The organism is Mangrovitalea sediminis, assembly GCF_002514725.1.
Classification (GTDB): Bacteria; Pseudomonadota; Gammaproteobacteria; order Pseudomonadales; family Oleiphilaceae; genus Mangrovitalea; species Mangrovitalea sediminis.
Window position 1 is genome coordinate 115,343 of sequence record NZ_NTLB01000005.1, and the last position, 57,671, is coordinate 173,013.

The 57,671-nt window shown below is 56.5% G+C and carries 50 protein-coding genes (2 of these 50 running past the window's edge); 17 read left to right on the top strand and 33 right to left on the bottom strand.

Features of this window, described 5'->3' with window-relative positions:
- The 13 genes from CLR77_RS13125 to CLR77_RS13185 all read right to left on the bottom strand — a co-directional run.
- On the bottom strand, positions 1-192 hold the start of the coding sequence (locus CLR77_RS13125; protein WP_097461122.1) for a LysR substrate-binding domain-containing protein. Its footprint begins 768 nt before the window's first position; 192 of the gene's 960 nt are visible here — the first part of the coding sequence; its start codon is at positions 190-192; its stop codon lies off the left edge, out of view.
- A gap of 296 nt (positions 193-488) precedes the next feature.
- On the bottom strand, positions 489-1,382 hold the full coding sequence (locus CLR77_RS13130) for an HpcH/HpaI aldolase/citrate lyase family protein (RefSeq protein ID WP_097461123.1): 894 nt from the start codon (positions 1,380-1,382) through the stop codon (positions 489-491).
- A complete protein-coding gene (locus CLR77_RS13135; protein ID WP_097461124.1) occupies positions 1,369-2,562 on the bottom strand; it encodes a CaiB/BaiF CoA transferase family protein in 1,194 nt (397 codons plus the stop codon). The genes CLR77_RS13130 and CLR77_RS13135 overlap by 14 nt, the downstream gene beginning before the upstream one ends.
- A complete protein-coding gene (locus CLR77_RS13140) occupies positions 2,552-3,949 on the bottom strand; it encodes an MmgE/PrpD family protein (RefSeq protein ID WP_097461125.1) in 1,398 nt (465 codons plus the stop codon). Before CLR77_RS13140 ends, CLR77_RS13135 begins: the two co-directional genes overlap by 11 nt.
- 12 nt (positions 3,950-3,961) lie before the next feature.
- Positions 3,962-5,119, bottom strand: coding sequence for an acyl-CoA dehydrogenase family protein (locus CLR77_RS13145; protein WP_097461126.1), 1,158 nt, complete (start codon positions 5,117-5,119; stop codon positions 3,962-3,964).
- A 29-nt stretch (positions 5,120-5,148) separates the two neighbouring features.
- Entirely contained in the window at positions 5,149-6,003 is an 855-nt protein-coding gene (locus CLR77_RS13150) for a hypothetical protein (protein WP_097461127.1), read from the bottom strand.
- Between the two features lie 286 nt (positions 6,004-6,289).
- Positions 6,290-7,042, bottom strand: coding sequence for a glucose 1-dehydrogenase (locus CLR77_RS13155; protein ID WP_097461128.1), 753 nt, complete (start codon positions 7,040-7,042; stop codon positions 6,290-6,292).
- A gap of 34 nt (positions 7,043-7,076) precedes the next feature.
- A complete protein-coding gene (locus CLR77_RS13160) occupies positions 7,077-8,513 on the bottom strand; it encodes an aldehyde dehydrogenase family protein (RefSeq protein WP_097461129.1) in 1,437 nt (478 codons plus the stop codon).
- 33 nt (positions 8,514-8,546) lie between these two features.
- Positions 8,547-10,037 carry a sugar ABC transporter ATP-binding protein gene (locus CLR77_RS13165; protein WP_097461130.1) on the bottom strand — a complete coding sequence of 497 codons (1,491 nt, stop codon included), beginning with the start codon at positions 10,035-10,037 and terminating at the stop codon, positions 8,547-8,549.
- 4 nt (positions 10,038-10,041) lie between these two features.
- Positions 10,042-11,136 (bottom strand): hypothetical protein, encoded by a 1,095-nt coding sequence (locus tag CLR77_RS13170; RefSeq protein ID WP_097461131.1) that lies wholly within the window; start codon positions 11,134-11,136, stop codon positions 10,042-10,044.
- Positions 11,129-13,243 carry an ABC transporter permease gene (locus CLR77_RS13175; RefSeq protein ID WP_097461132.1) on the bottom strand — a complete coding sequence of 705 codons (2,115 nt, stop codon included), beginning with the start codon at positions 13,241-13,243 and terminating at the stop codon, positions 11,129-11,131. Before CLR77_RS13175 ends, CLR77_RS13170 begins: the two co-directional genes overlap by 8 nt.
- Before the next feature lie 118 nt (positions 13,244-13,361).
- Positions 13,362-14,414: a sugar ABC transporter substrate-binding protein gene (locus tag CLR77_RS13180; protein ID WP_097461133.1), complete on the bottom strand. Its 1,053-nt coding sequence runs from the start codon at positions 14,412-14,414 to the stop codon at positions 13,362-13,364.
- Between the two features lie 72 nt (positions 14,415-14,486).
- Positions 14,487-15,500 (bottom strand): ABC transporter permease, encoded by a 1,014-nt coding sequence (locus CLR77_RS13185; RefSeq protein ID WP_097461134.1) that lies wholly within the window; start codon positions 15,498-15,500, stop codon positions 14,487-14,489.
- A gap of 468 nt (positions 15,501-15,968) precedes the next feature.
- Here CLR77_RS13185 and tig point away from each other — a divergent pair, with 468 nt between their 5' ends.
- From tig to CLR77_RS13235, 10 genes are all read left to right on the top strand, one after another.
- Entirely contained in the window at positions 15,969-17,312 is a 1,344-nt protein-coding gene (gene tig / locus CLR77_RS13190; protein ID WP_097461135.1) for a trigger factor, read from the top strand.
- A 268-nt stretch (positions 17,313-17,580) separates the two neighbouring features.
- Entirely contained in the window at positions 17,581-18,216 is a 636-nt protein-coding gene (gene clpP, locus CLR77_RS13195) for an ATP-dependent Clp endopeptidase proteolytic subunit ClpP (RefSeq protein WP_097461136.1), read from the top strand.
- 92 nt (positions 18,217-18,308) lie between these two features.
- Positions 18,309-19,595, top strand: a complete 1,287-nt coding sequence (gene clpX, locus CLR77_RS13200) for an ATP-dependent Clp protease ATP-binding subunit ClpX (RefSeq protein WP_097461137.1) — start codon at positions 18,309-18,311, stop codon at positions 19,593-19,595.
- 284 nt (positions 19,596-19,879) lie between these two features.
- Positions 19,880-22,297: an endopeptidase La gene (lon, locus tag CLR77_RS13205; RefSeq protein ID WP_097461138.1), complete on the top strand. Its 2,418-nt coding sequence runs from the start codon at positions 19,880-19,882 to the stop codon at positions 22,295-22,297.
- 226 nt (positions 22,298-22,523) lie between these two features.
- Positions 22,524-22,796 carry an HU family DNA-binding protein gene (locus tag CLR77_RS13210; protein WP_097461489.1) on the top strand — a complete coding sequence of 91 codons (273 nt, stop codon included), beginning with the start codon at positions 22,524-22,526 and terminating at the stop codon, positions 22,794-22,796.
- Between the two features lie 294 nt (positions 22,797-23,090).
- Positions 23,091-24,965, top strand: a complete 1,875-nt coding sequence (locus CLR77_RS13215) for a SurA N-terminal domain-containing protein (RefSeq protein ID WP_097461139.1) — start codon at positions 23,091-23,093, stop codon at positions 24,963-24,965.
- 373 nt (positions 24,966-25,338) lie between these two features.
- Entirely contained in the window at positions 25,339-26,136 is a 798-nt protein-coding gene (locus CLR77_RS13220) for a C39 family peptidase (RefSeq protein ID WP_097461140.1), read from the top strand.
- A gap of 62 nt (positions 26,137-26,198) precedes the next feature.
- Positions 26,199-27,224 carry a flagellar protein FilC gene (locus CLR77_RS13225; RefSeq protein ID WP_097461141.1) on the top strand — a complete coding sequence of 342 codons (1,026 nt, stop codon included), beginning with the start codon at positions 26,199-26,201 and terminating at the stop codon, positions 27,222-27,224.
- 40 nt (positions 27,225-27,264) lie between these two features.
- Positions 27,265-28,893, top strand: a complete 1,629-nt coding sequence (locus CLR77_RS13230) for an OmpP1/FadL family transporter (protein WP_097461142.1) — start codon at positions 27,265-27,267, stop codon at positions 28,891-28,893.
- Between the two features lie 334 nt (positions 28,894-29,227).
- On the top strand, positions 29,228-30,262 hold the full coding sequence (locus tag CLR77_RS13235) for a MalM family protein (RefSeq protein ID WP_158227194.1): 1,035 nt from the start codon (positions 29,228-29,230) through the stop codon (positions 30,260-30,262).
- On the opposite strand, the gene CLR77_RS13240 is transcribed toward CLR77_RS13235, so the two are convergent.
- The 3 genes from CLR77_RS13240 to CLR77_RS13250 all read right to left on the bottom strand — a co-directional run bounded on the left by CLR77_RS13240 (position 30,259) and on the right by CLR77_RS13250 (position 32,676).
- Complete coding sequence (locus CLR77_RS13240) at positions 30,259-31,296, bottom strand: polysaccharide deacetylase family protein (protein WP_097461144.1); 1,038 nt, start codon at positions 31,294-31,296, stop codon at positions 30,259-30,261. The two genes, CLR77_RS13235 and CLR77_RS13240, sit on opposite strands and share 4 nt — an antisense overlap.
- Positions 31,293-31,937: a DNA-J related domain-containing protein gene (locus CLR77_RS13245; RefSeq protein WP_158227195.1), complete on the bottom strand. Its 645-nt coding sequence runs from the start codon at positions 31,935-31,937 to the stop codon at positions 31,293-31,295. The genes CLR77_RS13240 and CLR77_RS13245 overlap by 4 nt, the downstream gene beginning before the upstream one ends.
- 106 nt (positions 31,938-32,043) lie before the next feature.
- Positions 32,044-32,676, bottom strand: coding sequence for a TetR/AcrR family transcriptional regulator (locus CLR77_RS13250; protein ID WP_097461146.1), 633 nt, complete (start codon positions 32,674-32,676; stop codon positions 32,044-32,046).
- Between the two features lie 232 nt (positions 32,677-32,908).
- On the opposite strand from CLR77_RS13250, the gene ttcA reads away from it, so the two are divergent.
- Positions 32,909-33,787, top strand: a complete 879-nt coding sequence (ttcA, locus tag CLR77_RS13255; RefSeq protein ID WP_097461147.1) for a tRNA 2-thiocytidine(32) synthetase TtcA — start codon at positions 32,909-32,911, stop codon at positions 33,785-33,787.
- Between the two features lie 9 nt (positions 33,788-33,796).
- Here ttcA and CLR77_RS13260 read toward each other — a convergent pair whose 3' ends face one another.
- The 11 genes from CLR77_RS13260 to ccoN form a co-directional block, all read right to left on the bottom strand.
- Positions 33,797-34,288, bottom strand: a complete 492-nt coding sequence (locus tag CLR77_RS13260; RefSeq protein ID WP_097461148.1) for a hypothetical protein — start codon at positions 34,286-34,288, stop codon at positions 33,797-33,799.
- A gap of 187 nt (positions 34,289-34,475) precedes the next feature.
- Positions 34,476-35,882 carry an oxygen-independent coproporphyrinogen III oxidase gene (gene hemN, locus CLR77_RS13265; protein WP_097461149.1) on the bottom strand — a complete coding sequence of 469 codons (1,407 nt, stop codon included), beginning with the start codon at positions 35,880-35,882 and terminating at the stop codon, positions 34,476-34,478.
- A gap of 87 nt (positions 35,883-35,969) precedes the next feature.
- Positions 35,970-36,674, bottom strand: a complete 705-nt coding sequence (locus CLR77_RS13270; protein ID WP_097461150.1) for a sulfite exporter TauE/SafE family protein — start codon at positions 36,672-36,674, stop codon at positions 35,970-35,972.
- Entirely contained in the window at positions 36,671-36,937 is a 267-nt protein-coding gene (gene ccoS / locus CLR77_RS13275) for a cbb3-type cytochrome oxidase assembly protein CcoS (RefSeq protein ID WP_097461151.1), read from the bottom strand. Before ccoS ends, CLR77_RS13270 begins: the two co-directional genes overlap by 4 nt.
- A 4-nt stretch (positions 36,938-36,941) precedes the next feature.
- The gene (locus CLR77_RS13280; protein WP_097461152.1) at positions 36,942-39,398 is read right to left on the bottom strand and encodes a heavy metal translocating P-type ATPase; all 2,457 of its coding nucleotides are present in this window, start codon (positions 39,396-39,398) and stop codon (positions 36,942-36,944) included.
- Positions 39,399-39,420: 22 nt separating this feature from the next.
- On the bottom strand, positions 39,421-39,930 hold the full coding sequence (locus CLR77_RS13285) for a FixH family protein (RefSeq protein ID WP_158227196.1): 510 nt from the start codon (positions 39,928-39,930) through the stop codon (positions 39,421-39,423).
- A 34-nt stretch (positions 39,931-39,964) separates the two neighbouring features.
- Entirely contained in the window at positions 39,965-41,407 is a 1,443-nt protein-coding gene (gene ccoG, locus CLR77_RS13290) for a cytochrome c oxidase accessory protein CcoG (RefSeq protein WP_097461154.1), read from the bottom strand.
- 232 nt (positions 41,408-41,639) lie between these two features.
- The gene (ccoP, locus tag CLR77_RS13295; RefSeq protein WP_097461155.1) at positions 41,640-42,530 is read right to left on the bottom strand and encodes a cytochrome-c oxidase, cbb3-type subunit III; all 891 of its coding nucleotides are present in this window, start codon (positions 42,528-42,530) and stop codon (positions 41,640-41,642) included.
- Positions 42,527-42,706 (bottom strand): cbb3-type cytochrome oxidase subunit 3, encoded by a 180-nt coding sequence (locus tag CLR77_RS13300; RefSeq protein WP_097461156.1) that lies wholly within the window; start codon positions 42,704-42,706, stop codon positions 42,527-42,529. The genes ccoP and CLR77_RS13300 overlap by 4 nt, the downstream gene beginning before the upstream one ends.
- Before the next feature lie 3 nt (positions 42,707-42,709).
- Positions 42,710-43,318 carry a cytochrome-c oxidase, cbb3-type subunit II gene (ccoO, locus tag CLR77_RS13305; RefSeq protein WP_097461157.1) on the bottom strand — a complete coding sequence of 203 codons (609 nt, stop codon included), beginning with the start codon at positions 43,316-43,318 and terminating at the stop codon, positions 42,710-42,712.
- Between the two features lie 19 nt (positions 43,319-43,337).
- Complete coding sequence (gene ccoN / locus CLR77_RS13310) at positions 43,338-44,765, bottom strand: cytochrome-c oxidase, cbb3-type subunit I (RefSeq protein WP_097461158.1); 1,428 nt, start codon at positions 44,763-44,765, stop codon at positions 43,338-43,340.
- A 291-nt stretch (positions 44,766-45,056) separates the two neighbouring features.
- Here ccoN and CLR77_RS13315 point away from each other — a divergent pair, with 291 nt between their 5' ends.
- On the top strand, positions 45,057-45,716 hold the full coding sequence (locus CLR77_RS13315) for an alpha/beta family hydrolase (protein ID WP_227519923.1): 660 nt from the start codon (positions 45,057-45,059) through the stop codon (positions 45,714-45,716).
- A 6-nt stretch (positions 45,717-45,722) separates the two neighbouring features.
- On the opposite strand, the gene CLR77_RS13320 is transcribed toward CLR77_RS13315, so the two are convergent.
- Positions 45,723-47,534: a sensor domain-containing diguanylate cyclase gene (locus CLR77_RS13320; protein ID WP_158227197.1), complete on the bottom strand. Its 1,812-nt coding sequence runs from the start codon at positions 47,532-47,534 to the stop codon at positions 45,723-45,725.
- Positions 47,535-47,631: 97 nt separating this feature from the next.
- Here CLR77_RS13320 and rlmM point away from each other — a divergent pair, with 97 nt between their 5' ends.
- Both rlmM and tusA read left to right on the top strand, forming a co-directional pair.
- A complete protein-coding gene (rlmM, locus tag CLR77_RS13325; protein WP_097461161.1) occupies positions 47,632-48,705 on the top strand; it encodes a 23S rRNA (cytidine(2498)-2'-O)-methyltransferase RlmM in 1,074 nt (357 codons plus the stop codon).
- 19 nt (positions 48,706-48,724) lie between these two features.
- Positions 48,725-48,955 (top strand): sulfurtransferase TusA, encoded by a 231-nt coding sequence (tusA, locus tag CLR77_RS13330; protein ID WP_097461490.1) that lies wholly within the window; start codon positions 48,725-48,727, stop codon positions 48,953-48,955.
- A gap of 46 nt (positions 48,956-49,001) precedes the next feature.
- Here the strand turns inward: tusA and dsbD are convergent, their stop codons facing one another.
- Together dsbD and CLR77_RS13340 are read right to left on the bottom strand one after the other, a co-directional pair.
- Complete coding sequence (dsbD, locus tag CLR77_RS13335) at positions 49,002-50,864, bottom strand: protein-disulfide reductase DsbD (RefSeq protein WP_097461162.1); 1,863 nt, start codon at positions 50,862-50,864, stop codon at positions 49,002-49,004.
- A gap of 66 nt (positions 50,865-50,930) precedes the next feature.
- Positions 50,931-52,343 carry an MATE family efflux transporter gene (locus CLR77_RS13340; protein ID WP_143269415.1) on the bottom strand — a complete coding sequence of 471 codons (1,413 nt, stop codon included), beginning with the start codon at positions 52,341-52,343 and terminating at the stop codon, positions 50,931-50,933.
- A 59-nt stretch (positions 52,344-52,402) separates the two neighbouring features.
- Here CLR77_RS13340 and CLR77_RS13345 point away from each other — a divergent pair, with 59 nt between their 5' ends.
- The 3 genes from CLR77_RS13345 (at position 52,403) to pdxB (ending at position 55,933) form a co-directional block, all read left to right on the top strand.
- Positions 52,403-53,026: an elongation factor P hydroxylase gene (locus CLR77_RS13345; protein WP_227519924.1), complete on the top strand. Its 624-nt coding sequence runs from the start codon at positions 52,403-52,405 to the stop codon at positions 53,024-53,026.
- 125 nt (positions 53,027-53,151) lie between these two features.
- Entirely contained in the window at positions 53,152-54,732 is a 1,581-nt protein-coding gene (locus tag CLR77_RS13350) for a DEAD/DEAH box helicase (RefSeq protein ID WP_097461491.1), read from the top strand.
- 58 nt (positions 54,733-54,790) lie between these two features.
- A complete protein-coding gene (gene pdxB / locus CLR77_RS13355) occupies positions 54,791-55,933 on the top strand; it encodes a 4-phosphoerythronate dehydrogenase PdxB (RefSeq protein ID WP_097461165.1) in 1,143 nt (380 codons plus the stop codon).
- 119 nt (positions 55,934-56,052) lie between these two features.
- Here pdxB and CLR77_RS13360 read toward each other — a convergent pair whose 3' ends face one another.
- The 3 genes from CLR77_RS13360 to CLR77_RS13370 all read right to left on the bottom strand — a co-directional run.
- Complete coding sequence (locus CLR77_RS13360) at positions 56,053-56,247, bottom strand: PA1571 family protein (RefSeq protein ID WP_097461166.1); 195 nt, start codon at positions 56,245-56,247, stop codon at positions 56,053-56,055.
- A 239-nt stretch (positions 56,248-56,486) separates the two neighbouring features.
- Complete coding sequence (gene htpX / locus CLR77_RS13365) at positions 56,487-57,374, bottom strand: protease HtpX (protein WP_198962761.1); 888 nt, start codon at positions 57,372-57,374, stop codon at positions 56,487-56,489.
- A 124-nt stretch (positions 57,375-57,498) separates the two neighbouring features.
- A protein-coding gene (locus tag CLR77_RS13370) for a hypothetical protein (protein ID WP_097461167.1) crosses the window boundary here: on the bottom strand, positions 57,499-57,671 show its end. 301 nt of this gene lie beyond the right edge of the window; the window shows 173 of its 474 coding nt (coding positions 302-474); its start codon lies beyond the right edge, outside the window; its stop codon occupies positions 57,499-57,501.

Sequence of the window (57,671 nt, forward strand, 5' to 3'; positions counted from 1 at the left end):
GGGCGGCGTTAACGTGACGCCCTGATTCGTGCGGTACAAGAGGGCGGTGCCTAGGTGCATTTCCAGATTCTTGACCCGGTTGCTCGCCGCCGGCACCGAAAGACAGCTCAGCTCGGCACCCTTGGTGAGGCTTGAGGCACCTGCAACGTTAACCATCAGTTGCATGTCCGTAAGATCGAAATGCAGCGCCATGACATCAATCTCATTGAAAGGCGTTATGTTGCCTCTTGGGTAACACAAAAACGCCAGCAGGTGGGCAGGGGCGGCACGGAATACCGAATGAACGCCAACGCGTCAGGCCTACCGCGTGGACTTCACGCAATTTAGCGCCGGCTTTTCTCCCTTGAAATGCGTTATAAGTTAGTCGGTTAACGGTGGCTTTTTATGACCTGTTTAAGTTAGTGTGCCACCATCAGCACTATGGTGATTGAACCGCGATGCGTCCAGGCAATGACGGGATTAAAGAGTTACGTTATATCGATTGTCTTCTAAAGGCCACCTTGATCTGAGGAAGCGACCTTCCCCGAGACGTCACTGCGCGAGAGGATTCGCCGCGCGCGCTCGATAATTGGCGCATCGACCATCTCACCGTCTACCTGAAAGGCACCGTGGCCCCCGGCGCTTCCGGCAATGATGCGTCGCGCCCAATCCACTTGCGCATTGGTTGGGGTGAATGCTCGGTGCACAGGTTCGATCTGAGCCGGATGGATACACAACATTCCGCCGAAACCCATGGCTCGGGCCCGCTCCGCATCCCGGGTGATCATGTCGATATCTCTGATCGCCGGGCAGATCCCCGCCAAAGGAGGCGCCAGTCCTGCCAGTTTTGAATGAAGAACCAGGGCGTAGTTGGCTTGGTCCAATATGGCTTGCGCTCCGGCATGGCCGTCGATCAGGTCCAGGTCGAGGGCCAGATCTATCGCTCCGATGCCGAGTCTTTCGACGCCGCGCACGGCGGCAATGGTGCTGATGGAGGCAAGGCCCTGGGCGCTTTCGATCAACGGCCACAACGGTTTACCGCTTTTTGCCAGGGCATGGTTCAGCGGATCAGGGTGTTCCGTTTTGGGAATCATCAAGCCCAGGATCAGCGCCTGCTCGGCACAAAAAGCCAGATCCTTTTCGAAGTGTTTGCTGTCCGGCGCGTTGGTCCTGACCCAAAAGCCACCCGTGGGCCTTTCTGCAAGGAAGAGAGCCAATGCATCGCGGGCGGCCTGTTTGGCATCGGCGGCCACCGCATCCTCCAGGTCCACGACCACAACGTCAGGGCCGCTGGCAAAGGCTTTCGGTATACGGTCCGTATTGACGGCCGGCACGAAAAGGGCTGACCGCGCAACCCGGGGAAAGTCCGCCGGTTCGCTGGATATCTTGCTAGACGGTGCCATTTTGGTGGAACTCCTCAATCGCTTTCTCTCCGTAGCCCAGTTGCTTCAGGATGGCGTTGGTATGTTGACCGAGACCGGGAACCGGGTCCATTCGTGGCGAATAGGTGTTATTGCTGGCAGGTGGTAACAGGGCCGGCAGGTGGCCGGCTGGGCTGCCGATCTCCACCCAGCGTTGGCGGGCCTTGAGCTGAGGGTGGGCCCACACATCCTGCATTGTATTAACCTTGGCATTGGCAATGCCCGCAGCGTCAAGCCGCTCGCGAACATCAACAGTCGTCATCCGTGCGAAAGCTTTGGAAATGATGTGCTTGAGTTCGTCTCGAGCGGCACTGCGTTTTGCGTTTGCGTTGAATCGCGGATCCTTCGCCATGTCCGGTTGCTGGATGACCTTGTCGCAGAAAGCCTGCCACTCGCGCTCATTCTGGAGTCCCAACATCACGACCCCGTCACCCGTCGGGAAAGGGCCGTAGGGATAGATCGTGGCGTGAGCGGCGCCGGCTCGATCCGGAGGCGGCGCACCATCGAAGGCGTAATACAGGGGATAATTCATCCACTCAACGGTACTTTCGAGCATGGAAACGTCGATTCGGCTGCCAGCGCCTGTTTTACCTCGTTGAATCAGCGCAGCGAGAATGCTCGAGTAGGCATACATGCCGGCAGCGATGTCGGATATGGAGCAGCCAGCTTTAGCCGGGCCATCGGCCGATCCCGTCACCGACAGGAAACCTGACTCGCTTTGAATCATCAAATCGTAGGCCTTTCGGTCTCGATAGGGTCCGTCCTCGCCATAGCCGGAAATATCGCAGACGATCAACGACGGGTAACGCTCATTCAACGCCTTGTAGGACAGGCCCATTCGATCCATAGCGCCGGGGGCCAGGTTTTGGACCAGTATGTCGGCTTCGTTGAGCAGCTTGTGCAGGATGGCGAGGCCTGCATCGGCCTTGAGGTTCAGGGTGAGACTCTCTTTCGAGCGGTTGGTCCAGACGAAGTGGGAAGAGAGCCCGCGGACGCGCTGGTCGTAGGCACGGGCAAAATCTCCGACGCCAGGCCGCTCTATCTTGATAACGCGAGCCCCGAGATCGGCGAGCTGCCGGGTACAGAAGGGGGCAGCAATGGCGTGCTCAAGGCTCACCACGGTGATGCTGTCCAGGGGCCGGGATGCGGTATCAGACGTCATGGCGGTCCTCCTGCTCTGTTGCACCGGGCAATAACTGCTCAAGATCGGGCAGCGTTTCAAGCTGCCAGACCTTATCGATGAGTGTCCGGGTTTCCGCATCTGTTGCAGCTCCGGAGAATCGCACGAGCCGGTACATCTTTTCCTCCAGTTCCGCTCTCGATAGGGTGTTGTCCGGATCACCCTTCGGACTGTTCACTTCCGCTGAAAGGCGACGCCCGTCGCTGGTGACCACGGCAATGCGCCCGATCCAACGTTTGGGATAGGCGTGATCCACCTCCTGATCAAAAACCATGGTGACGTTTTGGCGAAACGCAGCCACTCGTGGATCCTGCAGCGCCTGGTTTTTGAACTCGTCCAATCCTGCGCGACCATAGACGGCAATCAGGCCGAGCACCGTACCCATGGAGAACTTGGCTTGATGAACGGTCGAGGGTTCGTGAACTTCACCCAGTACGTCGATGGCGGCCTGATGCACATGGGCGGTGACGGAGGCGATGTCGTCATACGTCAGCTGTTCCCGTTGCATCAGCAATAACAGGGCATCTGCGGCGGGATGTGTATGACGGCAGGAGGAATGGAACTTGAACGAGGTCTCGATCGTCGCCCAGCGCCTGCCGAGGCCGTCCACCAGCCGGGTCGGGTCTGCGTCCTGGGACATGCCTGCAGCCATCCCCTGGGGGCCCTCAAGGATATTTCGGGCGCCGCGCAGGTTATCGGCTGTCATATAGGCGGCCAGCAGGCCATCTGCGGCAGCTTTAGCCGTATGCAGTTGTTTCGAGTCGGCGGCATCCCTCAGAAATTCCCAAAGCCCGGCGGCCTGTGTGCCCGCAGACCCCAATGTCTGGATCATTTGTTCGGTATCGAATCCGTGCAGTTTTGCCACAGCCACCGCAGCCGCGAGGGTACCGGCAGTACCGGTGGTGTGGAACACCCGGTAGTGGGAACGGCCGAGAAATTCGCCAATGCGGATACCCGCTTCGTAGCCGGTAACCGACGCGAGCAGAAGCTCGGCCCCGGATTTTCCGAGGTCCTGAGCAGCCGCCAATGCTGCAGGAAAGACCACGGTACCCGGGTGCAGGACCGAGCTGTTATGTAAGTCGTCCTGTTCTACCAGGTGGGAAGATGCAGCGTTTATGAAGGCGGCAAAATAGGCGGAACTCGAATGACGGTTGGCGACCATGGTGCTTGGCCCGGATTGAGGGCCCATCTTTTGGACATAGCGTTCAAACACCGGAATAGGGTGACTGCCCTTGCTGGCCAGGGCCGATGCGAGCCAGTCGAGAAACAGGTCCTTGGCTCGTTCTATAACGGGTGAGGGGATCGCCTCGTAACGAAGCTCGGCGAGGAACGCGGCCAGTTGATGGGTGTTGGGTATTCGGCTAGCCATGGATCATCTCCGTCAGAAAGAGCGCGGCAGTCCCAGCGTGCGCTCGGCAACGTAGGACAGAATCAGGTTGGTCGATATCGGTGCGACTTGATAAAGACGTGTCTCGCGGAACTTGCGTTCGATATCGTATTCATTGGCGAAGCCGAAACCGCCGTAAGTCTGGAGGCAGGCGTTTGCCGCTTCCCAGGAGGCCTTGGCGGCAAGATATTTGGCCATGTTGGCGCTGGTGCCGGCATCTTCGCCGCGGTCATAGAGTTCGCAGGCCCGCCAACGCATAAGGTCCGCAGCTTCGATTTCAATATGGGCTTCCGCGAGGGGGAACTGGACGCCCTGGTTTTTACCGATGGGGCGATCGAAGACCACGCGGTCGCAGGCGTAGCGACAGGCCCGTTCGATGAACCAACGCCCATCGCCGATACATTCCGCGGCGATCAGAGTGCGCTCGGCATTCAGGCCAGCCAGGATGTATTTGAATCCCTGGCCTTCCTCGCCTATCAGGCAATCGAGCGGCAGTTCGAGATTGTCAAAGAAGAGTTCGTTGGTTTCGTGGTTGACCATATTGGCGATGGGGCGCACGGTCAGGCCATGACCAATGGCCTTACGCAGATCCACCAGAAAGATCGACATTCCCTCGGACTTCTTTGCGACTTGGTCGCGCGGTGTGGTCCGTGCCAGCAGGATCATCAGATCAGAATGCTGAATGCGCGATATCCACACTTTCTGGCCGTTAACCACATAGCGGTCACCCTGCCTGACCGCGGTGGTCTTCAATTGGGTGGTATCGGTGCCAGTGGTGGGTTCGGTGACACCCATGGACTGAAGGCGCAACTCGCCGGAGGCCAGCCGGGGGAGGTAGCGTGCCTTTTGTTCCTCGCTGCCATGACGGAGCAGCGTAAACATGTTGTACATCTGGCCATGGACAGTACCGGAGTTGCCGCCGCAGCGGTTTACCTCTTCGAGAATCACCGATGCTTCCGTCAGACCCAGGCCTGAGCCGCCATAGGCTTCGGGGATCATGGCGGCAAGCCACCCGGCGTTGGTCATCGCAGCGACAAATGCCTCTGGAAATGCCTTCCTTGCGTCGAGTTCGCGCCAATAGGCACTGTCATACTGCGCGCAAAGGTTGCGCACGCCGTCCCGGATCGCCTGAATACCTTCGTGCTCTAGCATAATGAGACCTCAATAAGAAACGTGGCAAATCAAGCCTCGAATTCGAGCGTGGCTTGATGGGCTAGGCCCCGGTCGTCGGCTGCCCATAAGGACGCCTGGCCGGCAGCATCGATACGGCCCGCAACCTCGAATGGTGTGGGTGAAAACAGGGGGCGGTTACCTCGATAACGCAATCTCCTAAGCTGGGCCTGGGGATTTGCATCGATAAATGCATCAAGCATCCATGTCGTTATCAGAGGGCCATGGACCACCAGTCCCGGATAGCCTTCACGCTCAGTGGCATAAGGCGTGTCGTAGTGAATGCGGTGACCATTGAAGGTCGCTGCGCTGTAACGAAACAGCGTGACAGGGGTAGGTTCAATGCGTCGTTGCCATTGCGCGTTAGCCGGGTCGCTCCCACGCTGGGTTTTGGCTGGAGCCGGCGTGCGGTACACAAGAACCTGACGCTCTGAAATGGCAGCGGTCTCCCGCGAAATGTGGCCGTCAGCATCGAGTTGGAAATACTCGTGACTGACCCGTAAAAAAGTCAGCTCACCGTTGCTGCCATTTTTCTTTTCGATGTCTTCCAGCGTTGAAATCCGGCGTGCGGGATGCCCGATCAGCAGCGGGTGATGAAATACCACGTCGCCACTTGCCCACATTCGCTGTCTGCCAGCGCGCGGAGGCAGAAAGCCGTCATCGTCGGGGTGTCCGTCTTCGCCGAGTTTCGCTTCGCTGCAGGGGGCCTGGAAAAAGGCCCAGTGCCATAAAGGCGGCAGTGGCGAGTGGGGCGCCGGCGCTGATCTGCCGAACAAGGCGGCGAGACGTATTGCCAAAGACACATCGAGGTTGTCATCGACAAGTTGCTGGTGGCCGAGCCACGATTGGTCGTTGTACTTTTCCATGATAACGATCGCTGATTTGATGTTGTTTTATGGATTTCAGCACCAGTATTGAGAATGGTTCGATCTCGTGGAATTTGTATTTCCATAAGGCTGCGTTCGGCACGCGGTGAGCGACGGACTGGCTGTGCTATTGGCTGCGCAAGGTGTCGTCGCCCAAGCCGTTCGTGGACGAATTCATGCCCGCGCGAAATGGAGCAGTTGCGCCGCTATGGCGACGCAACTGTCGATGTCGTGCAGTAATCTCAAACGTGAACGGGACGGGTGAGATCGCGCGTTTGGCGGACCCTTAAACCGTGCGCCCGCCATCGACGGGAAACTCTAACCCGGTCATGAACTCTGCCGCGTCGCTCGCGAGGAAAACGGCGGCCGCGCCCACATCAGAGGGTTTGCAGAAGCGCCCCAGAGGAATGGTTGAAACGAATTTTGCCCGGTTCTCCGGCGTATCCGGCAATCCCATAAAGGCTTCGAACAGCCCTGTGACGCCCATGACGGGGCAAATGGCGTTAACTCTGATTCCATCCTGCCCGAGTTCGACGGCCATCGACTTGGAGAGCACATTCACCGCTCCCTTCGAGGCGTTGTACCAGCTCAATCCGGGGCGGGGCCTGATGCCGGCGGTGGAACCGACGTTGAGGATTACGCCGCCGCCTTGTTTGCGCATAATGGGAACCACGGCCTGCGTCATGTAGTAGATGGATTTCACGTTGACGTTGAACACGCGGTCGAAGGTGGCTTCATCGACGTCCAGCATCGGCTGGTTCTTGTGAGTGGTGCCGGCGTTGTTGACCACGATGTCGAGTTTGCCGAACTCTTTCAAGCAGCTTTCTACCAGCTCTTCGATGTCTGCACGTGAACTGACGTCGGTTTTCATCGCCATCGCGCTGCTGCCAATATCCGCGGCCACCCGCTTTGCGGCTTCCAGGTCGATATCGGCAATCACTACGGTGGCGCCCTCTTTGGCATACATTTTGGCGATGCCTTCGCCAAAACCGCCTCCCGCGCCTGTCACTATCGCGACTTTATTGGCTAACTGACTCATTTCGATATCCTCTCTGTTTATTTGTTTTACGTGTTTATGCACCGTAGAACTGAACGATCGTCTTGGTCGTGCTCAGCTCCTCAAGAGCGATAAAGCCCTTTTCGCGGCCGTGGCCGCTCCTCTTAACGCCGCCAAACGGGAGTTCCACGCCGCCGCCCGCGCCAAAACAATTGATGTACAGCTGCCCGCAACGGATGCCTCGTGCCATGCGCTGTTGTCGACTGCCGTTTTCAGTCCAAACTGCGCCTTGCAGGCCGTAGTCGGTGGCGTTGGACAAGCGAATGGCATCTGCTTCATCGCTAAAGGGCAGGGCTACCAGAACCGGGCCGAATATTTCCTGGGTAAGCAGGTCGCTGCTGTGGTCGTCGGCACTGAAGAGCGTTGGGGCGATGAAATAGCCGCCCTCGGGAACGCCGGGCAGGATCTCGCCTTGGCAGATAATTTCCAGGCCATCGTTGATCCCGGCGTCTATGAATCTATTGACGCGCCGGAACTGCTTTTCGCTGATTACGGGACCGCAGTTGGCGTCCATTTCCGGGGTCCCCGCTCGAACCTTGGCAAAGGCCTCGGCCAGCATCGCCATGAAGCCGGTGTAAATCTCCTTCTGTACCAGAAGCCGGCTGCCCGCAACGCAGGTCTGGCCGGTATTCTGGACAATACCCTTGATGATCGTCGGCACCGCCAGTTCGAAATTGGCATCGTCAAACACCACGTGGGCGGTTTTCCCCCCCAGTTCCAGCACGCACTTGACGGCGTTCAATGCGGCGGCCTGCTGAATCTTGATGCCCACTTCGTTGGAGCCGGTAAAACTGATGAAATCGATTCCGGGGTGTTCCGCCAGACTCGCGCCAGCTTCCTCGCCAAGGCCGGTAACGATATTGATGGCGCCTGGTGGAAAGCCCACTTCCTGGGCCAGTTCGGCTACGCGGATCACCGACAGACAGGCGTCTTCCGCGGGTTTCACCACCACGGCATTACCCATGGCGAGAGCCGGAGCGGTCGAGCGACCGAACATCTGCGCCGGATAGTTCCAGGGGATGATATGCGCGGTCACCCCGAGCGGTTCTCGCACCAGCAACGCGGAATAGTCGTTGAGGAAGGGGATGACTTGACCGTGAATCTTGTCGGCGGCACCTCCGTAATACTCGAAGTATCTGGCCAACACCGTAATGTCGGCACGAGCGGCCGTTAGGGGCTTGCCGGTATCGCGCGCCTCGATGTCTGTCAGTTCGTCAAGGTGGTCGAGTATTTTTCGGCTAAAGTTCAGCAGAAGGCGGCTGCGTTCAAGTGCTGAGAACCTGCCCCAAGGACCCTCCAGCGCGGCCCGGGCCGCCGAGCAGGCCAAGTCGACATCGGCGGCTTCTCCCCTGGGAATGCTGTCGTAGACCAAGCCGTCGCTCGGAGCCAGTACATCCAGCGTTTTACCGCTCAACGCCGGCGTGGACTTTCCGTTTATCATCATCTGTGCCATGTGCCTGCAATGCCTCCTCGAGTCATTGGTTATTTAGTGGATCGACGCGTACATGATGTCCCGCTCGGTCACATCCTTATTGGCGAACTCCTCGACGATCTTGCCCTGGCGCGAGACCAGTATGCGGTCTGCCAACGACAGCACTTCGGGTAGGTAGGAGGAGATCACGACCACGGCCTTGCCTTCGTCGGCAAGCTGCCTGATGATCTGGTGGATTTCGGCTACAGCGCCAACATCGACACCCCGCGTAGGCTCGTCGAAAATGACAAGCTCGGGGTCCTGGATGAGCGATTTGGCGATCACCACCTTTTGCTGGTTGCCGCCTGACAGTTCGATCACATTCGCGTCAGCGCTGACAGCCTTGACGTTGAGCGATTTTGTCCATTCTTCACCGACGGCCTTTTCTTCCCGTTTTCGAACCCAGCTTCGCTTTCCACGGAGTTTTGCGAGTAGCCCGGCATAGATGTTCCGGGACACCCCCATGGTTTCGAAAAAGCCGTCGACCTTGCGGTCTTCAGTGACGTAGACAATGCCCTGGGCAATGGCTGGAGCGGGAATTCGATAGCGCACCGGTTTGTCGTTGAACAGAATCCTGCCGCCATGCAGGTAATCCCGCTTGAGTACCCCGGCCACCACCTTGAAAGTTTCGGTACGCCCCGAACCGACGAGACCGAACACTCCGGTGATTTGTCCGGCGAAAATGGAGAAGGAGTTATTCCGGACCATGGTGCCCATGCGCAGGTTTTGCACACTGAGAACACGTTTTCCCGGGGGCCTGGCCTGGGTATTCCTGCCGTAAAGCTCTTGCGATAGCTGATGCCCGACCATGGATTTGACGATGCGGTTGCGATCGAAATTGGCCGTGATGTCCGTGACGACCTTTTTGCCGTCCCTCAGTACAGTGATGCGGTCAGATATCTCCAATGCCTCCTCAAGCGCATGGGAGATGAATATCACCGACACGCCACGCTCCTTGAGGTCTTTGATGAGGTGAAAGAAATGCTGTTTTTCCTCAGGCGTCAGGGTCGCGGTGGGCTCATCGAAAACGATGATCCTGGCTTTGTGCAGAACTGCCCGCGCAATCTCGACCATCTGCTTTTGGGCGGCACCGAGAGCGGCCACCGTTAAGGTTGGATCGACGTTGAAGTTGAGCGATTGCAGAAATTGCTGGGCGGCGATGTAGATGGCCCGGAGCCTGTTGATGAACTTTTCCTGACCCAGGAAAAGGTTCTGGGCAACGGTCATGGTGGGGACCAGACTGGTTTCCTGGAACACCATGGCGATACCCGCTGCCAGTGCTTCTAGTGGCGTACGGAAATCGACTGGCTGCCCATCGATCAGCATCTGTCCTGAATTGAGGGTGACGACACCGGCCATAACCTTGGTGAGCGTCGATTTGCCTGCCCCGTTTTCGCCAACCAGTGCATGAACTTCACCAGGCATCAGGTCGAAATCAACTCCTTCGATGGCCGGTACACCGGCATAGGTCTTGGTCGCTTGGCGCAATTCCAAAATCGGCGTCATGGGACTACTCCTGTAAATTCATTTCGGTCAGAGGCACACGCAAAATGCGGCTGGCGCCCTTTGACAACACCATCAAGTGCCCATCGTGCTCGGTTGTCGAAACAACGCCGTGATGCCGGCCGCCAACGCGACTGTGCAGGGAGTAGAGAGGGAACAGGTTCTTGTCCAACCGAATGACCAGACCGTAGGAGCGCGGCGGCGCCCAGGGCTTGAGAATGCCCATTTGCCTGACGCCCCCGATCTGCAGTGGCTCGCGGAAGTCGTCGCCAGAACTCAGGGCAGGGGCGACCCAAAAACGCGGCTCGATCGTGCGCATCATTTCCTGGCGGAAATCATCTTCGCGCAGGACAAATTCCATTAGTTGGGTCCTTGCGGCAAACGCGCTCAGCCAAAAGCCGCCGCCGCTGGCGGGGCTGATTCTCCCGGGATAGCCGGGCAGGGCCGTCAGAATCCCTTCACATTGGTTGTCGGCGATAGCGACGACACGATGGCGCCAGCTTTCGGAGGCCACGATGCGGTTACCATCGGGACATACGCCGTAGCAATACTCCAGCCCGGATGCCAAGACCCTTACTGCGCCGCTTGAAGGGTCATATTCGATGACTCGCCCCGAAGCGCCATGGCTCAGGAGATCATGTCGCCATTGGTCATAGCCAAATTGGCGTGAGCCTTCACTGATCAACAACTTCCCCTGTTCACCCTCGCGCAGGGCCGTCACACATTTCAGGGGCTCTCCTTCTACCTGTTCGAGCTTCTTACCGTCCGCCGCACCACCCTGGAAAACGATGCCGCCCTCAGTCGCTACGGCAAATCCTCTGGCGAAAGCCGCCAGTGCCTGTATCGGCTGATCGAACCGGGCGACCGGGTGAGGTTCGCCATTTGCGCCGATTTCCAATATCTCGTTGGCACAGGACGCGTAGAGGACTCCGTCGTCTCCGGTCACCAAGTCGTCAAGACCGGGCTTTTCGAGGATGACATCGGCTTCTTCGAGGATGTTGTTGGGTTTCAGCGCCCCATCGAAGACCGGGACGGCGACACTGTTTTTGTCGTCACCGTCGCCAAAGAAACGGTCACGGACCCGCTTAAGAACATTAAGCATGGGGTTTGCCTCGTCTTCTGGGATGTTGCATGAAGTTCGGGTCGGCTTTTTCGAGCTTATATCGCCCGATACGGTTGTTAGAGATGCCGCCCAGATAGAGGTAGCCGCGGTGCTCGCGCATCGAGGTGATCATGGGATGGTTCACGCCGCTGCGGTCCCATAAGGCCTCGAGAATCTCTCCCTGATCGTTGCACTTGACAACGCAGCCCACGTTGATATTGGGAGAGAGCCATTCGTCCTGAGCCAGTCGCTTGGACATCCTCCGCCGGAATGCGGGTTTGCGCATCGATAGGTCGAAGGCCGGGCCCCGCATGCCCATCAGTGCGATCCAATAGTTACCGTCCGAGGCGCGGTTGATATTGTCGGGGTAGCCGGGGAGGCTTGAAATGACAGGCTCAACCCGGCCTTTTTGGGGGCCGTCGAACCAATACCGACTGATCCTGCAGGCCCAGCTCTCTGCGAACAGGATGGATTGACCTTCAGATCCCAGGCATATGCCATTTGGGAAAACCAGGTTTTTGACGACAGTCCTTGTCTGGTTGGTGTGCGGGTCATAACAGATGATCCTTCCGTTTCCGCGACTCTCGAGGCTATCGATCTGCCATTCATGCATCTCATAGCGCACTGTTGCTTCGGAAAAGAAAATACGTCCGTCTGGTGCGATATCGAGGTCGTCGGCGAGCCGCAACCGACTGTCGTCCGCAATGGAAAAGAGTGAACGGTTGGTTTCGTCGGTGACTTTCTCGACCTTGCGCTCCGGTGTGACGCGATACAGTCCCATCCCCCCGATACAGACATAAAGGTACCCGTCCGGATCGAACGCCATACCCAGCGGTTGGCCGCCGACGTGGGCGTAGACTTCCATTTGCTGATAATCCGGCGCCAGGAATCGCATGATGTTGCCGTGGCGGGTGCCGCAATAGAGGTTGTCATCGTCATCGAGGATGACATCTTCAGGGGATTCCACGCGGCCGAGTCCAATCAACTCGATATCGTGCAGTTTGTCGTTCACCGCATAGGGCGATTCAGCCGCGGTAGAGGGCGCCTTGGGCAGGTCCAGATAGCCCGGCGTCACATAGAGTTCCTGTACCGCTTTGCCCCGATTCTTGAACCAGCGGATATCCAGCGTGGTAAATAGAAGGAAGATCACAGCGAGGACGATACGGGAGACGCCAGCGGTTGTAGCCATGCTGGAAAGGCTGCTGGTGATGAGGAAGACAATGACGGTACCCAGCACAGCCTTGGTGACAGAGCCTTTGCCGCCGCCCAGTCGAATGCCACCGACTAATGCAGCGGCCAGGACAATGATGGCCATACCGCTGCCCGTGTCCGCACTGCTGCTGTCGATTCGGGCGCCGTAAAAGATTCCCGACATAGAGGCAAGCACGCCGCTGACCACGTATGAGCTGGCGACGACCCTTTTTACGGGCAGACCGGCATTATAGGCGGAGCGCCGGCTCCCGCCGACGGCCATCACGTGCCAGCCACCGCGCATTCGGGTGAGGTAAATGTGGGTTGCAATCGCGATAGCGGCAAACGCCCAGGCAGCCATCGGTATCGAGAGGAAGTAGCCCGTTCCCAGATAGTACCAGGCCTCGGAATCTGTTGTGTGCGTGGCAATGCCGACGGCCCACTGGAACTGCAGCATATCGAACAGCGAGCGGAACACGATCAGCGTGACCAGTGTCGTTAGAAAGGCCCGCAATCCCAGATAGCCGATCAGTATGCCATTGATGGCACCCAACAGCGCTCCGCAAAGCAGGGTGATGCCTACGGCAGGCAGCACCGGCATTTGTTCGACATGAATCAGGTAGAGGACCAGGACATTGCATATTGCGTAGGTGGAGCCCACGCTCAAGTCAATGCCGCCAACGATCAGCACCAGCGTCATCCCCAGAACGATGAAGCCCAGTTCGCTGGCTTGCTGGAGGTTGTCCGAAACGGTCGAAATGGAAAAGAAGCCGCTGAGCTGCCAACTGAAGAACGCGACGGTGAGCATCAGGGCCACAACCGGCACCGCCGTGTCCATCCAGGGCTTCTTCAGAAGCTCGCCAACAGCCGTGTCCGGCCAGTATTGGTAGCGATATTTTTTGAGTGTGGTCAGCATAACTTTTTTCGATTCGTGTTTGGCAAGGGACGACCACCCTGCGCACCGACGCCGTAACGCCGGTGCTGTAAGTGATCACGTGCAAACGAATACTCTGGCTGGAGGCGCTAACCTGCGCTCAATACCTCATGGTATCGACTGACCAGCATGGGTGTTTCTTGATGGATTCTTTGGTGAGTTCGTGCAGAGGGGTGTACAGCGCGGTTTTGTGGAAATCGGGTTTCTCGCCGCGCGCTTTCGCCTGCAATGAAGCAGAAATCAGGTCATCCAGGTCCCGGCCCTGTCCGGGTACGTCGTAGCTGACGTAGTTGTCGACGCTGCCGTCTTCAATCAGCTTGCAGGCTAGTGTCCCGCCGCCGCCACTGGTTGAAACGAAGACCTTACCCTTTTTGCCGGCATCCTTGATGGCCGCAACCGTTCCCTGATCGGTCACGTCCCAGACACCCATGACACCGCAGAGGTCAGGGTGCTGTTGAAGGACGACCTGGGTGATGGATTTGGCCTTTGACGAGTCGTAGTTCCCCGTGGATTGTCTGGCTACGACCTTGATATTGGGGTGTTTGCTGAGGACTTCCTGATACCCCTTTTCCATGTAGACGGACCAGGGCGACGTGGTCGGCCCTGTCAGAATCAGTACCTTCCCGGAGGTCTTCGGCCCGCAATGGTTCACCACCGACTCTGCCTGCAACTTGCCGATCTGAACAGCATCACCGCCGACGAAGCCGCTGGTCATGATGGTGCTCTTCATGTTCAGCTGTATAACGAAGATACCTTCCTTTTCGGCCTGTTTTTCAAGGCGTGCATAGGAGGTGACATCCGGATTGTGAACCACGATAACGTCTGGCTTGGGATTCTGGTGGATCAGTGACGTTAAAATCCGTGTACCGGCCTGCGTGTTGAAGTTGGCATTCCGCACTTGATATTTGTAACCGAGTGCCTTGGATTGCATCTCCATCATTTTGTTCCAGCCTTCGGTCAGATCGAGTCCCATGAAGACCGGGACGAAAACCACCGATTTGCCGCTGAAAGAACTGTAATAAGCGTCGCGTTCCGGATCGTTCATGCTTAACTGGGCCGCCTGAACAACGCTGCTCATGGCGAGCGTAGACACCACCGCGGTCGTGGCTATCGAACGCCACTTTTTGCGAAACGAACTCAAGATGTTGGTCACAGTCTTAAACTCCTTTATTTATTGTTGGAAAGGACACTGTTGGAATCTCGAATGTTCAGTGCCTGGGGTGCTTCAGATATCTCCTTGTTGCGCGGTTTCCTCGTTTCTTGGATTCAGAACGCTGTCAATGGCAATGGCCATTAACAGAATCACGCCCTTGACCAGATTTTGAGCGTCGTAGGAAAAGTTAAGGATGGTCATACCATTGAGGATTGTGCCGACCAGCAGGGTGCCGACGATGACGTTCCATACCCCGCCGCGCCCGCCGGACAGGCCTACGCCACCGAGGACCACCACCAGCACGACGTTATAGATAAGGGAGAGGTTGTAGATCCGAGTATCCATGACGGCCGAGGACGAGGCCATGACTAGGCCGGCAAAGACGGCAATTAGCGCCGCTATCAGGTACTGCAGGACCATAACAGGGCGCACAGGCATGCCGGTTGTACGCGCGGCATTCGGATTGTCACCAATGGCATAGATGAACAGGCCCAATTTTGTCCGCTTGAGGAACACTGAAACGGCGATGGCCACGACGGCGAAGGAGATAACGGACGAGGGGATACCAAAAAGCGTGGTGCCCCCGATCCATTCGATGGGGTTTAGCTGGTCGGGCCAGGGCACGACGTCAAACTGCAAGATGCCGCTTTGCCCGATACCGGCAAGCCCAAGGCCGGTGGCCAGTGTAGTAAGCAGCGCTGGCACCTCTGCATAGGCTGTCAAGAGGCCATTGAGCAAACCGAATGCGATGGCCAGCGCAACGCCGGCGATCAGTGCGAGTCCCAGATCCACCCCCGTGCTGGCCAGCGTCATGGTCAGTGCTGTCGGCACTGCGAGTATTGCGACCATGGACAGGTCGATACCGCGCCCTATGACGACAACCGCCATACCCAGTCCGAGCATGCCGAGTACCGATATCGAACGCAGTATGTTGACGAGATTGCCCGTGTTCAGAAATCCAGGCAGGAAGATCGAGAATGCAATGAAAATAATGATGAAAATGAGAAAAACGATAGTTTGCTGATCGAGCTTTATTATTTTTGCCGCCGTTTTTTCTTTTGGCAGCAGGCTGGCTGTCGTATTCATTTATTGTCCTGATTTTATTCGGCAAAAATTCGGTGAGGGGTGGCTCGTGCTGACACCGATCTAGATTCCCCTGAGACGAAAAGCTCATTGCACTGTGTATTAACGTTCTAACATGGCGTCTGAATATCCAGTATTCGCGAATGCTTAAGCTGGGGTTCGATACGGATTAACGAGCGGAATGTATCGAGCGGAATTATGGGGTCGGCGGGGTCAAATACGGTCAGGTAGCCCAGAGGATTGCTTCGATAGCGGGATAGTCAGTGCGAAAACGACTGTAAATCTGCCGACCGATGCCGCCTGGCTTTGCCGTATTACTGGCTTTCTTATCAGTCAAGCGTTTCTCTCCCGTCACAAAAGCATGGTAAAATACCGGTTTTCATAATGACGGGCTTGCCATGACCGAACGCTGTTCCTAACATGCTCGCCCGCAAGTCAAATAGAACCGCACAGGTAAACTGAGGACTATCCATGCAAGTTTCTGTCGAAACGACGTCTAACATCGAGCGTCGTATGACGATTGGTGTGCCTGCCCAGCAAATTGAGCAGGAAGTCGAAAAGCGCCTTCAGCAGGCAGCACGGAACGTGCGACTCAACGGTTTCCGTCCGGGCAAAGTGCCTATGAAAGTTGTTCGGCGTCGTTTTGGCGAAGGCGTTCGCCAGGAAGTCGTTGGCGAAGTGATGCGCGACTCCTACATGAAAGCGCTGGACGAGGTAAAGATCACTCCGGCGGGTTGGCCGCGTTTCGAGCCGAAAACCATGGAAGCCGGAAAGGATCTGGAGTTCGTAGCGGTATTCGAAGTCCTGCCTGAGATCGAAATTGGCGACCTCAGTGGCGTGAAAATCGAGAAGGCGACGTCTGAAGTCAAGGATAAGGACGTCGAAACCATGATCGATACCCTGCGTCGTCAGCAGGCGACAATGAAAGCGGTTAAGCGCAAGTCCAAGAAAAAGGACGTCATGACCATCGCTTTCAAGGGATTCATCGATGGCGAGGCGTTCGAAGGCGGCAGCGCGGACAACTATCGCCTGACGTTAGGTTCGGGACAGATGATCCCCGGCTTTGAAGATGGCCTGATCGGTGCCAAGGCGGGTGAAGACGTCGAGCTGAACGTGACATTCCCCGAAGACTACCAGAACAAGGAGTTGGCCGGTAAAGCCGCTCGCTTCGAGGTTCAGGTGAGTGAAGTAGAGGAGCCGGTACTGCCGGAATTGGACGCTGAATTCTTCGAGAAATTCGGTGTCTCCGTTGCGTCCGAGGAAGAGTTCCGCGCTGAAGTCCGTAAGAATATGGAGCGCGAAGTCGAGCAGGCGCTGGGTAACAAGGTGAAGAACAGCGTTGTCGACGCCTTGTTGAAAGTGACCGACTTCCCTGTGCCTGAAGCGTTGATTGAGCAGGAGATCGATCGTCTGCGCGAAGATGCTGTCCAGCGCTTTGGCGGCCAGATGCAGGCGTCGCAGTTGCCTGCCGAGCTGTTCACTGAGCAGGCTCGTCGTCGTGTGCGCACGGGGCTGCTGTTCCAGGAACTTATCCGTCAGAACGATCTCAAAGCGGATGACGAGAAAGTTGAAGCGCGGATCCAGCAGATCGCTTCGACCTACGAGCAGCCGGAAGAGGTTATCAACTACTACAGCAGCAATCCGCAGCAAAAATCCCAGATCGAGTCCGTGGTCCTGGAAGATGCGGTTGTTGATTTCGTGTTGGGTAAAGTGAAGGTTACCGAAAAAAAGGTCAGCTACGAGGATGCGGTCAAACCGGCGCAGCCACAGGCTGATGAATCGGAAGAAACCGACACTGAGGTCTCCGAGGGCTAAGCCCGGGGCTTCGAGGGCTGAGCTTTCTGCAGCACGCTGACAAACCGTACTGCGTGGATGTTCGTATTACGTCATCGTGAACATCCATGCAGGCTGAAAAGGTCGGGTGGAGCTGCAGTTTTCTCTCAGCCTGCTAGACTGCATTGAGACAGCCGGCTCATACCGGCTGTTTTTATCTGGGACATCCGTCTTTCCGCCCGCGAGCCCGATGACTGAGACCGGGCTGTGATCCGTGGGGTATCGACAGGAATCAGGAGATAGCCAATCTATGACGCAGCAAATGTATGATGGCCCGACGATGATCACCAATTCCGGGCTGGTACCCATCGTCATCGAGCAGACGGCTCGAGGTGAGCGCTCCTTTGATATCTATTCCCGTCTGCTGAAGGAGCGGGTTATCTTCCTTGTGGGTCCGGTCGAGGATCACATGGCCAACCTTGTGGTGGCCCAGTTGCTGTTCCTCGAATCTGAAAACCCCGATAAAGATATCCACTTGTACATCAATTCTCCCGGTGGTTCGGTAACTGCGGGTATGTCTATTTATGACACCATGCAATTCATCAAACCGTCGGTTTCGACCCTGTGCATTGGTCAGGCGGCCAGCATGGGGGCTTTCCTGCTGGCTGGCGGGGAGAAAGGTAAGCGTTTCTGTTTGCCGCATGCCCGGGTGATGATCCATCAGCCGTTGGGTGGCTATCAGGGGCAGGCTTCCGACATTGAGATTCATACACGGGAAATCCTGAAAATTCGCCAGACACTGAATGAGCTGCTGGCGGAGCATACCGGGCAGCCGTTGGAAAAGATCTCCCAGGATACGGATCGGGATAATTTCATGGATCCGGAGCAGGCCAAGGCCTACGGATTGATTGATGCCGTACTTGATAAACGAATGGTTAATAAATAATACTGGGATTGATCGTATTGGGTCGTGTGGCCGTAGTGTTCGTTGGAACACGGTTTGCGTGAACGGCAACGAGTAACAGTAGAGGTAAATCAATGGCAGATGAAAGAAACGGCAGGGGCGACGATAATGGGAAGTTGCTCTATTGCTCGTTTTGCGGCAAGAGCCAACACGAAGTCAGAAAGCTGATCGCAGGGCCGTCGGTTTTCATCTGCGATGAGTGTGTCGACCTGTGCAACGATATTATTCGTGAAGAAATTCAGGAAAGTGCTCAGGAAGAGAGCAGTGACCGGCTTCCGGCGCCTACCGAAATCAAGACGACGCTCGACGAGTACGTAATTGGGCAGGAAAGGGCTAAAGTCGTTCTGTCCGTCGCCGTGTACAACCACTATAAGCGTTTGCGCTATGGTGAAGGCAAGGGGGCGGATGTTGAGCTGGGCAAGAGCAACATTCTGTTGATCGGCCCGACGGGTAGCGGTAAGACGCTGCTCGCTGAGACTTTGGCGCGCCTTCTTGACGTACCTTTCACCATTGCGGATGCAACCACGCTGACAGAGGCGGGTTACGTCGGTGAGGATGTCGAGAATATCATCCAGAAGCTGCTTCAGAAGTGCGACTACGATGTTGAGAAAGCACAGCGCGGCATTGTCTATATCGATGAGATCGACAAGATCTCGCGTAAGTCGGACAACCCGTCGATTACGCGTGACGTGTCAGGCGAGGGCGTTCAGCAGGCACTTCTCAAGCTGATCGAAGGAACCGTCGCTTCCGTGCCCCCGCAGGGCGGGCGCAAGCATCCCCAGCAGGAATTCCTGCAGGTTGATACGTCCAATATCCTGTTCATCTGTGGCGGTGCTTTTGCCGGGCTGGACAAGGTAATCCGTGATCGTTCGGAGAAAAGCAGTATTGGGTTCGCTGCCACGGTTGTCAGCAAAGTCGACCAGAAAAGCGCAGGCGAGACCTTGTTGGAGGTGGAAACCGAAGACCTGGTCAAATATGGTCTGATCCCTGAGTTTGTGGGCCGCTTGCCGGTTGTGGCAACGCTGACCGAACTGGATGAGGTCGCTTTGGTTCAAATCCTGACTGAGCCTAAAAACGCGCTTACCAAGCAGTATCAGAAACTGTTCGATATGGAAGGCGTGGAACTGGACTTCCGTGAAGATGCGTTGCGGGCGGTTGCTCGTAAGGCGATGGAGCGGAAAACGGGCGCACGTGGGCTGCGTTCCATAATGGAAGCTGTCCTGCTGGATACGATGTATCAGATTCCTTCCGAGCACGATATCTGCAAGGTTGTCATCGACGATAGCGTTATCAAGGGCGAGTCTGATCCCATTAAGATCTATGCCAACAATGAGCAGGCTAAGGTCGTCCCTGAGGATTGATTCCTGCGTTGTTGTTCTGAGTCAGTGCCTCCAAAGAAGGGCTTCTCTTGAGAAGCCCTTCTTTTATTTTGGGCGCATAGCCGCCGCGCGAGCCTTTTGTCCCCCCTCCTTTGTTTGCTACTTATCCAGGTATGCGTTTTAGAAGCGAAATAGGCCGACCGGGTAGTTGCAATTCCCTTTCATTGCCCCAAATATGGAGGAAAACCGGTGCATTTTATTGGTTTTACCGGTTCACTCAGTACGCCAAGCGTCGGCTTTCTCGACGCCGTATTTAAAGGAGTATCATGACTGTGACTCAACATGGCGCTTCAGCAAATGGCTTTCCGCTTCTGCCGTTGCGGGACGTTGTTGTCTTCCCGCACATGGTGGTTCCGTTATTCGTAGGGCGCGATAAGTCTATCCGTGCACTGGAAGCGGCCATGGAAGGTGGCAAGGAAATCCTGCTGGTCGCGCAGAAAAATGCCGGAACCGATGATCCGGAAGGCGGCGATGTTTTCTCCGTAGGCACCGTAGCCACAATTCTGCAGTTGCTCAAACTTCCCGACGGTACCGTCAAGGTGCTGGTTGAGGGTAACGATCGGGCCCGTATCGACGAAATTCATGGTGGCCCTTTCCTGACTGCCGATGTCGAATTATTGGAAGAGACCGATATCAGTGAGCGTGAAGGCGAGGTCCTGGCTCGAACGTTGATGGAGGAATTCGAGCGTTACGTTAAGCTGTCGAAGAAGGTTCCCGCCGAAGTCAGCAACTCTCTGAATGGCATCAGCGACCTGCATCGTCTTGCCGATACCATGGCGGCGCACCTGGAATTGAAAATTCCGGAAAAGCAGGAGTTGTTGGAAACCGTCAGTATCAAGGCCCGTATTGAGGCCTTGTTGGCCCGCCTGGATGCCGAAATCGACCTGATCGAGGTTGAGCGCCGCATCCGTGGTCGCGTGAAGAAGCAGATGGAGCGCAGCCAGCGGGAGTATTACCTCAATGAGCAAATGAAAGCTATCCAGAAGGAAATGGGGCAGCTCGGTGAGGGTAACAACGATTTTGAAGAACTCGAAAAGCGCATCGAGTCTGCTGGCATGACGGAAGAGGCGCGCAAAAAGGTCGATGGCGAGCTGAACAAGCTCAAAATGATGTCACCGATGTCGGCGGAAGCTACCGTCGTGCGGGGCTATATCGACTGGCTGCTTGCCATGCCCTGGAAAAAGCGCAGCAAGGTGCGTCATGACATCGAGAAGGCGCGAGTGATCCTTGATGAGGATCATTATGGCCTGGATGAGGTCAAAGAGCGGATTCTCGAATACTTGGCAGTACAGAGCCGGGTCAAGAAATTGAAGGGGCCTGTGCTGTGCCTGGTGGGGCCGCCGGGGGTGGGTAAAACTTCTCTGGGCCAATCCATAGCGCGTGCAACCAACCGCAAGTACACGCGGATGGCTCTGGGTGGCGTGCGTGATGAAGCGGAGATTCGCGGTCATCGTCGTACCTACATCGGTGCGCTCCCCGGCAAGTTGCTGCAAAAGATCTCGAAGGTTGGCGTGAAGAATCCGCTGTTCCTGTTGGATGAGATCGACAAGATGGGTATGGATCACCGTGGTGACCCTGCCTCTGCCTTGTTGGAAGTCCTCGATCCGGAGCAGAACCACACCTTCAGTGATCACTATCTCGAGGTCGATTATGATCTCTCTGATGTGATGTTCGTGTGTACCTCGAACTCGATGAACATTCCGCCGGCCCTGATGGACCGGATGGAAATTATCCGGATTCCAGGTTACACGGAAGATGAGAAGGTCAATATTGCGCTGCGCTACCTGTTGCCGAAGCAGCTTGCGGCTAATGGCCTGTCGGATAAGGAACTGATCCTGCCGGAAGAGACGGTCCGCTCATTAATCCGTTATTACACCCGCGAAGCCGGGGTCCGGGCGTTGGAACGTGAAATTGCGAAGGTTTGCCGGAAGGTGGTGCGCGAGCATGTTGTCGCCGGTAAGAGCGAGCCGCTGACGTTGAGCGAGGATGACCTGGAGAACTATTCCGGTGTCCGTAAATTCAAATACGGTCTCGCGGAAGAGAAGAATCAGGTCGGCCAGGTAACCGGTCTGGCATGGACGCAGGTGGGTGGCGAGTTGCTGACCATCGAGTGCGCTGTAACCAAAGGGAAGGGCAAGGTGGTCAAGACCGGCTCCCTTGGCGATGTGATGCAGGAGTCCATTCAGGCGGCGCTGACGGTTGTTCGTAGCCGTGCAGTGGGCCTGGGTATTCCAGAGGACTTTCATGAGCGACAGGACCTTCATATCCACGTTCCGGAGGGTGCGACCCCGAAAGATGGGCCCAGTGCCGGTATCGCGATGTGTACTGCACTTGTTTCTGCATTAACGGGAATTCCCGTTCGGGCAGAGGTGGCCATGACGGGCGAGATCACGCTTCGAGGGCAGGTTCTGGCAATCGGCGGGCTCAAGGAAAAGCTGTTGGCGGCTCACCGTGGAGGCATTACCACGGTCTTGATTCCGGAAGATAATGTTAGAGATCTCAAGGAGATACCGGAGAATATCAAGAGTTCTCTCACGATCAAACCTGTGCGATGGATCGACGAGGTCCTGGACGTTGCGCTGGCCTATGCGCCGGAACCGCTCAAGGCTGAGCCGGCGGCCGGAGAGCCGGGTTCCAAGCGTGAAGATGATGCGGAAAGCAGTGAAAGGATCAATACACACTGATTCATGAGCAGGCCCGTTGTTGACATGTCTCGCGGCGCGTTGGTATAACTATTTCGCCGCGAGACAGCCAATACCAAGGGTTTCCGGGTAGTTCACTATCTGGCCGCGCAAAGAAAAATAGCAGCATGGAAAATGGAATTCTCCGATGGCTTGTGCCATAGTCGGAGGCGTTCAAAAAAAGAAACCAAGAGCTCACATCTTCAATCTGAAATCGAAGGGGTTTAGTGTGAATAAGTCCGAACTTATCGACGCGATTGCAGCTTCTGCCGATATCTCCAAAGCCGCTGCTGGGCGCGCACTGGACGCTATGGTCGGTTCTATTACCGATGCGTTGAAAAAAGGTGATCAGGTTACTTTGATCGGTTTTGGTACTTTCCAGGTTAAGGAAAGAGCTTCCCGCACCGGCCGCAATCCGCAAACGGGCGCTGAAATCAAGATCCCTGCTTCCAAAGTTCCCAGCTTCAAAGCCGGTAAGGCCCTGAAAGACTCCGTCAAGTAACGGACAGCAATGGATGTCGGGGCTGACTCTATACGGGTAGTAAGAACACAGGCCAGCGTTTCATAGAGTGGTTGTTCGAATTTATTGAATAATTACTCGATACGCCGGGAGTCTTGGGTTCCTCTTCCCGCCTGCTCCGCCAGACTCCAAGGCGCATTCCTTCACCGGATGCGCCTTTTTACGTTAACCGGGACCTATTGGGTGTACAGACTGTCTACCAGTTGGGACAGGCATCCTAATCAAAACAGGTACGATAAGCTGATCAGTTGATCCGATCGGCTGCGTGGGGGAATCATGCTACAAAATATGCGGAACAATGCCCAAGGCATTGTTGCCAAAGTAATTGTTGGTCTTCTGGTTTTATCGTTCGCACTCTGGGGGATTCATTCGATCATCGGTTCGTTCAGTAGCGAACCGAAGGTTGCCGAGGTTAACGGCGACGCCATCACCCAGGCTCAATTCGAGCGTCTTGTTGAACTCCAGCGTCAGCAGACTCTGGCGCAGATGCAGAAACCGGACCCCGCGGCCATCGATCAGGCCAAGCTCAAGAAAACCGTGCTCAACAGCATGATTGAGCAGATGGTGATGTATCAGGATGCGAAAAATCACGGGTTGCGGCTCAGCGACCGCGATGTTGACAACCTGATCGCCAGCCAGCCCAGTTTCCAACAAAACGGGAAATTCAACGAGCAGGCCTTCGAGGCACGAGTGCGCAACATGGGGCTGACCGTTGGGTCCTTCCGGGATCTGGTGCGCAAGGAATATCTGATTCGCCAGATTCAGGCCGGTATTGTTTCCAGCGGGTTTATCTCTGATGCCGAAGTGAACGACATCATGAAATTGCGTTTTCAGACGCGCAGTTTCAAGCAGCTGAGCCTGCCGAAATCGTTGGTGGCGAAAGACGTGACCGTCACTGACGATGAAATCAAAAAGTACTATGACGAACATCCTGCGGATTTCGTGGCGCCGGAATCAATCGATGCAGCCTATATCGAATTGAGCGTTAATGGACTGCTGGATCAGGTTCAGGTCTCCGACAAGGCGCTCCACGACCTCTATACGCAGAAAATGGATGGCTATAAAGCGCATGAAGAGCGTGACGCCGCCCAGATCCTGGTTGAGGACAAGGGTGGGGAGAAGGCCGTTAAGGCAAAGTTGGACGCTATCAAGAAGCAGATAGACAGCGGTGCAGACTTTGCGGCGCTTGCCCGGAAGTATTCCGATGATGTCGCCACCGCCAAAAAGGGTGGAGAACTGGGATACGCGACTAAGGGTACCTATACGCCGGCATTCGACGAGGCCGTCTTTTCGATGAAGAAGGGGCAGGTGAAGGGGCCGATCAAAACACCGTTTGGTTATCATTTCATCAAGCTGCTGGATATCCGCCAGCAGCCGAAGCCGACCTTTGCGCAAATGGAAGGCAAGCTGCGTCACGAATTGAAAATGCAGGAAGCCCGGAAGCTGTTCGCGACGAAATTGTCGAGTCTGCAAGACGCCGTGTTTACGGCGGATAGCCTGCAGGGGCCGGCCAAGACGTTCGGTCTCAAGGTTCAGGAGGTCAACGGCGTGACCCGTAAGGGTGGTGCTGCTCCTTTCGATCATCCAGGCCTGGTCAATAAGCTGTATTCCGATGATGTCCTCAAGAATGGGAATAATTCGGATGCGGTGCACTTGGGTGATGATGCTGTCGTGTTTACCCGCGTACTGAAGCATCATGCGGAGCATCAGCAGGCACTGGATCAGGTTCGCGAGCAGGTGAAGAAAACGCTTGAGCAGCAGCAGATCTATGTCAAGCTTGAGGACAGGGCGAAGTCTTTGATTGCCAAGCTGGAGTCCGGAGCCGACGACAACGCCGTGTCGAAGGATGTGGGGCAGGCCTGGGCTTCTTACGATGCGGTTGGTCGTGATGATCAGAAGGTCAGTGGTGATGTCCTGAAGAAGGTATTTGATATGCCTCATCCGGATGGCAAGAAAGCGACCTATGCGACTGTCAGGACCGATGATGGATTGGCCATTGTACAGCTCGACGCTGTGCAGGATCCGGAGGCCTCGACGCTCAAGGCTCGTTTCGACGGCTTCGAGCGTTATCTGGCGGCACAATCCGGTTCCAAGGACTATTATGATTACCGTCAGCAGCTTCAGCAGAAAGCCGACGTTGTTCGGAACTGAGTTGCGCTACGGTTGAGGGGCTAACCGTGGAGGCGAGGTGTTGTGCCTTCCGGTTAGCGGGATGGTTGTCTTGGACAAGTGTCCCAAGAAGGAGGAGCTTGGCTCCTCCTTTTTTATGCGTTTCGTGAACATCGATGAGGGAGCTTGCCGTAATGGGTGAGGTTATTGATAGCGTCACAGTCTGGCGTAATCGGCCTCCTACGCCACGGCAGATTTGAGGAACAGTTATCTTTAAGCCCTGATTTTTTTCGGTATCTTACCGTTACGCGATGTAACAGAGACACGCCTTCAACAAGAACGATAATAAAAACAGAAAATTATTATAACTTTGCCGGATCGTCACTGCGTTCGATAACAAGGAAACAAAGTTGCCATGATCCTCTTGTTGGCGGGGTCTATTCTGACGTTTGTCATAGCCCGGGATGCGACGATCGTGACACCTCATCCGAAAAATGAGGTGTACTACCGTCAAAAATACAATAGTGGGCCCAATCACCTCGAAGATTTCGTCAAGGTCGAGCCGCTATCTGTCATCAAAAACCGCGATGTGGTTCACCAGGCGTATGACTACAGTTGTGGTAGCGCCGCGTTGACCACGATCCTCCGTTATTACCTGGGCCGTAATCTCGATGAACGGCAGGTGATGGAGGGGCTGCTTCACTACGGTGAGAGCCAGCGTATTATTCAGCGTCGTGCCTTCTCTCTGCTGGATATGAAGCGCCTGGTCGGCGCCCTGGGGTATCCGTCCGGCGGTTTTCGGGCGACCATCGATGACCTCAAGGAATTGGATCATCCGGCGATTGCGCCGATCCATTATGCGGGCTTCAAGCACTTTGTCGTTATCCGCGCTGTCAAAGGCGACCGCATTTTCATTGCCGACCCTTCTCTGGGAAATATTTCCTTCACGCTGCACGAATTTGCCGGTAAGTGGGACCAGAACGTGCTCTTTATTGTCTTTCCCGGCAGTAGCAAGCCGATCAATGCGCTGGAGCTCAAGGAAGAGGATATGCGCTTTATCGATTCGCAAACGCTTTCTGCTCTGACCTATCGACAATTCCCGGAATTCAACGAAGCGCGTGAATGGTCTATTCAGAACGAGCTGGAGCGGCAGAAAAACAATCCGGACGGTACTGTCGAGAATACCCGTAAGCAGCTGATTTATCGGCGCTAGCGGTTGATGCAGTATCGGTGCGAGCAGATAACAGAATAATGATGAAGAATAAGGGAGCTGGGATGAATCGTTGGGTAGTGCGTGGCTTGATCCTCTGTTCTGCAGCTATGCTGATGCAACCGGCATGGGCAGCGGATGAGCAGGGGGGAGACCAGAGCAACGTGAGCAAGGCCCGTCAGGCTCTGGCAAAGAAGAAGGGTGATTCTGATTCCACCAAACAGCTGGAGCAGGTCTTCGAGGCGTCACAGAAGAACTATTCCCTGCTGAAGGCCGGGCATCAGGATCTGACATATGCGTTCGATTACACCTACACTGCGGATCAGCGGATTGATCTCAAGGTTTTAAACGGTCAGATATACAACCTTGATGTCACGCCGTCTGCCACGCATGAGTTCGATAACTCCTTCAGCTACGATTACGGTCTTCTCGATAATCTTACCATTGGGACCCGTATCCCTCTGATTTCAAAGTACGATTCCCAGAGCCAGCTTTCCACGAACAATATTGGTGATATCTCCTTCACCACGCGCTGGCAGCCTCTGCCCTATGTACCGGGAAAGATGTCGACGACGCTGTTCGGGTCATTGACGACGAAGACCGGGGTGAGCCCTTACGAAATCGATGTCCAGCGTGAGCTATCGACGGGTAGCGGTTACTACAGCGTGTCAGGGGGAGCAAGCTTCTCGAAAGTGCTTGATCCGGTCGTGCTTTTCGGTTCGACGAGTCTGACCTATAACAAGAAAGTCACCGGTCTGAACCAGGTGCGCGGGGCAGAGCTGCTGACATCCGTGGATCCGGGGTTGGGTATTTCAGGTTCCGGCGGTTTCGCGTACTCCCTTTCCTATGACATTTCGTTGAGCATGTCGGTTCAGCTGAGTTATTCCGACAAGACCACCCTGGAATTCAGTAACGGCGCCAAGCTTGAGTCAAAGGCGCAGATGAACGGCTTTTTCAGTCTGTCGTTGGGAACCCGCGTCAGCGATACCACCATTATCAATACCAGTCTGGGTATTGGCCTGACGCCGGATGCACCGGATTTTTCGCTTGGAGTTTCCCTGCCTATCAACATCGAGGGTCTCAAGAAGTAATTGCGACGTCGACCGTTAACCGGGAAGGGAAGAGCACCTCATGTTCATAAAAGGCTGTAGCAAACGGATCGGTCTGGCCGTCGCCTTACTTCTGCTGATGGTCGGCAGTGTTCGCGCGCAGTTGACGCAGAACCTGACGATCAGTCCTAAGGCGTTGTCCCTGGGTAACGCCGTAACGGCAGATCCGCCTGGAATCATGGCTATTCAGTATAACCCGGCGGGTTTGACGCAACTGGAGGGGCGTCAGTTCGAAGTCAATCTGTTGGGTGCGTACCTGGATGTCGATGCCGACTTCATCGCGCCACCCGGCTATAACGTTTTCGGGATTGATGGATTGGGCACTGACCCCATGACGGGGAAGCAGGCTGATCCGGTTGCCAATACTCACAGCCACACCAACACGGCCAACATCTATATTCCGGGTATCGGCATCCAAAAGCTGCCGGCGCCCATTGGCGTTTTGCCGACAGGTGGCTTCAGTATCCAGAATCCGGGATCGAAGCTGACCTTTGCCAATGCCTTCTATGTTCCTATGTTTGCGAACTTTTCCCGTAAAAATACGGACCCGGCACGCTACGAACCCCAGAACGTTGCGATCCAGCGGGTGACCTACCTTTCGCCTACCGTGGCATACAAGATCAACGATCACTGGTCTGTCGGTCTCGGTATCCACTTTTCGGATCAGGCATTGGCGATCGATCAATGGATGCGGGCACCAAACATGTTGTTGGGGGTGGCGCAGGTCCTCCAGAATGCCTTCGACTGTAAATCCGGCAACGAACCCCTGCAGCCCTGGATAGCACTTTGCGGTGGTAACGTCGGTCCCTGGGACGATATCGGTACCATGCACCTCAACCTGCAGCAGACGATTTCACCGTCCTATGATTTTGGCGTGATGTGGACGCCGACGTCCTGGTTTTCTTGGGGGGCGAACTATGAGTCGTCCTCGGCAATGAATCTCACCGGGACCTACGAACTGGATTACACCAAAGATTGGTCCGGGTTCTGGCAGAGCGTCAACAGTTCGGTGTTTGGTGCCATCGGCGCGGCGATTCTGAGTCTGCCCTCCGGTGTACCCCGCGAAGCCGGTAACGTTTCAGTCAAACTGGATTATCCGCAACATTTCCAGACGGGTATCAGCGTCAAGGTCCATCCCAGGCTTACGGTGAATTTCGACGTGAGCTGGACGGACTACAGTAGCTGGGATTACCTGCATCTGAAGTTCGACCGCAACCTGGAATTCCTCAGTGCGGCACGGATTCTGTCGCCGACACTGGTGACCAAGAATACCCTGGATTTCCCCCTGGGATTCACGGATGTCTGGAACTATGGCATCGGTTTTACGTTCCATGCGTCGAGTCGTCTCGATTTGCGTATGGGGGTTGAGCGCCGGGACTCGGTCATTCCCAAGGATAAACGCTCCGTCATGGCACCGTTCGGTGGTGCCGACCTCTGGGGCGTTGGCATGGGTTATCGCTGGGATAAGGATACGCAGATCGATATGTCGCTGAGTTATCTGGAGTCGAATGAATACATTCCGGCGAATACCAGTTGTAACGTAAACTGCACCAGCATCACCAACATCATTTATAACCCCTATGCAGGGTTGGATGTTAAGACACGTTTACGGGCAGTACTTGCCGGGTTGACGTTCAGGACCAAGTTCTGAGCTTCGGCACTGGCCGGAGGTTTGGCGTATGTCGGCAGGCGGAAAACTCGCAGGTTCCCTTAGTCTGGGCGTATTGTGTCTGGCACTGTCGTTACAGGTAGTTGCGGCGGACCGGTATTTCACCTGGGTCGACCAGAACGGACAGTTACGTACCACGATCATCCATGAGCCCGATCAGCCCAATCCGATAGAGGCACAGGCTTCGAAGCACCGCCAGGAGGAGAAGGCAAAGTCGGAAGCCTCTCAGGATTCACCCGGTAAGCCTTCTTCTCAAACCGTGGCGCCGACCCCGAGTCCCGCCATGGCGACTCCGACCGCTCCGGTCTCGAGGCCAGTGGCTGGCAAAGCTCCCGCTTCTGATGGTGAGGCGATTCCCACCAAAGCTAAAGCTGATGGTGCCGGAGCTACTCAAAGACCTTCTTCAGTCGTTCCGGAAGCCTCACAGACTCCAGCCCCCGCGCATCCAGCGCCCGAGAAAAATACCGCCAATGCCAAGGCTGGTGTGGGAGGCTTAGGCGCTGCAGCGCCCCAATCCCACCCGCCGGTGAGGCTTCATGACGCAAATGCGGCGGACAACGAATACAACCTGAAGAATTATCCCGACGGGGATACCCTGGCCAAGCATGGCTTTGTCCGTGACAAGAGCCATCGACCCTATTTTACGTGGGTGGATGCCGAGAATAATCTACGCTCGAGCTTTTATCAGCCTCCGCCCTTTAAGGAAAAGACGTTGCCAAAAGGGGGAAGTAGCCTGGATGGGGTTGCGTTTAATCGCGCGAGCGTTCTGGCGTATCGGCCGGCGAAGCCGGTGGATTTACCCAAAGATGCGGCACCGGGCGTATCCAGGGTTCTCGGGTTAAATCGGCCTCCCCAATTTTTGGCGAGCTTTTCGGAGAGCTGTTGCAATACGTTGCAAAAGGGCGATATTGCAGACTTGCCGCCGGATCGGGATTTCCTGGTGAAAGTTGAGGACAGCGATCCGGTCTTTGATTTTTCCAGCGGGAAAAGTTACTACCGTTGGGTGAAGTTACCTGATAGCCGGTTACCATACGCCTTGCGGGTGAAAAGCTTCATCCATAACGGGGTCTTTGTGCCGACGCTGGTCTTTTTCGACAGCCAATTCCATATCACCCGCCTCATTACGGATATCAGCTTCGATTATGCGCCTGAACGGTGGTACCGCTATGGCTACCTGCAGGCGACCTTCCCGGTCTATCCCGCAGGTCACGGTGGGGATCGCTGGCTGCTGGTGATGACACGGAAGCGTGATCTACACCAGAAAACCATTGTCGATCACGAGAATGGGATTCCTCCTATTCAGCATACGCCGACCGGTTCTCTCGAACTGGCTGTTGTCGGCAAACCTTAATCCTCCTTCTCCTCTGGATTAATCCAGGGCTGTGATAACCAAAAAAAGCGGTTGTCGCCGGCTGGGTAGGTGCAGTTGTAACGGAAGCGCCGCCCCGAAAACGCACTGGAGGGGGTTATCTCAACGGTGTTCGTCGAGGCATTGAACGTCACCGGCAAAGCACCTCGCAGAGAACCGTAACAATGTAGATGGTCGGCTTTCCAGTGGTCCGGGAGAGGCAACTGGAGTGACGGCGGATTGCGCTGGATAACGGGGTCAGGCAGCAGGCTGGCCTCTATCGGAAAAGCGAGCGAGAGGAGTTTGTTGCGCAGAGGGCCAATCTGTCCATAGCTGTTGGCGGCAGGAAAGCGGGGGATTGCCTGAGGGTCGGAGCCGGGTCCCACCGGCCCGGACTGTTGTCCATAAGCGAGCCAGCCGCGTTGTTTGATCATTGCTTCCAGGGCCTTGTCGTATTCGCCATAGGGGTAGGCGAACAATGTCGTCGTGCTGCCGAGCTTCTCCCGCAAGCGACTCATACCGCTGTCCATTGACCGGACGACGCGCTTTTTCCAGTGCGCTGCAGTTTCCCCTGGCCTGGGGACCAAGTGAGCATGATCTGATGTGTGGCCGCCGATAGTAACCCCCTGTGTCGAGTCAAGAGCCTGGAGTTGTGTCCAGGTCATGTAGTGTCGATGGTGGTGGTCGACAGCGTCAGTGTTTACAAAGACGGTGAAGGGATAACCCCGTTGTTTGAGCAGTGGTAGTGCGGTGGTGTAAATCGATTCAAAGGCATCGTCGAAGGTGATGGCGACATAGGGTTTATCGTTGTCCTCGCCTTTGAGGGCTTTCCTGGTTGCTTCCTCCAGCGGGACGACAGGGATTTTGAGCTTGGCGATAAGGTTCAGTTGTTCCTTGAACAGTGCCGGTGTTGTACTGGTCGATGCGGGTGTATCGGTTGCGATGTGATGGTATTGCAAGATAACGAGGTCGGCGTGGGCGGGCATGACCAGAAGGCTGAGCCCGTATGGCAAAAGCCGGTGTAACCACCGCATCATGTTGGAAATCCCCTTGCATCAAAGTGTTGGCGTAGTACCGCGAGGGCGGCATTGAGCTGTTGTAGTCGGTGTGTATCGCCGCCTCTGTCCGGATGGTGTTGCATGGCAAGACGGCGAAATTGTCGTTTGGCGACTGAAAATTGCTCTGGGAGGTCGTCGAGGTGCAGCGTTTCCAGAGCGTGATTCAAACTCTCGTCGGTTGGCGCATGGACGCCACGCCAGAAGTTGTCGAGCATCGTTTCGACGACCTCATCGGCGAGATTGTAATTGTCCAGGTTGAGGTAGAAGGCCGCCAATTGATCCGGTGGTCCGGGATTGAGACTGCCGGTGGCGTTACCGGCGGCTACTCGGATATGGATATTCAGTGGCGAGATGTAAAGGGTTTCGCCTTCGGCGATCAAGTCGCTCCTGAGTTGATACAGGACGTGAAACAGGATGAAATGGACCGGGTAGAGTTCGCCCGTCGCATTGAAGTTTACGGGGCCGATCAGGTGCCAGGGGTCACCTTGAAGTGCCTTGATCAGGTCGAGTTCTCCCAGACTCTTATGTGACCGCACGACGGCTTCGGCGGCCACGCGCAGACGCATAACATAGTGCTCAAGCGATGGCTTGGCGAGCGCGGCCGGAGCTGAATCTATCATGACGTCGGTGTCCTGATCGTTATCGTCGCCGTCCTTAAACATTACAGCCCGGCCAAAATTCCGGACTGTAATGAACAGGGTGGCCGCAAAACCGTAAGGCGCGGCCTTAGGCCGTTTGCCGAACCATGCGTTCGACACCGCCCATAAAGAGGTGAGTGGCGAAGTCCGCTGCCCTTGTGGCTTCCTCTTCCGCACCTATCACACTGTCATGAGCACGTTTCGCTACGCGCAGACTCATTTCGTAGGCGACGCCAAAAAAGGCGGCGGACAGGTATTCCGCGTCGATTTGTGGGAAGAGTCCGCGCTGAACGGCTGCATGTACATCCTCTTCCAGCGATGACATGGCGAGACCGAGAATGTCGGAGCCGAATAGCTCCTTGATTGTCTGGTCGTTGCGATGCGCTAACTCGTAAATGACCGGATCTGCCGCTGTGGCACGAAACAGGGCGAGATAGGTGTTACGAATGAAAAGCTCCTCCCGCTCAGCCTTTTCCCGCATGGTGCGCAGGTTTTCGTTCAGGTTCGCGAGAAAGTCCGTTAGTAGGGCAGAAAATATGTCCTGTTTATCGGTGAAATAATTATAGAAGGTACCGGCGGCGAGATCGGTGCGACGGATAATGTCGCGAATCGTCACTCTGTCATAACCTTTTTCGCGGAAACACTCGCGGGCTGCCGCGAGTATTGCATTGCGATTGGCTATCCGGTTCCTTTCGCGTTTGCCGAGCTTTATAGCTTCCATGAATAAACCTTCCATGCATTGCCGGACGACTTCATACCCCTGGCGCCGGCACTAAGTAGTTGAATCGACGCCTGGAGTAGACTCCCCAAGGACTTTCATTATAGGAAACCGATTACGGAATTCCCACGTTTTCGGCGACAGTCAGCCGGCAGGTTCGGACTTCCCGCGACACTGCCTGACGACTGGGCCCGGGTTCCGCTATAATCGGCCCGCCAATATGTCGAGGTGACGCATGATAGACGAGTGTTTGCAGGGGAAGGACCGGGTTGAGTTGAACAAGCTGCAGAAGCTGCTGCGGCGCGAGACCGGCCGGGCCATTGCCGATTTCCGTATGATCGAGGCCGGAGACAAGGTGATGTGCTGCCTGAGTGGCGGCAAGGACTCCTATACCATGCTCGATATTCTGCTGAACCTGCAAAAACATGCGCCGGTATCGTTCGAAATCATCGCCGTCAACCTGGACCAGAAGCAGCCCGGCTTCCCGGAGGAGATCCTCCCGGAATACCTGGCCAGCCTGGGTGTCGAATACCATGTGATCGAGCGCGACACCTACAGCATCGTCAAGGACAAAGTGCCTGAGGGTAAAACCACGTGCGGGCTTTGTTCAAGGTTGCGGCGCGGCATCCTCTACGATTTCGCTGCCGACCATGATGTCACGCGTATTGCGCTGGGACATCACCGGGACGATATCCTGGAGACGCTGTTCCTCAACATGTTCTATGGCGGCAAAATGAAAGCGATGCCGCCCAAGCTGCTCAGCGACGATGGGCGCAATGTCGTGATTCGGCCGCTGGCCTATTGCCGGGAAAAGGATATTGCCCGCTACGCGGCACTGAAACAGTTTCCGATCATTCCCTGCAATCTGTGCGGTTCGCAGGAAAATCTTCAGCGACAGGTGATCAAGGAGATGTTCCAGGAGTGGGACCGCCAGCATCCCGGCCGTCTGGAAAACATGTTCAGGGCTTTAATGAACGTTGTTCCTTCCCATTTGGCGGATACTGAACTGTACGACTTCGTTGATTTTTCGACGGAAATCAAGCCGGGGTCTTCAGCAGGCGAGGTGTTTGAGACTGTGCCTGTCGCCGGGCAGTTGGATATCCTGAACCTTTGAGACCCCGTATCAAGCGGCGGCGGAGCAGGCGTCGAACCAGCGGAGAATCTTGCGATAAGCCTGACATAATTCCGGATCCCGGCGGGCGCTGCCCAGGACACAATACGTCCAAAACCGGCTGAGGTTTTCAGGATTGAGGTTGCCAGACATGGCATTGGATTGCCATTGGAGCAGGCAGGCGGTGATGGCGGTCGCGTAATTGATATTGGTATCGAGTTCGTGATCGGGGTTCTGCAGGAACTGCCGCTGACTGGCAAAACCACGAACCAGGCTCGCAAGCTCCGGGCGATAGGCCAGGTATTCGTCCCAGACTCTCCGGTGCAGGCCGGAGCTGAGGCCGTACAGGCTGAAGGCCTGGTTGTTGCGACAGCAGGGCGCAAAGCTCTCCCGTAGCGCTGCACCGGCCAAGGCTGTCTCCAGCAAGGGGGTTTCCCTCTCGCTTATTGCAACGACGACCGGACTGATAATCCGGTCCCGAAACGCTACTGCCAGATCTCGCATGGCCCACCACCTCCGGGCGAACCCCTGAACCTTGAAATTCAGCGGCTCCTCGGCAAAATCTATCGCGCTGATTGAAGTTCTAACGCTAACCTACTGTTAAGCGTAGAAGTGGGTTTGTACATCGGCAAGCTTCACCCTGTAAAAAAAACATAAAACAGCACAACGAAGATCCAGCGGGCCAACCGCGTTATATGATGCGGGAGAAGCGTTGGACCTCGGTTTGCGTACGGTAACGATCGAATATCTGGCAAATCGCCCTGACCAGAAGGCGCCCCTTGGGCTGAATAACCAGCTGTTCAGCGTTCCAGGTCAGGAGGCCGTCGTCAGCCATCTGCGTCAGGTAAGGCGCGATATCTGAAAAGTAATGGCCGAAATCCTGTGCCCAGCGCCGCTGGAACTGCGTCATATCGAGGTGGTCGTGGCAGATCAACTGCTGGATCACCCAGCGCCGTAACTTGTCGTCCTCATCGAGCCACAGACCTCGCTTGATGGGCAGCTTTCCGCTGTCGATCGCTTCTTCGTAGAGTGCTTGGTCGTGGTGATTCTGAAAGCAGGCATCGTCGGTCTGTCCAATCGCGGATACACCCAGACCGACCAGGTCGCAGTGGCCGTGCGTTGTATATCCCTGAAAGTTCCGGTGCAGCTCCCCATTGCGCTGTGCGATGGCGAGGCTGTCGGTTGGCAGGGCAAAATGATCCATGCCGATATATTGGTAGCCTGCGGCCATAAGTGTGGCGATGGTCTGCTTGAGAATCGTCAGCTTATCGGCGGCGGAAGGAAGATCCTCACGCTGTATTCGCCGCTGTGGCTTGAATCGCTCGGGCATATGGGCGTAGTTGAACACCGAGAGCCGGTCAGGCCGAATGCTGAGCACCTTATCCAGGGTATGGGCAAAGCTGTCCGGGGTTTGCAGGGGCAGACCGTAAATCAGGTCGATGTTGATCGAACCAAAGCCCAGCTCCCTGGCGCGTGCAATCTGGCTCATTGTCATCTCGGGTGGCTGAATGCGATTAACCGCCTGTTGCACGAGTGGATCGAAATCCTGAACTCCCATGCTAATACGGTTAAAACCGAGGTCCCGAAGAACACCGAGCGTGTCGGTGCGCATTTCCCGCGGGTCTATCTCAATGGAATAGTCCATGCCCTTGCCAGGTTCGATACGGAAGTAGCGGCTGAGCGTGGCCATGACTTCACGTAGCTGTTCATCTGACAGAAATGTCGGTGTCCCCCCTCCCAAATGGAGCTGCTCCACCGGCCGGTCATTGCCAAAAAGTGAAGACTGAATGGCCGCTTCGCGGTAGAGACGCTCCAGGTAAGGCGCCGCCTTCTCGCGTCTCTTCGTCACGATTTTGTTGCAGCCACAGTAATAGCAAAGGCGGGCGCAGAAGGGGACATGCACATAGAGGGACAGTGGGTTGCCATGCTCGCGGCTGAGTGCTGTCGCGCGCTCGAGATCCTTGACGCCGAAGGCTTCGGTAAATTCGACCGCAGTCGGGTAGGAGGTATAGCGCGGCCCGGCACGATCATAGCGGGCGATGAGTGCATCGTCCCACTCGAGATGATCGAAAGAAACCCTGGGCTGAAATTCTGACATGCCGCGTACTCCCTCATAGTGTTGCAGACAGTTTAACGGGAGCCTTCGTGCGATGGATTGATATGTATCAACGGCGAATCTGGCGGCTTATAAGTCAATGAGGCGCATGACAAAAAGGCGCACTGGAGGAATGGTCCACAGCCCATAGAGAACCAGGGCAACGCCGGCCAGGCGGCGCAGATTGAGGTGCTGGCGTAAGCGTTCCACACGGCGTGCTGCCAACCCGGTCAGGAGCATGGAGGGCAGGGTACCCAGACCGAAAAATATCATGATCAGGGCGGCCTGTTGCTGTCCGGCCTGCGCGATGGCCCAGGCCAGGGTGCTGTAGACGAGTCCGCATGGCAGCCAGCCCCAAAGGGCACCGAGTAATAGCGCCTGCCATCCGTGATGCACCGGTACCAGGCGGTGGCTGAGGGGGGAGATTCGTTTCCAGAAAGGCTTGCCAACCCGCTCGATGGCCACGATACCCTGCCACCAGCGCCCGAGGGACAGACCCATGGCAACCAGCAGAAAACCTGCAATGGTGCGAAGCGGGAGGGCAAGCCCGGTCCAGCGTTTGACGGCCAACTGACTAATGCCGGCAAGCACCAGGGCAATCAAGGTATAGCTGAAAATCCGGCCGATGTTGTAGCTGATCAATAAGGAGAGCTGCCGCCATCGATACCCGCTTCCGACCGGCAATGCCATGGACAAGGAGGCGCTGATGCCGCCACACATCCCGATGCAGTGGGCACTGCCCAGCAGGCCGATCAAAAAGGCGCTGGAGAGTAAAGGGAGCATGTCCCCGTTCATGGGCGGGGGTCCGTTTTACCGGCGGCAGGCGATGTGTGGGAGTCTGCCGAGGGCGCATCGGCGTCATCGGAATCGGCAATCGCCTGCTGCTCCTGCGTTCGGGCGTCCTTCGGGATCATACTGGCATCATCATCGTAGAGGATGTTGTGGGCCGGCCCTTCGAGATCATCGAACTGGCCGGACTTGACCGCCCAGATAAAGATCAGGATGCCGATCGAAACCAGCATCAGAGAAAGCGGTACCAGTACGTAGAGGACTTCCATGCGTTCAGGCTCCTGAATGGCCGTGAGGGGTGTCCCGGTCGGTTGAACGGCCTAGCCGCAGGGCGTTCAGCACGACAATCAGCGAGCTTGCCGACATACCGATGGCGGCAATCCACGGCGGAACCCATCCGATGATGGCCAGGGGGAGGGCTATCAGGTTATAGGCAATCGCCCAGCCCAGATTCTGTCGAATGACCCTGCGGGTCTTGCGTCCCAGGCTTACTGCTGTGGCTAACGCCTGCAGACGGTTACTGATGAGGATGGCGTCGGCTTGCAACTGCGTCAAATCCGCAGCGCTGGCCATCGCAATGGAAACACGGGCCCCGGCCATAACGGGCAGATCATTCAAACCATCACCCACCATGGCAACACGATGCCCCGCCTGTTCGAGGGATTGCAGGTGGGCGAGTTTTGCTTCAGGGGATGCTCCCCCGACAAAGTGCGAGAGACCCAGGGACTGGCTGACGGTTTGTACCTGACTGGAGCTGTCACCGCTGAGCAGCTCGCTGTCGACACCCAGCTGTTGAAGTCGCTGTAACGTAGTCCGGGCATCGGAGCGTGGTTGATCATTGAGTTCAAAGCGCGCAAGCCATTGGTCATCAGTGGCGAGAAACAGGAGTATGCCGCCGGACAGGGCCTTTTCCGGAGCGTTGGCGTTGCACCGAGTGGCGACGAAGTCCCAAGAGCCAAGGATATAATGGGTGTCCTCTATCCACCCGGATAGCCCCCGACCGATGTGGTTCCGAACCTCCCGCGCTCCGATGGGTAACGACGTCTGTCCATATTCGCGAAAGGCGCGGGCAATAGGGTGTTCGGAAAAGGCTTCGAGTGCTGTGGCAATGGCGATGCAGTCGGCCGTGCTACGGGTGGACAAAGGCTGGGTGTGAAGAAGGCTCAGGCGGCCATCGGTCAACGTGCCGGTTTTGTCGAAAACGACCCTGTCGATGTCCGCAAGTCCTTCCAGTACGTTACCGCGTACCGGCAGGAATCCAATGCGTCGCAGGGCAGCCGTGGCAGCTGTCAGCGCGGTGGGCGTTGCCAGCGAAAGGGCACAGGGGCAGGTGACGACCAGTACCGACAAGGCAATATCGAAGGCATCGGAGTTGCCGGCAACTGCCCAACCGACATAGACCAGGGCCGCAGTTACCAGCACGATGGCGACGAAGTGCCCGGCGATCCGGTCTGCGACGACGGCCGTTGTTGGCTTTTCGCTCTGGGCACGTTCAAGGATCCGCATAATAGCGGACAGCCTGGTATTCGGCCCGGCCTGGGCGACCCGAAAACGCAAGGGGCCGTCACCATTGAGGGTGCCGGCACTGACCCAGTCGCCGGGTCGTCGTCGTTCAGGCATGAATTCACCGGTGAGCACGGCTTCGGAGACGCTGGATTCGCCCTCGACGATTTCGCCGTCCGCAGGGATCAGCTCGCCGGGGCGAACCTGGACAAGATCTCCGGGTTGCAGGTCGAAGCTGGCGACGGGCTCTAGTGATTCTCCCGAAACGCGGTTGGCGATTGCAGGTTGTACCTGTTCCAGTGAGGCGGAGGCGAGGCCGACCCGGAAACGGGCGCGCATCTCGAGAAAGCGCCCGAGTGACAGGAAAAACGTGAACATGCAGACGGAGTCGAAATAGACGTGTCGTCCACCGGCAACGGTCACCCAGGCACTGGCGCCATAGGCCAGGGCAATGGCGAGTGAAACGGGCACGTCCATCGTCAGGTGACGAAAGCGGATATCCCGCAACGCGGCCCGGAAAAAGGGTTGTGCACTGTAAAACACGACCGGTGTTGCCACCAGCAGGCTGAGCCAGCGGAAGAAAACCTGAAACTGTGGCGTGACATCGTGAATGACACCGAAGTAGAGCGGCACAGCGAGCATCATGCCCTGCAAGGCTCCCATGCCGGCGACACAGAGACGTATGATGGCGCGCTTCTGTTCGGCTCGAAGACTTTCTTCCAGTGTATTGGGTTCGAAGGGGCGAGCCCGATAGCCCAATTCCGCAATGGCAATCAACAGGTTGCTGAGTGTGGTTTGCTGGGGGTCCCAGACCAGGGTGGCTCGTTGTGTCGTGTGGTTGACGTTGATGCTGACAACGCCGGGCTGTTTGCCGAGGTGTTTCTCGATCAGCCAGATGCAGGCCGCACAGGTAATGCCTTCGATCAGCAGCTGTGCTGACGGCAAACCATCCGGACGACAATGCACAAAGCTTTGCTGCAGGCGATGATGATCGTACAGCCTGAGCTGGGACACCAGGCTGTCTTCCAACGGCTTCGGCGTAATGGCCGGTGCGCTGCGGTGATGATAAAAACCACTTAACCCTTCTTGCAGTATCGTCTCGCAAACAGCCTTACAACCATGGCAACAAAAACGCTCCGTATGACCGTTTACCGGTAAGGCGATATTCAGCGTGCCAGGAATAGGCTCGCCACAATGGAAACAGTGGGGGTGAGCGGCATCATTCATGGCGTTTTCATCGGGCTGTGGATCAGTTCTTGGCGGGCAGCAGCGTGATTACCGAACTGTTGGGTAGACCGATCTCGGCCTTGAGGCGCCAAGTGTCAGACGGATCGCGCAGGTCCAGGTACCAGTGTCCCGTGAGAGCCTTGTCCAGTTTGACTTCAAAGCGGTCGGTGGCCAGGGGCGTCATCAGCAGCTTCTGGTCCCGGTGTGCCAGCGTGGGATGGATGAACTTGAGCACCAGATAGGGCAGATCACCCAGGGGCTTGGCGTGATCCAGCGTGACAATGATCCGGCCGTTGTCGTAGAAGTGAAACTCTCCCTTAAGGCCCAGGACTTCGGCTTTGCGGTCGCGGTTCAACTCCTGGTTGATCGCCAAGCCCTCCTTGTAATAGTTATCGCTGACGAGGGAATCCCGGGTTGTAACTGCGAAATACAGAAGGACCGAACAGAAGGAAATGGCGAACAGCACCAGCCCGATCAGAAACCAGGGCCAAAATTGCTTGTACCACGGAGTGGCAGTTAGTGCCTGTTGCATCGTCATTACTCCTGCGGCGCCAAAGGGGCGCTATTCAATCATCGCCATTGTGATAGGGCTCCGGACCCAGGAAGCGGCTTTCCCGCTTGATCATGATCTCCGGGTGATCGTGCTCATGTAATTCGAAATGGATCTCGGTATTGGTGTCCTTGATTTTCTCGGCCTCGACTTCCACGACCACTGGCAGCGAGAAAACCTCGCCGGATTCGACATGCGCCGATGTCCGTGTGGTGATGTGAATCCCCTCTATGCCGGAGACAGTGATGTCGTAATCCTGGGGGCTGTCCGTCATATTCAGGATCTTGAGCACATAGGAGTTGTCGATGGCGCCATTGGGACCTAACTGATACAGGCCCCCACGATCCCTGATCACGTCCAGGCCGAGGGGAAGGCGGCTCAGCAGTTGCCAGCCAACGATCCCGAACATCAACAAAAGCATGAAGCCATAACCGAAAGTTCGTGGGCGCAGCAGACTGGAGTGTTGCCCTTCAAGCTCATTTTCCGTGGTATAGCGGATCAGGCCCTTGGGATAATCCATTTTCTCCATGACCTGATCGCAGGCGTCGATACAGAGCGCGCAGCCGATGCATTCGTATTGCAGGCCATTACGGATGTCGATGCCAGTCGGGCAAACCTGCACGCACAGGCCACAATCGATACAGTCGCCCAAACCCAGATCTTGCGGATTGGCGTCCCGCTTGCGGCCGCCACGGGGTTCGCCACGATTGGGATCGTAAGAGACAATACGGGTGTTACGATCGAACATCACCGACTGGAAGCGTGCGTAGGGGCACATGTAGAGGCACACCTGCTCGCGCATCCAGCCAGCGTTCATATAGGTCGCGACAGTGAAGAAGGCAACCCAGAAGTAAGCCCAGCCGTTGGCGTTGAAGGTGATCAGGTCGTGAATGAGGTCCCTTATCGGATAGAAGTAACCCACGAACGTCAGGCCGGTCGCCAGTGCCACAAAGAGCCAGGCGGCGTGCTTGAGCGTTTTCTTGGCGATTTTTCGGGTGCTACCGGCTTGCTTGTCGAGTTTCATCCGTTGGTTACGGCTGCCTTCAATGCGCTCTTCGAGCCACATGAAGATGAAGGTCCAGGCTGTCTGCGGACAGGTGTAACCGCACCAGACACGGCCGAACAGGGTTGTGATGAAGAACAGGCCGAAGGCAGCGATAGCCAGAGACAGTGACAGGAGAATGAAGTCCTGGGGCCAGAATGTAATACCGAAAAGGTGGAATTTCCGGTGCGGCAGATCGAAGTAGACGAGCTGTTCGCCGTTGATCGATATCCAACAGAACAGGAAGTACATACCGAGCAGCATGCACAGGGAAATGGTGCGGATCCGCTGGAAGAAGCCCGTCACTTCCTTGACATAGATCTTCTTGCGACTGGCGTACAGCTCAACGCTTTTATGGTTGTTCTGCGAAGGGTCCGCTTTGGGATCGACCTGTTTGACCGGAATCTGTTCGCTCATCTGATACCCACTCAAAGACGGTTCAACAATGCACTCAACAAGCGCATGATTCAACGGTCTTCAGGGTATTATTCCTTGGTACTTGATCGTCATCAGGGCTGTTGCGGAAGCTTTGAACTTTCGACACTTGTCCCTTGGGAAATACGTCTCCTCCGGGCGCAGGCGGGTTCTGGTGCGATGGCAATGCCGACCGGGGAAGCCCCGGCCGGAATACCCCCTTCGTCAGGGAGCGTTAGTGGGAAAGACTGTAAACGTATGCCGCAATGATGTGAATGCGGTCTTTGCCCAACTTATCGCCCCAAGCCGGCATTTGCCCCTGACGTCCATGCAGAATGGTCAGCCGGATCGTGTGGTAATCGCCGCCGTACAGCCAGATATTGTCTGTCAGGTTGGCCGAGCCAATGCTCTGGTTACCTTTTGCGTCAGGGCCATGGCAGGCGGCGCAGGCTTGTGCAAACAATGCCTTGCCTTTCTCTGCGGCTGCCTTGTCCTTTTCGCGGCCGCTGAAGCTCAAGACATAGTTAACTAATTCGTCAACCTGTTCGTCGGTCATGTTCGGCATTAATCCCTTTGCCGGCATCATCCCGTTACGCCCGCCGGTAATGGTCTCGACGATCTTGTCCGGGGTGCCTCCATAAAGCCAGTCGTTATCGCTCAGATTGGGGAACCCCACATTGCCATGTGCCGTGGAGCCATGGCAAACGGCACAGTTGTTCTCGAACAGCCGCTGACCCATTTTGACGGCATCAGGATTCTTGGCCAGTTCAGGGATGGGCGTACTCCCGAATTTGGCGAAGATAGGACCGTACTTGTGCTGGGCGTCGACCATTTCCTGCTCCCATTGACCATGGGACGTCCAGCCGAGAATGCCTTTGAAGTTGCCGAGCGTCGGGTAGAGCACCACATAGGCCAAGGAGAAGATGACGGTAGCGGTGAACAGATAGAACCACCATTTCGGAAGCGGGTTGTCGTATTCCTCGATGCCATCGAAGGAATGCCCCATGGTCCGGTCGGTTTCCGTGTCGGTGGTCTGGCTTCGGCGCGTCGCCCACAGTAACCACCAGCACCCCAAAATGGTGCCGAGCACAATCACGCTGACCCAGATGCTCCAGAATGTGCTCATTTCTTATTCTCCGTCTTGTGCAGCGTACGGCGGTCGATATCCTCGTCATCAAAGGGCAGGTGGGCGGCCTCGTCGTTATCTTTCCGGCGACTTGCACTATAGGCCCACCAGCAGATGCCGATGAATACGGCCATCACCATCAGGGTGTTGATGCCTTCAAGGGTATGCGTATCCATAGGTCACCGTTTGCTTGAAATGTCCGTGCCCAACTGCTGCAGGTACGCGACCAGCGCTGTGATTTCGAATTGGCCTTTGACGTCCTTGCCCGCTTCGGCAATCTGTTTGTCGGTGTAAGGTACGCCGAGTTCGCGCAGTGCCCGCATCTTGGCCGCCGTTTCATGCCAATCGACCTGTTGGGTGAATAGCCAGGGGAAGGCCGGCATGATGGATTCAGGAACGACGCTGCGCGGGTTGTACAGGTGCTCGCGCTGCCAGGCGTCGGAATATTTGCCGCCAACCCGGGCGAGATCCGGCCCGGTACGTTTGGAGCCCCACAGGAAGGGATGGTCATAGACGAATTCGCCAGCCACCGAGTAGTGACCGTAGCGTTCCGTCTCGGCGCGGAAGGGGCGGATCATCTGCGTATGGCACACATGACAGCCTTCGCGGATGTAGATATCCCTGCCTTCCAACTGGAGGGCCGTCAGGGGTTTCAGACCTTCGACCGGTGTGTGGACCTTTTTCAGGAAGAACAGTGGAAGAACTTCAACCAGAAACCCCGTGCTGAACACCAGCACGATCAGTACGACCATCAGTCCCAGGTTTTTCTCGATGATTTCGTGCTTCATCTCTGGAAAACTCCTTGCGTCAGGCCGTCTGAGGAACGTTGTCGAGGGCGGTAGCCTTACGCTGGCGAACGGTCATCCAGACGTTGAATGCCATTAGCAGCATGCCGCTAAGGAAAATGCAGCCGCCGATAAACCGCACCAGATAACCCGGTTTGCTGGCCTGCATGGCTTCCACAAAGCTGTAGGTAAGGGTGCCGTCGTTGTTGACGGCGCGCCACATCAGGCCCTGGGTAATACCGTTTACCCACATGGCGGTGATGTATAGCACGGTGCCTATGGTCGCAAGCCAGAAATGCACGTTGATCAGGCGGGTGCTGAACATTTCCCGCAGACCGAAGAGGCGCGGAATCAGGTGATACATGGCGCCGATGCTGATCATGGCGACCCAGCCCAGCGCGCCGGAGTGCACGTGACCAATGGTCCAGTCGGTATCGTGGGACAGGGCGTTGACGGTCTTGATCGCCATCATGGGGCCTTCGAAGGTCGACATCCCGTAGAAGGACAGCGATACCACCAGGAAGCGCAGGATGGGGTCCGTGCGCAGCTTATGCCAGGCGCCGGAGAGCGTCATCATGCCGTTGATCATGCCACCCCAGCTTGGGGCGAGGAGGATCAGCGACATGATCATGCCAGCCGACTGCGCCCAGTCGGGCAAAGCGCTGTATTCGAGATGGTGAGCGCCGGCCCATACGTATGTGGCGATCAGCGCCCAGAAGTGAACGATAGAGAGGCGATAGGAGTAGACCGGTCTTTCCGCCTGTTTTGGCACGAAATAGTACATCATACCGAGGAAGCCTGCCGTCAGCAGGAAGCCGACCGCGTTGTGCCCCCACCACCATTGCACCATGGCATCGGTAACGCCGGCATAGATGGAGTAGGACTTCATCCAGTACACCGGTAGCTCGAGATTGTTGATCACGTAGAGGATCAGGATGGCGATGATAAAGGCGCCGTAGAACCAGTTTGCGACATAGATATGCTTTGTCGCCCGCTTGCGGATGGTTCCAAAGAAGACCAGCGTGTAAGCGATCCAGACCACGGCGACCAGGATATCGATCGGCCATTCGAGTTCGGCGTATTCCTTGGTCGTCGTGTATCCCAGAGGGAAGGAAATGATGATGCTGACGGCTACGGCCTGCCATCCCCAGAAGGTAAAGGCTGCGAGCTTGTCGGAAAAGAGTCGCGCCTGACAGGTTCGTTGAACGACATAGTACGACGTGGCAAAGAGTGCGGAACCGCCGAAGGCAAAGATAACCAGATTGGTATGCACAGGACGCAAGCGTCCGAAATGGGTCCAGGGAAGATTGAGATCCATCGCGGGCCAGTAGAGTTGCGATGCAATCAACACACCGAAACTCATGCCGATGATGCCCCATACAACGGTCATGATCGCAAACTGCCTCACGACCTTGTAGTTATAAGTGAGGTGTGCCGTATCTGTGCTCATAGCCGTACCAAAGTGAATTTTTGGTTAAGAACATGCGAGGCAAGTATGGATAATGGGTGATCACATTTCAATGACTCATATCAATGTTAATCTTTGAGCAAACGTCGATATGGCGCGGTTTTCAGCGGATTTCCGCATGGTCTGCGGGCGCAGGACTGGATATTGATTGATCAGGTAGCTAGCTTATGACTCATAAAAAAGTGAATATTAAAAGTGAGCAATTGTTCATAAGTTGATAAATGTGATGATCGAATGGATGCAATGACTGGACAGAGAGCAGGTGGAATGGTTGTGGATTTGGCAGAAAAGTTTTTGGTGGAAGGTGACGGTAACGCGACGTTGTTGCTGGCACACGGTGCGGGTGCGCCGATGGATTCGGTGTTTATGAATGAGCTGTCGAATGCATTGTCGAATCTGGGTGTTCGGGTGATGCGATTCGAGTTTCCCTATATGGCACTTCGGAGAGAGGACGGTCGCAAGCGTCCTCCTAACAATCAGCGGCAATTGTTGGCGTCCTGGTGGGAGCATATTCAGCTGGCGAGAGACCTGTTGGGTTCTGGTCCGCTGTTTATCGGCGGCAAGTCAATGGGCGGGCGGATGGCCTCCATGGCTGCGACCGATCCTGCGGTTGCTGCGAAGGAGGTGAGGGGGTGCCTTTGTTTTGGTTATCCTTTTCATCCGCCTGGAAAACCGGATAACTGGCGTATCGACCATTTTTCGGATGTTCAGGTGCCGCTATGGATTGCCCAGGGGGAGCGGGATCCTTTTGGTCGTTACGATGAAGTCGTGAGGCGTTTGCCGGCGTCCTCATCCCTTGCGGTGCATCGGGTAGTGGACGGCGATCACGATTTCCGGCCAACAAAACGCAGCGGTCTTGACCCGGCGACGATCCTGGGAGGTGCGGCGAAAGCGGCTGCCGACTTTATGCGTGAGCATTCTACATCACGTTAGTGGCGCCTATTCGGTGAGCGTCGCGCGGTCCCGGCCCGCTTGTTTGGCTTCATAGAGCGCGTTGTCCGCCCGCTGGAACCAGCTCAGGACGTTGATGTCGTCACTGCGTAGCTGCGCGACCCCCGCGCTGACGGTGATTTGTAGGGTTTTACCGCCGGGTGTCGTGAGAGGGAGTGTCCGGATACGTTCCAGCAGGGTATCAGCGACATGGCGGGCGCCATTCAGGTCGGTGCCGGGCAATACGATAACGAATTCTTCGCCACCATATCGTGCGACCGTATCCCTGGGACGTTTGACCACTTCAGCCATAACTTGAGCAATACCGCGAAGGCATTCGTCGCCAAAGGTATGTCCGTAGGAATCATTGATGGTCTTGAAATGGTCGGCGTCGAGAAGAATCAGGGACAGCGGCATCTTGTGGCGGCGAGCCACGGAGAAAGCCTGTTCAATTGCTTCATCCAGGTAGCGACGGTTGTAGAGGTTGGTGAGTTCGTCCCGGATATTCTGACGCTTCAGTTTGTCGTTGACTTGCGCCAGGGTCTGCAGGGCGGACTGAAGCTCTGCAGTACGCGCCTCCACCACCTGCTCGAGTTCGGCCTTGGCGTGGGTTTGCATGGCCAGCACCCGCTCTATCAACTGTCTTACCCGGATGACTGCAGCATAGGTGAGAAGCAGTACCTGCCCTCCGAGTGCAATCTGCATCAGGATTTCGTTGGCGAGATAGTCGGCCGCATAGCCAAAGGCGGCCAAGGCGTAGATGGAGGTGCCGAGCAGCATCAGGGACCAGGAAATCAGGTACCAGAGAGCCGGTCCGTAGCCTTGACGCAGTCGCTGTATGCCGATCCCGTAGAGTGTAAGCATACACAGCAGAGCAATGGCGGTATTCCAGCGGATAATGGCATGGTAGGGCACAATAAAGGACGCTGCCACGCTCAGCATGGCCAGCACGATCATCACCCTTATCATGCGCTGCATCCCTGGCAGTTCGTGGTCGATCTCCAGAAACGATGCGCCAAACAGGACAAAAGCCAGAATGGACAGGGCCTCAGTCAGAGGGACGGACGTGTTCGCGAGCCAGGGGCTCAACGGCCAGAGATACTGATAGGAGAGGCCGCTCATCGATGCCAGGAAGAGCCCCGCACTCAGCATGTAAAAGGCGTTATAGAAATACTGACGGCGCCATGTGGTGATGAATAGCATTGCATTGAACAGAACCAGGATCAGTAAGGCGCCGTAGAAAATCCCCTGTTCGAGGGATTGCCCTTCTACTTGGTGTACAAGGGCATCGGACTGGAAGAGTGCCAGCGGAATATTGACCGAGCCGGAGCTGCGCACCTGCAGGACCAGCTCACGGGCGCCATGTCCTTCGATGTCCAGCGGCTGAAGATAGTAGCGATAATCCACTGGACGGGAGGCAAAGAGTTCTCGGTCACCCATTCGGTGAACCGTGGTTTTGGGGCCGCCGAATATGGAAATCGAAATGTGGTCCAGCGGGGGATAACTGATTTGTAGATACCAGTGCTGGATGACGGGAGACGGATTGCGCAGGCGTATCAGGATCCAATAGCTGTTATCGCTATTTGAAAAAACCAGTTCCTGCTTTTTTGAAACTTCGAGCTTCACCTCGCCGCTTGCGATCTGCTCTGCAGAGTAGTTATTGCCATTGTCTGCCGTAAAGCAGACATCTCGCAATGGATCGATCTGCTTGAGTGTTGTGAACAGCGAGACTTCCGGGCACTGGGTTGCCGTACTTGCTAAAACCGGACTGGAATGGACAATAGCGGCTACCAGAGCCAGGGCCCAGACAAGGGTGTGCAAAATATGAGCTGGGTTAACGCCGCATTGTCTCATGGAAACTGAGTATAGCCGACACTGCCAATGCCTTCCCTACAGCCCTCTCCGCAGGTTGCAAAAGATGAATGAAGTTCACGCTTTCTGTCGTCCCGGTTTCGAATCTGAATGTGGCCAGGAATTGGTCGACGTCGCTGCACGGGCTGAAGTTTACGGCTATTTTCGCAGTTCACACGGGAGCGGCCTGACCAGTTTTGTGGCGTCCTCCGAGGATGACGTCGAGCGCCTCATGACGCGTGTCAACTGGCGAGACCTGGTCTTCACGAGGGACTGGATGAGAGCGGTAGCGACGCTGGAGTTGCCTCAGACAGATCGTGTAGGTGCGGTGGTGCGCACGCTTAGCGATATCGGATTTGATCGTTGCTGTGATCGGGTTGAGGTCATCGTCACTGAGGATTGCCAGGATGCCGATGTACAGAATTTCGCCCGCAAGTGGGTCCCACCCTTATCGCGCGCATTGCGAGGCAGGGGATGGCTGACGCCTCAGGGCGTGACAGGTAGTGGTCTGCGTCTGGATCTCGTGCTCAGCGGCTTTAATGAGGTCAGGATAGGGCTTAGCCTGCCAGGCAATCGCTCGCCGTTTATCGCTGGTCGAACACGGTTGCGTATGCCGCCGGAGGCGCCGAGCCGTTCGACATTGAAGTTGGAGGAAGCCTGGCATCTGTTTATTGGGAAGGAGCGCTGGTTTGATCTGCTGGGCGGCGGCGCCAAGGCCGTCGACCTGGGCGCCGCACCCGGTGGTTGGACCTGGCAGTTGGTGCAGCAGGGAATGCGGGTGACGGCGGTCGATAACGGACCTATGGACCCGGCGTTGATGGCGACCGGGCAGGTGACGCATGTCCAGGCCGATGGTTATGTCTGGAAGCCCGTACGGGCGGTGGATTGGTTGGTGTGCGATATTGTTGACAAGCCCCGCCGGACGCTGCACTTGATGCTGGAATGGCTGAGCAGCCGACTTTGCCGCTATGCGATTTTCAATTTGAAGCTGCCGATGAAGCAGCGCTACGCAGAATGGTGCCTGTGCCGGGACCTTCTCGAGTCGGGATTGCAGGAGGCCGGCATCAATGCCCGCATCCAGGCCCGGCAGTTGTATCATGACAGGGAAGAAATAACCTGTTTTGTGGAAAGAATCGATTGAGGAGTTGTCGGTGAGCGAAATGGAACACGATCTGGCATTGGATGCGACCGGGTTGATGTGCCCCGAACCCGTGATGTTGCTGCATAACCGGATCAATGAAGTGCCTGTCGGCGGAACCTTGTTGGTGATCGCCACGGATCCGTCCACAACCCGTGATATTCCGCGGTTCTGTCATTTTCTGGGCCATGAGCTACTGGCCCAGGCGGAGGACGAGAAAACGTTCCGCTACTATATTCGGCGAGCCACCTAGGGCCCCTGTGCATGCCGGGGGCTGATGGCTTGCCGCGAATCGGCCGTCAGCCGCTATTGATGGCCGATTTGAGCCGGGCCAGATGCTCTAGAAATTGCTTCCGGTCCATCTCGCCCAGGATACGGAAATCCCCCAGTTCCTTACCCTTCGGTCCGAAGAACAGAATCGCCGGTGGGCCAAAGAGCCCATAGCGTTTCATCAGCGCCTGTTGAGCGGGCGTGTTTTTGGTGATGTCCAGTTGAAGGCGCTTAAATGATGCCAGGGCTGCACGTACACCAGGATTACCGAAAACCTCGTGATCCATGACCTGGCAACTGATACACCAGTCAGCGTAGAAATCCAGGATGACGGGCTGTTGCTGGGAGGTTGCCGTTGCGAGTAAATCCGGAAGCTGCTCAGCATCCTCGAACCGCTGAAAAAGGGTTGGGCTGGCAGATGGTGCTGTGCCAATGGGACCGCTGGCAAGGCGTTGGGTAAAGGGGGTGAGCGGCTGCAGCGGATTGGAGGCCCCCGCCAAGGCCCCTATGAGCAGGCTGGCGGCGTAGACGAACAGCAGTAGCCCAAGTCCCCTGAGCATGCGTGTTGCTCGGGAGGCCGCCCTGTCGAAGGCGCCCAGTAGAACGCCGCAAAGAGCGGCCAGGAGTGCCCACATTACCAGTGATGCGGCAGGTGGCACGATGCGAGTGATCAGCCAGACCGCCACCGCGAGCAATAAAACCCCGTAGAACGCCTTTACATGCTGCAGCCAGGGACCGCTGCGCGGCAGGATCCGTCTGCCGGCAACGCCAACCAGCACCAGCGGAGTGCCCATGCCCAGCGCCAGAACGAAGAGTGCCAGTCCACCCAGGATGGCGTTTTGCGTTGCGCTGATGTACACCAGTGCGCCGGCTAAGGGGGCCGAAACGCAGGGGGAGACAACCAGGGCTGAAACTGCGCCAATGAGGAAGGTGCCGCCGAGGTGGCCGCCGGACAGTTTTCGCTCGGTAGACGTCAGGCGATGTCTGAGGGCGGCAGGAAGCTGGAGTTCATAGAGACCGAAACTGGACAGTGCCAATATCACGAAAAGTCCGGCGATGACGCTGAGCACCCAGGGCTCCTGCATGATGGCCTGAAGGTTGAAGCTGGCGCCCAACAAGCCTGTAATCACGCCGGCCGCCGCATAGGTGATCGCCATGCCGAGCACGTAACTCAGGCAGAGGATAAAGTTGCCCCAGTGACTATGGTGCCGGTGACCGCCAACGATCGCCGTAATGATCGGAATCATCGGTAAGACGCAGGGCGTGAAGGTAAGCCCAAGACCCAGCAGGTAAAAAAGCAGAAGAATGGATACCAGATTCTGCTGACGCAGCATTTGGGTGATGCCGCTGGCGGTTTCCGGCTGCTGGCCGGGCGATGCTAGTACCGGTCTGGCGTTTGTGCCGATCTTGGGCACAGCATTGCCAGCGTCATAAAGCACGGTTTTCTTTTGGGGCGGGTAGCAAAGCCCTGCTGTCGCGCAGCCTTGGTAGGTGACCGTCAGCTTGGCCGTCCGTGTGCCCTCGGGCAAGGAGACCGGTAAAGTTGCGGAGATGTCCTTGAGAAACACTCTGACCTGACCGAAGTAGGGGTCCTGTTTATCGTGGCCGGGTCTCGAAAACTGGAGGCTGCCCACGGTGACGTGTGGGGTATCCGTGGTAGCGCTAATGCGTTCCTGATACAGGTAGTAGCCCGGCGTAATGGTCCAGTCCAGCACCAGCTTGTTGCCATCCATGCGGCTACTGAACTGGAACGCCTGGTCGACCGGAAGAAAACTGTTCTGGGTGTCGGAAGACTGAAAAAAGTTACGGGCGTCGGCTGTGCCATGAAATGCAAGCAGGGGCCAGAGACAGAACAGCAGGTATCGTAATGGCGTAAAGAGGCGGGTGATCATACGTCTTTGGGGTCTCGTTCTCAGGTAACGGCAGACAACCGGCAGGCCCTTACACTAGCAGAAAGTTCAGGTCGGTTCTTCTGTCGCCGTAACGTCTGTGAGTGGCTGTCGACTCATGCGCCAGAGCCGGGTAAACAGGAAAATCGCGGCAGCGGTGAGCCCGATAATCAGTCCGCTCCAATAACCCTGCACTCCCAGTTGTGGGAAGATCCAGATGCCTTTGGCCAGCATATAGCCCAGCGGGAGACCGAACCCCCAATAGGCCAGCAGGGTGGCGAGCATGATGGCGCGGGTATCCCGGTAGCCCCGCAGCGCGCCGGAAGTCGATGCCTGAATGGCGTCCGAGAGCTGGAAAATCGCTGCCATAACAAGCAGGTGCGAGGCTACGGCGACCACGGCGGGGTCCGGACTGTACAGGGCGGCGATGTCCTGCCGGAATACCAGGATCAGCAGGGCGGCGACGACGGCAAAACACACGGATACCGCAATGCCTGAGAGAGCTGCCAGGCGGGCGCCGGCTCGATCTTTGCGGCCCAGGAAATAACCGGCACGCACCGAAATGGCCATGCCCATCGACAGCGGCACCATATAGGTGGTAGCTGACAGGATATAGGCGATCTGGTGTCCCGACAGCACAACGGCGCCATAAGCTGACACCAGGAGCGAGATGATGCTGAACAGGCTGGCTTCGAAGAATATCCCCATTGCGACCGGGACACCGAGCCGGGCCAGGCGCAGAATCTCATCCTTGCGGGGCGGATGGCGTTCAGTGTAGAGCGAGGGCAGTCTCTGTTTGCGGGCTGCCACGCGGGTGTAGCCCCAGGCAGCCAGGACCATGAGCCAGATGACCAGGGATGTCGCCCAGCCGCAACCTACGCCACCCATCGGCTGGATCGGGCCGAGTCCGAAAACGAGAATGTAGTCCGCCGGTATATTCACGAGAAAGCCAAGGGCCATGAACATCATGACCTGGCGGGTACGGGCCTGGCCTTCGCAGAAGCTGCGCAGGGGTTGATAGAGTCCGATCGCCGGCGCACTCCAGCCTACAGCCGCCAGATAGTCCTCGGCGCGGGTACGTACATCGGGGGTGACCTGGAGAAAATGCGTGAACCAGGCGCCATGCTGGCAGATCCACCAGCCGATCACGCCCAGGGTTACGCCAAGCCAGAGTCCCTGGTGGGTTTGATCCACGGCCTTGTGAGGCGCCTGCTCGCCGATGGCATGGGCGACAAGCGCCGACAGGACCACCAGCACGCCGGTGATCGTCAGGAAGATGGGCATCCAGATGGCGCTGCCCAGCGATACGCCGGCGAGTTCGTCCGGGCCGGCGTTGCCGGCCATTACGCCATCGACGAACAGCAGGCCGCTCTCCAGCAATTGGGTTGCCACGATCGGCAGACCCAGACTGAGCAGCGCACGGACTTCCCGCCGGGCAAGCTCCATGGTGGGCACTACGGGATTAGGTGTGGCGCTGGACACGGGAAACCTCGAAATGCGAAACCTGCATGCGGGTTGTTTCCCCGCACCGGATATGCCGGTTGGCGACAGGGGGCAACGCCGTATGCCGAATGCCGTGCGGCATGTACAATGCGCCCGGAGAAAACGTGGAAGTCTGTCTTGTAATGAACCATGACTACAACGATCTGATCGCCTTATTTAACGGCTTGTTCGAGGAAACAGAGGGTACCATCCTGGTACGTGGCGAAGACGAGCCGATCTATCTGCCACGGGACGAGAGCTGTCCCCATGATCGTGTTATATTTGCGCACGGTTACTTTTCCAGTGCACTGCATGAAATCAGTCACTGGTGTATTGCAGGTGTCGAGCGCCGCCGCAAAGTCGATTTCGGTTACTGGTATCGCCCCGACGGCAGGACTGCGGATGAGCAACGACAGTTTGAACAGGTGGAAGTGCGGCCACAAGCTCTTGAGTGGCTGTTTTCCGAAGCTGCCGGTGTTCGCTTTCATGTCAGCCTGGACAACCTAAACGGCGCCAAGTCTGGTAATGACCAGTCTTTCAGGCAAGCTGTCTGGGAGCAAGCGCATCGATACCTGGATCGAGGATTGCCTGCCAGGGGCGGCCGTTTTTTGGCGGCGCTGTTGGCATTTTACCGTCGAAGCGACCAATTTGGTCCGGCGAATTTTGATCTCGCCGTCCTTTGAAATCCGTCCAGTATATCGGATGACGGCGACGGATACAGAATTATCTATGATCGCTTAATAGCGATAAATCAATTGATTAGGGTTTATTAATTATGCATTGGTTGAAAATGATTTGGCAGTGGCTGATGCGGTGGCTACGGGGATCCCCCGCGCCAGCGCAACAGCAACCGTCTCCGGTACGCGACACGACTTCAGCAAAACCCAAGGGTGCTGGCACCAAGGCCAAGGTAGTTGCCGACAGGTCAGTCGCCGACAGGTCTGTGCCGCCGGCTAAAGGTGTCCCGGCAGCCGCTGAGCCGCGAAAGCAGGCTGACGATGCCGTCGCAAAGGGCGGCACCGACAAGCCAAAAGAGAACCGTCCGGCGCCTCTTGCCCCGCCAGAGAAAAAGGCACCCAAGCCGGTGGAAAAACCCTGGAAGCCCGAGGATTACCAAGTGCCTGAAGCGGAGGGCAAGACCCGCTTTACCGACTTCCAACTGGGCACAGAACTTTTGCATGCGATCGCTGATTCGCAGTTTCAGTACTGCACGCCGATTCAGGCAGAAACCCTGCCTCAGACGCTGGCCGGTAACGATCTGATTGGTCAGGCTCAAACCGGCACCGGCAAGACGGCCGCCTTCCTGATCACGGCTATTCAACGCATGCTGGAAAAGCCGATTTCCGAAGAGCAGCGTTTTGCCAGCGAGCCGCGGGTGCTGGCGTTGGCGCCGACCCGGGAGCTGGCCTTACAGATTGGTCGCGACGCCGAAGGCCTGTGCAAGTATACGGGCCACCGCGTGGTAACCGTCGTTGGCGGGATGAACTACGATACCCAGCGCGAACAGCTGCGGCATCACGTTGTCGATATCCTGGTCGCGACGCCAGGTCGCCTCATCGATTTTCTCGGTTCCCAGGATGTGTTCCTGGATCAGTTGGACCTTCTCATTATCGACGAAGCCGATCGAATGCTGGATATGGGCTTTATCCCGGATGTGAAGCGCATCATCCGTAAGTGTACGCCGCGAGAGGAGCGTCAGACGCTGTTGTTCAGCGCCACCTTCAATCAGGATGTACTCAATCTGGCGTCCATGTGGACTCGGGCGGCGGCCTTCGTCGAGATCGAGCCCGAGCAGAAGACGGCCGAGCGCGTCGAGCAGACGGTCTATATGGTGTCCGAAGATGACAAGCTGAAGGTATTGTGTAATTACCTGCTGCAGCATCCCGTGGATAAGGCGATTGTTTTCGCCAACCGCCGTGACCAGACCCGGGATCTGGAAGAGGCCCTGCGCCGGCAGGGGGTTCGTTCAGCACTGTTGTCCGGGGAGATTGCGCAGAACAAGCGTCTGCGAACGCTGGAACAGTTCAAGGCGGGTGATATTCAAGTGTTGGTGGCGACGGACGTGGCCGGACGTGGGATTCACGTAGATGGTGTCAGTCACGTCTTCAACTACAACCTGCCGGAAAATGCCGAAGACTATGTCCATCGTATCGGGCGTACAGGTCGAGCCGGAGAGTCGGGTGTCTCGGTCAGCTTTGCCAGCGAAGATGACGCTTTCGCCCTGCCGGCCATCGAGGCCTACATCGGGCAGAAGCTGAACTGCGTTATTCCTGAAGAATCCCTTCTGGCTCAGTTGGCCGTCGCCGAGCAGCGCCGCTCGACGTCCCGTTCCCGTCCGCGCCAGGGTGGCCGGCAGGGTGGGGGTGGAAAAGGTCGCAGACGCGCTTGAAGTTCCGGTAACGCTGACAGGTTAACGGCCAGTTTCTGGCGTCATAGGGTGCTCAGGCATGCGTATCGTAGCTGATGAGAATATTCCGTTGCTGGAAAGTTTTTTCGGTGACCTTGGGGATATCCGCCGGGTTCCGGGGCGTCAGATGCAGCGGGAGCACTTGAAGGATGCCGATGTCCTCCTCGTGCGTTCTGTTACGCGCGTCGACCGGGAGCTGATTGCAGGAACACCGATCCGCTTTGTTGGAACCGCAACGATTGGCGTCGACCATATTGATCGGGCAGCTCTGGATGAAGCGGGGATTAGCTTCGCCAGTGCGCCCGGCTCAAATGCCAATTCGGTGGTTGAGTACGTAACCTGCGCGATATCCCTCTATTTGGAGCGAACCCGCCGGTCCTGGCAGGACATCAGTGTTGGTATCGTTGGGTGTGGCAATGTTGGCTCACGCTTGCGGCAGCGGCTGGCCGGGCTGGGATGTCAGGTCAAGGCTAACGATCCGCCCTTGCAGGCAAAAGGGGAAGGCGGGCTTGTCTCCCTGGAAGAGGCGCTGGCCTGCGATGTGGTATCACTGCATACGCCGCTTACACGGGATGGTGAGTTTCCCACCTGGCACCTGCTGGATGCGAATCGGTTGGCAGGACTGAATGCCTCCCAATTATTGATCAACAGTGGCCGCGGCCCTGCCATAGACAACCAGGCGCTCAAAGCACGCTTGAAACAACCCAACGCACCCTTGGTCGTGCTCGATGTCTGGGAGCCGGAACCGGATATCGATACCGAGTTGTTGGAAAGGGTATGGTTAGGGACACCTCATATCGCGGGTTACAGTCTCGATGGCAAGGTCAACGGGACGGAAATGATCTATAGAGCCTTGTGCCAGCACTTGGGGCTGCCGGTTTTGCGACGGGCAGAGCAATACTTGCCGGAGCCTCCGCTGAGCCTGTTGGCTTTCACCGCGTCAGCGCGCACGGAAGAGGCGGTTCATACCGCAATCCGGGCCTGCTATGACATCCGATACGATGATGGTCTGCTTCGGGGCCTGTTGCGGATGCCACAGGATGAACGTCGAGCTTATTTCGATCAGTTGCGGCGGCATTATCGGGTACGGCGGGAATGCGGCAGCGTCAAAATCTGTCTGAAAGGAGCTGCCCGGGAGATGGAGCGCAACTTCACGGTGCTGGGGTTCAGCATAAAACGCTAGGTTATTGCTCATTCAGCCCTGAATGCACCGCCCTTCGTTGTGCGGTCTTCTGCCGTCAAGACGCCGTGCTAACGGTTTCTATTGCCGTAAATCGCGCTTACGCGGCAGGTTCCGGTGACCTAGCCTTTGGGCGGAAGTTCGAAGCGTTCGCCCATTTTCCACTCTTCCTCTTCAACGAGCGCGTCAAGCGCTTCCTGAATCATGGCGTTCGTGATCGGGATTTCATGGCCGTCGGCCATCACCAGAGCCGCCCCATTCATCGAGGTTTCTGCAGCCACAGGGGGCTGTTGGGCTACATAGTGTTGTGTGCGCATAGTCCGGCCTCCACGACAGGTTTCTGTTGAGGTCACTGCTGAAACCAACGTCATTACGCTACAGTTCGAGTATGACTGATCTTTGACATTTTGCCTCGTCAAAAGGTCGGACACATCGTGAAAAATTGTGAGCCGGTCAGCGGTAGTGACGGAGGAAAAGAGCCCTGGGAAGATGGGGGCCCGGAGCCATCCTTGGCGCCTTGGCAGAGTGGAAACCGACCCCCCTTACGATGCGGTGTTTACTGATACTTACGGGCGCGCAATGCTTCAATCCGCAGATCCAGGGGCGGGTGGCTGGAGAACAGTTCGGCCAGACCGGAGCGCTTTCCCTGGCTGATGCCGAAAGCCTGCATGGATTCCGGCATGGCATCCGGTATTTCGGACTCCCGTTTCAGGCGATTGAGCGCGCTAATCATGGCCTCCGTTCCCGCCAGGCGAGCACCGGCGGCATCCGCCCGGAATTCCCGCTGCCGGGAGAACCACATGACGATCAGGCTGGCGAGTATGCCCAGGATCACTTCTGCGACCATGGTAACCAGGAAGTAGCCAATGCCGCGGCCTTCTTCTGAGCGGAACACCGCGCGGTCGACAACGTCGCCGATAATTCGGGCGAAGAAGATCACGAAAGTGTTCAAAACGCCCTGAATCAGGGCCAGTGTTACCATGTCGCCATTCGCCACATGGCCGATTTCGTGACCGAGAACCGCTCGTAACGAGTCGCGATCGAAGCGCTCAAGTATGCCGGAGCTGACGGCAACCAGTGCGTCGTTCTTGTTCCAGCCCGTGGCAAAGGCGTTGGACTGGTCGGCTGGGAAAATGGCTACTTCGGGCGTGCGAATCCCGGCGTTACGCGCCAATTCGCCCACGGTTGTCAGCAACCACTGTTCGCTGGCATTTGAGGGGCTGTCGATGACAACGGCCCTGGTTGTCCATTTCGCTATCGATTTGGACATCAGCAGCGACACGAAGGAACCGGCAAAGCCGAAGACGGCGGCGAAAATCAACAGCGCATTGAAGTTCATGCCGTGCATGGACATGTAACTGTCTACGCCGAGTAGCCGAAGTGTGATGTTGGCTACCAACAAAATAGCCAGGTTGGTGCCAAGAAACAGCAGGATTCGCATCATAGACCAGTGTACTCCTATACCCTGAGAGTGAATCCATGACCGCAATGACAGTCGATCATAAATTTAAGGAATATTTAAGGTCGATAGGGATTCGAATCAATAGGGTCAATCCCTTAATTTACTGTCATGTTGCGATGTGAGTTGTGGGGGAATCGACCGGAAAAAGGATGCGGTGCAGGGTTTGGGTGATTCGCTCGGAGCCGCCATCGCGCAGCGCTTCTCGGATCAGGTTGATATGCGAGAGGTAGTTGGATTTGACCGCTTCCGGTGCATCGGGGGGAGGTGACGCCCAGGCGA

Bases quoted from the DNA above. Each gene is read 5' to 3' on its own strand.
- hemN (WP_097461149.1), bottom strand. From the start codon at position 35,882: ATGTCAGAATTTCAGCCCAGGGTTTCTTTCGATCATCTCGAGTGGGAC.
- CLR77_RS13160 (WP_097461129.1), bottom strand. From the start codon at position 8,513: ATGGCACAGATGATGATAAACGGAAAGTCCACGCCGGCGTTGAGCGGT.
- ccoO (WP_097461157.1), bottom strand. From the start codon at position 43,318: ATGAAGCACGAAATCATCGAGAAAAACCTGGGACTGATGGTCGTACTG.
- CLR77_RS13215 (WP_097461139.1), top strand. From the start codon at position 23,091: ATGCTACAAAATATGCGGAACAATGCCCAAGGCATTGTTGCCAAAGTA.
- rlmM (WP_097461161.1), top strand. From the start codon at position 47,632: ATGAATGAAGTTCACGCTTTCTGTCGTCCCGGTTTCGAATCTGAATGT.
- ttcA (WP_097461147.1), top strand. From the start codon at position 32,909: ATGATAGACGAGTGTTTGCAGGGGAAGGACCGGGTTGAGTTGAACAAG.
- CLR77_RS13220 (WP_097461140.1), top strand. From the start codon at position 25,339: ATGATCCTCTTGTTGGCGGGGTCTATTCTGACGTTTGTCATAGCCCGG.
- dsbD (WP_097461162.1), bottom strand. From the start codon at position 50,864: ATGATCACCCGCCTCTTTACGCCATTACGATACCTGCTGTTCTGTCTC.
- ccoG (WP_097461154.1), bottom strand. From the start codon at position 41,407: ATGAGCGAACAGATTCCGGTCAAACAGGTCGATCCCAAAGCGGACCCT.
- CLR77_RS13170 (WP_097461131.1), bottom strand. From the start codon at position 11,136: ATGCTTAATGTTCTTAAGCGGGTCCGTGACCGTTTCTTTGGCGACGGT.
- CLR77_RS13245 (WP_158227195.1), bottom strand. From the start codon at position 31,937: ATGATAGATTCAGCTCCGGCCGCGCTCGCCAAGCCATCGCTTGAGCAC.
- tusA (WP_097461490.1), top strand. From the start codon at position 48,725: ATGGAACACGATCTGGCATTGGATGCGACCGGGTTGATGTGCCCCGAA.
- ccoP (WP_097461155.1), bottom strand. From the start codon at position 42,530: ATGAGCACATTCTGGAGCATCTGGGTCAGCGTGATTGTGCTCGGCACC.
- CLR77_RS13130 (WP_097461123.1), bottom strand. From the start codon at position 1,382: ATGGCACCGTCTAGCAAGATATCCAGCGAACCGGCGGACTTTCCCCGG.
- CLR77_RS13260 (WP_097461148.1), bottom strand. From the start codon at position 34,288: ATGCGAGATCTGGCAGTAGCGTTTCGGGACCGGATTATCAGTCCGGTC.
- CLR77_RS13175 (WP_097461132.1), bottom strand. From the start codon at position 13,243: ATGCTGACCACACTCAAAAAATATCGCTACCAATACTGGCCGGACACG.
- CLR77_RS13155 (WP_097461128.1), bottom strand. From the start codon at position 7,042: ATGAGTCAGTTAGCCAATAAAGTCGCGATAGTGACAGGCGCGGGAGGC.
- clpP (WP_097461136.1), top strand. From the start codon at position 17,581: ATGACGCAGCAAATGTATGATGGCCCGACGATGATCACCAATTCCGGG.
- CLR77_RS13285 (WP_158227196.1), bottom strand. From the start codon at position 39,930: ATGCAACAGGCACTAACTGCCACTCCGTGGTACAAGCAATTTTGGCCC.
- CLR77_RS13350 (WP_097461491.1), top strand. From the start codon at position 53,152: ATGCGGTGGCTACGGGGATCCCCCGCGCCAGCGCAACAGCAACCGTCT.
- CLR77_RS13225 (WP_097461141.1), top strand. From the start codon at position 26,199: ATGAATCGTTGGGTAGTGCGTGGCTTGATCCTCTGTTCTGCAGCTATG.
- tig (WP_097461135.1), top strand. From the start codon at position 15,969: ATGCAAGTTTCTGTCGAAACGACGTCTAACATCGAGCGTCGTATGACG.
- ccoS (WP_097461151.1), bottom strand. From the start codon at position 36,937: ATGGAAGTCCTCTACGTACTGGTACCGCTTTCTCTGATGCTGGTTTCG.
- CLR77_RS13185 (WP_097461134.1), bottom strand. From the start codon at position 15,500: ATGAATACGACAGCCAGCCTGCTGCCAAAAGAAAAAACGGCGGCAAAA.
- CLR77_RS13150 (WP_097461127.1), bottom strand. From the start codon at position 6,003: ATGGAAAAGTACAACGACCAATCGTGGCTCGGCCACCAGCAACTTGTC.
- htpX (WP_198962761.1), bottom strand. From the start codon at position 57,374: ATGATGCGAATCCTGCTGTTTCTTGGCACCAACCTGGCTATTTTGTTG.
- CLR77_RS13280 (WP_097461152.1), bottom strand. From the start codon at position 39,398: ATGAATGATGCCGCTCACCCCCACTGTTTCCATTGTGGCGAGCCTATT.
- CLR77_RS13240 (WP_097461144.1), bottom strand. From the start codon at position 31,296: ATGATGCGGTGGTTACACCGGCTTTTGCCATACGGGCTCAGCCTTCTG.
- clpX (WP_097461137.1), top strand. From the start codon at position 18,309: ATGGCAGATGAAAGAAACGGCAGGGGCGACGATAATGGGAAGTTGCTC.
- CLR77_RS13360 (WP_097461166.1), bottom strand. From the start codon at position 56,247: ATGCGCACACAACACTATGTAGCCCAACAGCCCCCTGTGGCTGCAGAA.
- lon (WP_097461138.1), top strand. From the start codon at position 19,880: ATGACTGTGACTCAACATGGCGCTTCAGCAAATGGCTTTCCGCTTCTG.
- ccoN (WP_097461158.1), bottom strand. From the start codon at position 44,765: ATGAGCACAGATACGGCACACCTCACTTATAACTACAAGGTCGTGAGG.
- CLR77_RS13145 (WP_097461126.1), bottom strand. From the start codon at position 5,119: ATGCTAGAGCACGAAGGTATTCAGGCGATCCGGGACGGCGTGCGCAAC.
- CLR77_RS13165 (WP_097461130.1), bottom strand. From the start codon at position 10,037: ATGACGCCGATTTTGGAATTGCGCCAAGCGACCAAGACCTATGCCGGT.
- pdxB (WP_097461165.1), top strand. From the start codon at position 54,791: ATGCGTATCGTAGCTGATGAGAATATTCCGTTGCTGGAAAGTTTTTTC.
- CLR77_RS13230 (WP_097461142.1), top strand. From the start codon at position 27,265: ATGTTCATAAAAGGCTGTAGCAAACGGATCGGTCTGGCCGTCGCCTTA.
- CLR77_RS13300 (WP_097461156.1), bottom strand. From the start codon at position 42,706: ATGGATACGCATACCCTTGAAGGCATCAACACCCTGATGGTGATGGCC.
- CLR77_RS13140 (WP_097461125.1), bottom strand. From the start codon at position 3,949: ATGGCTAGCCGAATACCCAACACCCATCAACTGGCCGCGTTCCTCGCC.
- CLR77_RS13135 (WP_097461124.1), bottom strand. From the start codon at position 2,562: ATGACGTCTGATACCGCATCCCGGCCCCTGGACAGCATCACCGTGGTG.
- CLR77_RS13250 (WP_097461146.1), bottom strand. From the start codon at position 32,676: ATGGAAGCTATAAAGCTCGGCAAACGCGAAAGGAACCGGATAGCCAAT.
- CLR77_RS13270 (WP_097461150.1), bottom strand. From the start codon at position 36,674: ATGAACGGGGACATGCTCCCTTTACTCTCCAGCGCCTTTTTGATCGGC.